General features: G+C 70.5%; 44 protein-coding genes and 1 pseudogene (2 of these 45 cut by a window edge). 21 read left to right on the top strand and 24 right to left on the bottom strand.

Features of this window, described 5'->3' with window-relative positions:
* Both HNR57_RS04710 and HNR57_RS04715 read right to left on the bottom strand, forming a co-directional pair.
* Positions 1-1284: the 5' portion of a GMC family oxidoreductase gene (locus tag HNR57_RS04710; protein WP_184556274.1), read on the bottom strand. 273 nt of this gene lie to the left of the window's left edge; 1284 of the gene's 1557 nt are visible here — the first part of the coding sequence; the start codon lies at positions 1282-1284; the stop codon falls past the left edge of the window.
* Between the two features lie 36 nt (positions 1285-1320).
* Positions 1321-2787, bottom strand: a complete 1467-nt coding sequence (locus HNR57_RS04715) for an aldehyde dehydrogenase family protein (RefSeq protein ID WP_184556277.1) — start codon at positions 2785-2787, stop codon at positions 1321-1323.
* 273 nt (positions 2788-3060) lie between these two features.
* Here HNR57_RS04715 and HNR57_RS04720 point away from each other — a divergent pair, with 273 nt between their 5' ends.
* Positions 3061-3831 carry a TIGR04222 domain-containing membrane protein gene (locus HNR57_RS04720; RefSeq protein WP_184556280.1) on the top strand — a complete coding sequence of 257 codons (771 nt, stop codon included), beginning with the start codon at positions 3061-3063 and terminating at the stop codon, positions 3829-3831.
* A gap of 115 nt (positions 3832-3946) precedes the next feature.
* A complete protein-coding gene (locus HNR57_RS04725) occupies positions 3947-5551 on the top strand; it encodes an alpha/beta hydrolase (RefSeq protein ID WP_184556283.1) in 1605 nt (534 codons plus the stop codon).
* On the opposite strand, the gene hemQ is transcribed toward HNR57_RS04725, so the two are convergent.
* The gene (gene hemQ / locus HNR57_RS04730) at positions 5552-6283 is read right to left on the bottom strand and encodes a hydrogen peroxide-dependent heme synthase (RefSeq protein WP_184556286.1); all 732 of its coding nucleotides are present in this window, start codon (positions 6281-6283) and stop codon (positions 5552-5554) included.
* Between the two features lie 4 nt (positions 6284-6287).
* Positions 6288-7733, bottom strand: a complete 1446-nt coding sequence (gene hemG, locus HNR57_RS04735) for a protoporphyrinogen oxidase (RefSeq protein WP_184556289.1) — start codon at positions 7731-7733, stop codon at positions 6288-6290.
* A 158-nt stretch (positions 7734-7891) separates the two neighbouring features.
* On the opposite strand from hemG, the gene HNR57_RS04740 reads away from it, so the two are divergent.
* Both HNR57_RS04740 and HNR57_RS04745 read left to right on the top strand, forming a co-directional pair.
* Positions 7892-8899 (top strand): DUF4349 domain-containing protein, encoded by a 1008-nt coding sequence (locus tag HNR57_RS04740; protein ID WP_184556292.1) that lies wholly within the window; start codon positions 7892-7894, stop codon positions 8897-8899.
* Positions 8900-8926: 27 nt separating this feature from the next.
* On the top strand, positions 8927-10315 hold the full coding sequence (locus HNR57_RS04745) for an FAD-dependent oxidoreductase (RefSeq protein WP_184556295.1): 1389 nt from the start codon (positions 8927-8929) through the stop codon (positions 10313-10315).
* A gap of 93 nt (positions 10316-10408) precedes the next feature.
* Here the strand turns inward: HNR57_RS04745 and HNR57_RS04750 are convergent, their stop codons facing one another.
* Together HNR57_RS04750 and hemE are read right to left on the bottom strand one after the other, a co-directional pair.
* Positions 10409-10741 carry a hypothetical protein gene (locus HNR57_RS04750; protein WP_031109274.1) on the bottom strand — a complete coding sequence of 111 codons (333 nt, stop codon included), beginning with the start codon at positions 10739-10741 and terminating at the stop codon, positions 10409-10411.
* Positions 10742-10855: 114 nt separating this feature from the next.
* Positions 10856-11923 carry a uroporphyrinogen decarboxylase gene (gene hemE / locus HNR57_RS04755; protein WP_184556298.1) on the bottom strand — a complete coding sequence of 356 codons (1068 nt, stop codon included), beginning with the start codon at positions 11921-11923 and terminating at the stop codon, positions 10856-10858.
* Positions 11924-12026: 103 nt separating this feature from the next.
* Here hemE and HNR57_RS04760 point away from each other — a divergent pair, with 103 nt between their 5' ends.
* The 3 genes from HNR57_RS04760 (at position 12027) to HNR57_RS04770 (ending at position 15185) form a co-directional block, all read left to right on the top strand.
* Positions 12027-12701 carry a DUF3000 domain-containing protein gene (locus HNR57_RS04760; RefSeq protein ID WP_184556301.1) on the top strand — a complete coding sequence of 225 codons (675 nt, stop codon included), beginning with the start codon at positions 12027-12029 and terminating at the stop codon, positions 12699-12701.
* A 345-nt stretch (positions 12702-13046) separates the two neighbouring features.
* Complete coding sequence (locus tag HNR57_RS04765; RefSeq protein ID WP_003993737.1) at positions 13047-13709, top strand: response regulator transcription factor; 663 nt, start codon at positions 13047-13049, stop codon at positions 13707-13709.
* Between the two features lie 186 nt (positions 13710-13895).
* On the top strand, positions 13896-15185 hold the full coding sequence (locus HNR57_RS04770) for a ribonuclease D (protein WP_184556305.1): 1290 nt from the start codon (positions 13896-13898) through the stop codon (positions 15183-15185).
* 81 nt (positions 15186-15266) lie between these two features.
* Here the strand turns inward: HNR57_RS04770 and HNR57_RS04775 are convergent, their stop codons facing one another.
* From HNR57_RS04775 to HNR57_RS04785, 3 genes are read right to left on the bottom strand one after another with little or no spacing between them, the layout of a single operon-like run.
* Positions 15267-16097 (bottom strand): carbohydrate ABC transporter permease, encoded by an 831-nt coding sequence (locus tag HNR57_RS04775; RefSeq protein WP_184556308.1) that lies wholly within the window; start codon positions 16095-16097, stop codon positions 15267-15269.
* A complete protein-coding gene (locus HNR57_RS04780) occupies positions 16094-17044 on the bottom strand; it encodes a carbohydrate ABC transporter permease (RefSeq protein ID WP_184556311.1) in 951 nt (316 codons plus the stop codon). The genes HNR57_RS04775 and HNR57_RS04780 overlap by 4 nt, the downstream gene beginning before the upstream one ends.
* The gene (locus HNR57_RS04785; protein ID WP_184556314.1) at positions 17044-18357 is read right to left on the bottom strand and encodes an ABC transporter substrate-binding protein; all 1314 of its coding nucleotides are present in this window, start codon (positions 18355-18357) and stop codon (positions 17044-17046) included. The genes HNR57_RS04780 and HNR57_RS04785 overlap by 1 nt, the downstream gene beginning before the upstream one ends.
* Before the next feature lie 163 nt (positions 18358-18520).
* Between HNR57_RS04785 and HNR57_RS04790 the strand changes: the two genes are divergently transcribed.
* From HNR57_RS04790 to HNR57_RS04815, 6 genes are all read left to right on the top strand, one after another.
* The gene (locus tag HNR57_RS04790) at positions 18521-20890 is read left to right on the top strand and encodes a glycoside hydrolase family 2 protein (protein ID WP_184556316.1); all 2370 of its coding nucleotides are present in this window, start codon (positions 18521-18523) and stop codon (positions 20888-20890) included.
* The gene (locus HNR57_RS04795) at positions 20887-21921 is read left to right on the top strand and encodes a LacI family DNA-binding transcriptional regulator (protein ID WP_184556319.1); all 1035 of its coding nucleotides are present in this window, start codon (positions 20887-20889) and stop codon (positions 21919-21921) included. Before HNR57_RS04790 ends, HNR57_RS04795 begins: the two co-directional genes overlap by 4 nt.
* Before the next feature lie 232 nt (positions 21922-22153).
* Positions 22154-23371 (top strand): thiolase family protein, encoded by a 1218-nt coding sequence (locus HNR57_RS04800; protein WP_184556321.1) that lies wholly within the window; start codon positions 22154-22156, stop codon positions 23369-23371.
* On the top strand, positions 23368-25497 hold the full coding sequence (locus tag HNR57_RS04805; RefSeq protein WP_184556324.1) for a 3-hydroxyacyl-CoA dehydrogenase NAD-binding domain-containing protein: 2130 nt from the start codon (positions 23368-23370) through the stop codon (positions 25495-25497). The genes HNR57_RS04800 and HNR57_RS04805 overlap by 4 nt, the downstream gene beginning before the upstream one ends.
* Positions 25498-25659: 162 nt before the next feature.
* Entirely contained in the window at positions 25660-27099 is a 1440-nt protein-coding gene (locus HNR57_RS04810) for a cellulose binding domain-containing protein (RefSeq protein ID WP_184556327.1), read from the top strand.
* A gap of 59 nt (positions 27100-27158) precedes the next feature.
* Complete coding sequence (locus HNR57_RS04815; RefSeq protein ID WP_313672944.1) at positions 27159-28583, top strand: polysaccharide deacetylase family protein; 1425 nt, start codon at positions 27159-27161, stop codon at positions 28581-28583.
* 84 nt (positions 28584-28667) lie between these two features.
* Here HNR57_RS04815 and HNR57_RS04820 read toward each other — a convergent pair whose 3' ends face one another.
* From HNR57_RS04820 to HNR57_RS04830, 3 genes are all read right to left on the bottom strand, one after another.
* Positions 28668-30431 (bottom strand): glycosyltransferase, encoded by a 1764-nt coding sequence (locus HNR57_RS04820; RefSeq protein WP_184556333.1) that lies wholly within the window; start codon positions 30429-30431, stop codon positions 28668-28670.
* Complete coding sequence (locus HNR57_RS04825) at positions 30428-31699, bottom strand: nucleotide sugar dehydrogenase (protein ID WP_184556348.1); 1272 nt, start codon at positions 31697-31699, stop codon at positions 30428-30430. The genes HNR57_RS04820 and HNR57_RS04825 overlap by 4 nt, the downstream gene beginning before the upstream one ends.
* A gap of 229 nt (positions 31700-31928) precedes the next feature.
* Positions 31929-32948, bottom strand: coding sequence for a PLL family lectin (locus HNR57_RS04830; RefSeq protein ID WP_184556351.1), 1020 nt, complete (start codon positions 32946-32948; stop codon positions 31929-31931).
* 81 nt (positions 32949-33029) lie between these two features.
* Between HNR57_RS04830 and HNR57_RS04835 the strand changes: the two genes are divergently transcribed.
* The gene (locus HNR57_RS04835) at positions 33030-33401 is read left to right on the top strand and encodes a PIN domain-containing protein (RefSeq protein WP_184556354.1); all 372 of its coding nucleotides are present in this window, start codon (positions 33030-33032) and stop codon (positions 33399-33401) included.
* Positions 33402-33737: 336 nt separating this feature from the next.
* Here HNR57_RS04835 and HNR57_RS04840 read toward each other — a convergent pair whose 3' ends face one another.
* The 6 genes from HNR57_RS04840 to rok7B7 all read right to left on the bottom strand — a co-directional run bounded on the left by HNR57_RS04840 (position 33738) and on the right by rok7B7 (position 42227).
* Entirely contained in the window at positions 33738-35252 is a 1515-nt protein-coding gene (locus HNR57_RS04840; RefSeq protein WP_184556357.1) for an amino acid permease, read from the bottom strand.
* A 154-nt stretch (positions 35253-35406) separates the two neighbouring features.
* Positions 35407-37329 carry a 1-deoxy-D-xylulose-5-phosphate synthase gene (dxs, locus tag HNR57_RS04845; RefSeq protein ID WP_184556361.1) on the bottom strand — a complete coding sequence of 641 codons (1923 nt, stop codon included), beginning with the start codon at positions 37327-37329 and terminating at the stop codon, positions 35407-35409.
* Positions 37330-37512: 183 nt separating this feature from the next.
* On the bottom strand, positions 37513-38805 hold the full coding sequence (locus HNR57_RS04850) for a sugar ABC transporter permease (protein WP_184556364.1): 1293 nt from the start codon (positions 38803-38805) through the stop codon (positions 37513-37515).
* Positions 38802-39593, bottom strand: a complete 792-nt coding sequence (locus tag HNR57_RS04855; protein WP_010033972.1) for an ATP-binding cassette domain-containing protein — start codon at positions 39591-39593, stop codon at positions 38802-38804. The genes HNR57_RS04850 and HNR57_RS04855 overlap by 4 nt, the downstream gene beginning before the upstream one ends.
* 188 nt (positions 39594-39781) lie before the next feature.
* The gene (locus tag HNR57_RS04860; protein ID WP_184556639.1) at positions 39782-40882 is read right to left on the bottom strand and encodes a substrate-binding domain-containing protein; all 1101 of its coding nucleotides are present in this window, start codon (positions 40880-40882) and stop codon (positions 39782-39784) included.
* A 133-nt stretch (positions 40883-41015) separates the two neighbouring features.
* Entirely contained in the window at positions 41016-42227 is a 1212-nt protein-coding gene (gene rok7B7, locus HNR57_RS04865; RefSeq protein ID WP_184556367.1) for an ROK family transcriptional regulator, read from the bottom strand.
* Positions 42228-42821: 594 nt separating this feature from the next.
* Here rok7B7 and HNR57_RS40825 point away from each other — a divergent pair.
* Positions 42822-42989, top strand: a pseudogene (locus HNR57_RS40825) (IS5 family transposase); the annotation flags it as partial.
* A gap of 512 nt (positions 42990-43501) precedes the next feature.
* Here HNR57_RS40825 and HNR57_RS04870 read toward each other — a convergent pair.
* Both HNR57_RS04870 and HNR57_RS04875 read right to left on the bottom strand, forming a co-directional pair.
* Entirely contained in the window at positions 43502-44668 is a 1167-nt protein-coding gene (locus HNR57_RS04870; protein ID WP_184556369.1) for a glycosyltransferase family 4 protein, read from the bottom strand.
* A 53-nt stretch (positions 44669-44721) separates the two neighbouring features.
* The gene (locus HNR57_RS04875; RefSeq protein ID WP_184556372.1) at positions 44722-45429 is read right to left on the bottom strand and encodes an FkbM family methyltransferase; all 708 of its coding nucleotides are present in this window, start codon (positions 45427-45429) and stop codon (positions 44722-44724) included.
* A 1342-nt stretch (positions 45430-46771) separates the two neighbouring features.
* On the opposite strand from HNR57_RS04875, the gene HNR57_RS04880 reads away from it, so the two are divergent.
* From HNR57_RS04880 to HNR57_RS04890, 3 genes are all read left to right on the top strand, one after another.
* Complete coding sequence (locus HNR57_RS04880) at positions 46772-47707, top strand: ParB/RepB/Spo0J family partition protein (protein ID WP_246554184.1); 936 nt, start codon at positions 46772-46774, stop codon at positions 47705-47707.
* Between the two features lie 504 nt (positions 47708-48211).
* The gene (locus tag HNR57_RS04885; protein WP_184556375.1) at positions 48212-49024 is read left to right on the top strand and encodes a VOC family protein; all 813 of its coding nucleotides are present in this window, start codon (positions 48212-48214) and stop codon (positions 49022-49024) included.
* A 96-nt stretch (positions 49025-49120) separates the two neighbouring features.
* Entirely contained in the window at positions 49121-49867 is a 747-nt protein-coding gene (locus HNR57_RS04890) for a response regulator (RefSeq protein ID WP_246554187.1), read from the top strand.
* Between the two features lie 60 nt (positions 49868-49927).
* On the opposite strand, the gene HNR57_RS04895 is transcribed toward HNR57_RS04890, so the two are convergent.
* Genes HNR57_RS04895 through HNR57_RS04905 form a run of 3 tightly spaced genes read right to left on the bottom strand, consistent with a single transcriptional unit; the run spans position 49928 to position 52457 of the window.
* The gene (locus HNR57_RS04895; protein WP_184556381.1) at positions 49928-51166 is read right to left on the bottom strand and encodes a beta-ketoacyl-[acyl-carrier-protein] synthase family protein; all 1239 of its coding nucleotides are present in this window, start codon (positions 51164-51166) and stop codon (positions 49928-49930) included.
* Entirely contained in the window at positions 51163-51399 is a 237-nt protein-coding gene (locus HNR57_RS04900) for an acyl carrier protein (RefSeq protein WP_184556384.1), read from the bottom strand. The genes HNR57_RS04895 and HNR57_RS04900 overlap by 4 nt, the downstream gene beginning before the upstream one ends.
* Before the next feature lie 17 nt (positions 51400-51416).
* A complete protein-coding gene (locus tag HNR57_RS04905; protein ID WP_313672945.1) occupies positions 51417-52457 on the bottom strand; it encodes a beta-ketoacyl-ACP synthase III in 1041 nt (346 codons plus the stop codon).
* Positions 52458-52731: 274 nt separating this feature from the next.
* On the opposite strand from HNR57_RS04905, the gene HNR57_RS04910 reads away from it, so the two are divergent.
* The gene (locus HNR57_RS04910) at positions 52732-53946 is read left to right on the top strand and encodes a sensor histidine kinase (protein ID WP_313672946.1); all 1215 of its coding nucleotides are present in this window, start codon (positions 52732-52734) and stop codon (positions 53944-53946) included.
* A gap of 34 nt (positions 53947-53980) precedes the next feature.
* Here the strand turns inward: HNR57_RS04910 and HNR57_RS04915 are convergent, their stop codons facing one another.
* A complete protein-coding gene (locus tag HNR57_RS04915) occupies positions 53981-54796 on the bottom strand; it encodes a class I SAM-dependent methyltransferase (protein ID WP_184556390.1) in 816 nt (271 codons plus the stop codon).
* A gap of 575 nt (positions 54797-55371) precedes the next feature.
* Here HNR57_RS04915 and HNR57_RS04920 point away from each other — a divergent pair.
* Positions 55372-56178 (top strand): alpha/beta fold hydrolase, encoded by an 807-nt coding sequence (locus HNR57_RS04920; protein WP_184556393.1) that lies wholly within the window; start codon positions 55372-55374, stop codon positions 56176-56178.
* A gap of 141 nt (positions 56179-56319) precedes the next feature.
* Positions 56320-57671 carry the 5' portion of an ABC transporter ATP-binding protein gene (locus HNR57_RS04925; protein ID WP_184556650.1) on the top strand. Its footprint extends 544 nt past the window's final position, so only the first 1352 of its 1896 coding nucleotides appear in the window; it begins with the start codon at positions 56320-56322; its stop codon lies off the right edge, out of view.

The following is a 57671-nucleotide window of genomic DNA, read 5'->3' on the forward strand; positions in this document are numbered from 1 at the left end:
GCCGGGCGCGACCTCGCGGACGAGCCAGTCGCGCAGCGGGTCGGTCGCGGCGACCTGGCGGGCCACCTTCAGCCCGTCCACGAGGGTGCGCTCGTCGTGGCCCTCGGGGTCGGTGAAGTACCGGAAGTCCAGGGCGGGATGCTCGGCGGGGTTGTTGCTGCGCAGCCACATGCGGCCGGTGGAGCGGGCCCGCGGCACGTTCGGCGTCATGCACACCCCGTACCGCGGAACGGGGTAGCCCAGCCGTTCGGTGTTGACGGTGAACGGCACCTGGTAGAAGTGGAACATCAGGTCGGGGCGCGGCTGGCCCTGGTCGCGGCGCAGGAACAGACCGGCGTCGGAGTCCATCGCGGAGTTGGGCGGCAGCGGCCCCGCCGTCTCCCAGACGATCACGGACTCGGGGTGGTCCAGCAGGTTCTCCCCGACGCCGGGCAGGTCGGCCCGCACCTTGATGCCCAGGGCGCGCAGGTCGTCGGCCGGCCCGATGCCGGAGAGCAGGAGCAGGCGCGGGGTGTCAATGGCCCCGGCGCACAGCAGGAGTTCGCGCTCGGCGCGCATGGTCGCGGGTTCCCCGTCGGCGCCCCGGACGGCGACCCGCGTCAGCCTCCCCGACTCGTCGGGGATCAGCCGGTGGGCCCAGGTCTCCAGCTTCAGCGTGAGGTTGGGCCGGTCCAGCACCGGGTGGAGGTAGGCGACGGACGCGGAGGAGCGCAGGTTGCCCTCCGGCTGGTAGGCCAGGGAGAAGAACCCGGTGCCGTCGGCGAAGGGTTCGGCGTTGAAGTCGTCGACGACGGGGACGCCGAGGGCGCGGGAGGCGGCGGTGACGAAGTCCTTGGCGATGGGGTTGCGGTCGGCCTCGGCCACCGGGACGATCCGTGTGAGCAGCCGGTCGCGGTAGGGCAGGATCGTCGCCGGGTCCCAGCCGGTGCAGCCGTGCCGCACCCAGTCGTCGAGGTCCTGGGGCAGCGGCAGGAAGCTGATCAGCGTGTTGTGCGAGGAGCAGCCGCCGAGCACACGGGCCCGTGAGTGCAGGATGTGCGAGTTGCCGCGCGGCTGCTCGACGGTGGTGTAGCCGTAGTCGAACTCCGAGCCGAGCAGGTTGATCCAGTTGCGCAGGCGCAGGATGCGCTCGTCGCCGACGTCGCTGGGGCCGCCCTCGATGACGCAGACGCGGCAGTCGGGGTCCTCGCTCAGCCGGGCGGCGAGTACGCAGCCGGCGGTGCCGCCGCCGACGATGACGTAGTCGTAGGCGGACTCGGCGCCGTGCGCGGGAGTGGTGGCCATGCCGTGCCTTTCGTGGTGGTGCGGTGCGCGTGCGGGTCAGCCCTTGAACCAGCCGGAGGGGGCGGGGGCGAGGTTCTGGTAGATGTGCTTGGCCTCCTGGTACTCGCGCAGCCCGGTCGGGCCGAGTTCGCGTCCGACGCCGGAGCGGCCGAAGCCGCCCCACTCGGCCTGTGGCACGTAGGGGTGGAAGTCGTTGATCCACACGGTGCCGTGCCGCAGCCGCTGGGCGACGCGCTGGGCGCGGCTCGCGTCGGAGGTCCACACGCCGCCGGCCAGGCCGTAGCGGGTGTCGTTGGCCAGTTCCACCGCCTCGTCCTCGCTGCGGAAGCGCTCGACGGTGACGACCGGGCCGAAGACCTCCTCCTGGACGATGCGCATGGACCGGTCGCAGTCGGCGAAGATCGTCGGCAGCAGGAAGAACCCACGGCTGAGGGCCGGGTCGTCGGGGCGCGTGCCGCCCGTGACGAGCCGGGCGCCCTCCTCCGTGGCGACGGCGATGTAGCCCTCGACCTTCTCGCGGTGCTCGGCGGAGCTGAGCGGGCCGCTCTCGGTGCCCTCGTCCAGGCCGTTGCCCAGCCGGATCGCGCGGGCGCGCTCGGCGTATGCCTCGACGAACCGGTCGTGCAGCGCGTCCTCGACGAGCAGGCGCGAACCGGCCGAGCAGACCTGCCCGGAGTGCAGGAAGGCGGCGTCGAGGGCGTAGTCGACGGCGGCTTCGAAGTCGGCGTCGGCGAAGACGATGTTGGGGTTCTTGCCGCCGAGCTCCAGGGCGATGTTCCGCGGCCCGTCGGCGGCACTGGCCATGATGGCCCGGCCGGTGTGCAGGCCGCCGGTGAAGGAGACCAGGTCGACGTCGGGGTGGCCGGTCAGGGCCGCGCCGACACTCGCCCCGGAGCCGAGCACCAGGTTGGCGACGCCGGGCGGGGCGCCGGCCTCCTCGATGAGCCGGATCATGGCGATGGTGGTGAGGGGTGTGGTCTCGCTGGGTTTCAGCACGAAGGTGTTTCCGGCGGCGAGGGCCGGGGCGACCTTCCAGGAGGCCTGCAGCAGCGGGTAGTTCCAGGGGGCGATGAGCGCGCACACGCCGACGGGCTGGTAGACGACGCGGCTGAGGACGTCGGGGCCGACGTCGACGACCCGGCCGCCGTCCTTGCCCGCGAGTTCGGCGAAGTAGCGGAAGGCGTTCGCCACGTCCTCCACGTCGATCCGGGCCTCGGTGAGCGTCTTGCCGGTGTCGAGCGTCTCGGTGCGGGCGATCTCCTCCCGGTCACGCAGCAGCAGGTCGTGGACGCGCAGCAGGAGATCGGCCCGGCGGCGCGAGGGGGCGTTCGCCCAGTCCTCCTCGGCGAAGGCGCGCCGGGCGGCGCGCACGGCGCGGTCGACGTCGGTGGCGTCGGCCTCGTCGACGGTGGTGACGACCGAGGCGTCATAGGGGTTGATCACGTCCCGGCGCCCGCCGGCCGCCGCCTGTGTCCATTCGCCGTCGATGTACAGCTCGCCCACCGCGGGGCCTCCTTCGCGTCCGGCCGGAGCCAGATCGGCTCGACGGTCAGCAACATGGCCCATCGGACGGGCGGCGGCCACGGGGCACACCGCCGCGCCGACGTCCGGACGGCCCAGAGGACCCGGCTGGGCTAGTCGCCCGGCCCACGGCGCCCCGACGACCGCCTACAGCCCGCCACCGGAAGGAAACGGAACGTCACATACCGACAACACCTTGTCCGGATCGTGAACGAGGCATGGTGTTTTCGGGAGCGTGTCACATACAAACAACATATGCTCTGGGTTCTTTTCCTCCTGGCGGCCTGGGCCGTGGCCGGTACCGCGTGTACGCGCCTGTGTCTGGCCGCCGTTCGGGCCGCGGCCGTGGACGCGGACACCGGCCGGGGTCGTGAACTCACGCTGTACGAGGCCGCGTTCCTCTCCGGCGGCCCCCGGCGGGTCGCCGACGTGACCCTGGTCGCCATGGCGCGCCAGCGCCGTCTGCTGCTGGCCCACACCGGCTGGGCGACGGTCGTCGACCCGCGCGGGCGGGACGAGATGGAGCGGTCGGTGATAGGCGCCATCGGCCCCGAAGGGCAGTCCCGCATCGCGCCGGTGCGGGCCACGGCCGCGACGGCGGAGGCGGTGCGCGGGATCGCCGAGGGCCTGGTGAGCGCGGGGCTCGCGGTACCGGACAGCGCCCGTACGACGGTGACGGCGGCCGTGCGGCAGGTGCGCGTCGCGGCCGTCGCCGTCCTCGGGCTGGGGGTGGCCGCGCTGCTGATGCCCGCTCCGCCTGACATGCCGCGGCACCTGGTCGCCCTGTGGTTCGCGCTGCCCCTGGCCCTGACCCTGAGCTGCCTCGCCGTCGCGCGGGTCGAGATCCATCCCTACTCGCGCTGGGCCTCCCCGGCCGGACAGCGGCTGCTCGGCGGGCTGACCCGGACCGCGGACGGCGCCGCCGACGACCGCACGTACCTCACGTCGGTGGCCGTGCGGGGCGTCGGCGCGATCGGCGAACCCGACCTGCGCGCCGCCTTCGCGCACCGCGAGTCGCACGACTGACGGACCGGGGGCGCACAGGGGCCATCGGGCCCGACACCGGCGGACGGTGCTTGCCTTCCCCCCGCGCCGAACGAAACATCCCTTTCGTCGCCACCGTGCACCGAAGGGATACGCGATGAGAGCCGCCCTCCTCTACTCGGCCGCCGGGTCCTTGCTGCTGAGCATCCTCACCGCGGCCCCGGACACCGAGGACCGCACGGGGGCGGCCGAGCGACGCGGCACCGCCGTGGCCGCCGCACGCGCGAAGGCGGCCGGTGTCGCCTTCGGCCCGTGCCCCGACGCGCAGGACCTGCCCGGCAGCATGCAGTGCGGCACGGTACGCGTCCCGCTGGACTACGCCCGCCCCGACGGACGGCAGATCGAACTCTCCGTCAGCAGGGCCCGGGCCACGCGGAAGGACCCTCACAACAGCAGGCGCAAGGTTTCCCGGCAGGGCGCCCTCGTCCACAACCCGGGCGGCCCCGGCGCCACCGGCCTGTACTTCCCGCTCATCGGCCTGCTCCCCGAGTGGAAGCGGATCGCGGCCGCCTACGACCTCGTCGGCTACGCCCCGCGCGGGGTCGGCCGTTCGGCGCCGCTGTCGTGCAAGGACCCGAAGCAGTTCTTCACCGGGCCCTCGCAGGCGCCGTCCCACCCCTCGGAGCCGTACAAGCGGGAACGCATCGCCCGGGCGAAGGCGTACGCGCGCGGCTGCGCCGAGCAGGCCGGCGACGCGCTGCGCCACTACCACTCGCTGAACAACGCCCGTGACCTCGACGTGCTGCGCGCCGCGCTCGGCGAGGAGCGGCTGACCTTCATGGGCTCCTCGTACGGCACCTACTTCGGTGCCCTGTACGCGACGCTGTTCCCCGCGCACGTACGGCGGATGGTGTTCGACTCGGTGGTCCACCCCGACCCGGCGCGGATCTGGTACCGCAACAACCTCGGCCGGTCGGCCGCGTTCGAGGGCCGCTGGGCGGACTTCCGGGCGTGGATCGCCCGGCACGACGACGTCTACGGGCTGGGCGGGACCGCGCGGGAGGTGCTGCGCAGCTACGAGCGGGCGAGCGCGAGGCTGTCCGCCGAGCCGGCGGGCGGGAAGGTCGGGCCGGGGCAGTTGCAGGGGGCGTTCCTGCAGGCCGGGTACTACGACGACCAGTGGCCGCACCGCGCGCACGCGCTGTCGGCGTACCTCAAGGGCGACCCGAAGCCCCTGATCGAGCAGGCGGAACAGCACCCGGGGGCGGCGGCCGAGGCGGAGAACTCACGCGCGGTCTACCTGGCGGTCGAGTGCAACGACGCTCCCTGGCCCACGGACTGGCGGGTGTGGGACCGGGACAACACCCGGCTCGCGCGGGTGGCGCCCTTCGAGACCTGGGACAACGTGTGGACGAACCTGCCGTGCGCCTACTGGAGGGCGCCCCGGCAGCGGCCGCTCGACGTCGGCACCGGGCCGGGCGAGCTGCCGCCGACCCTGATCCTGGCCGCCGAGCGGGACGCCGCCACGCCGTACGACGGCGCCCTCGAACTGCGCGACCGTCTGGCCGGCTCGATCCTGGTGACGGAGCGGGACGCCGGCGCCCACGGGCTGGCGGGCGGACCGAACGCCTGCGTCAACGGCCACATGGAGGCGTATCTGCTGGAGGGCCGGCTGCCGGGGCGGCGCGCGCAGTGCGCCCCGCACGCCGAGCCGAAGCCGACGGCCCCGGACCGGGCCGGGGCCGTCGAACGGATCCGCTGATCAGGCCAGAGAGGCGACCAGTTCGGCGATGTCCTTGCGGCGGCCCGTGTAGAACGGCACCTCCTCGCGGACGTGCCGGCGGGCCTCCGAGGCGCGCAGGTGACGCATGAGGTCGACGATGCGGTACAGCTCGTCGGCCTCGAAGGCGAGGATCCACTCGTAGTCGCCGAGGGAGAACGAGGCGACGGTGTTGGCGCGCACGTCCGGGTAGCCGCGGGCCATCTTGCCGTGGTCGGCGAGCATGCGGCGGCGGTCCTCGTCCGGCAGCAGGTACCAGTCGTAGGAGCGCACGAAGGGGTAGACGCTCACGTAGTCGCGGGGCGTCTCGTCGGCGAGGAACGCCGGGATGTGCGCGCGGTTGAACTCGGCGGGGCGGTGCAGCGCCATGTTCGACCAGACGGGCTCCAGGGCGCGGCCCAGCTTCGTCCGGCGGAAGAGGTTGTACGCCTCCTGCAGCGCGTCACTGGTCTCCGCGTGCCACCAGATCATGAGGTCGGCGTCGGCGCGCAGGCCCGACACGTCGTACGTGCCGCGGATCGTCACGTCCTTGGCGGCGAGCTGGTCGAACAGCTCCCGGACCTCGTCGGCGTACCCGGCGCGGTCCTCGGGGAGGACGTCCTTCAGCTTGAAGACGGACCAGAGCGTGTAGCGGATGACCTCGTTGAGGTCCTTGGCCAGCTTGCCCTTGTTCGGGATCCTGCCGGACTCGGGGGTGGGGGCGTCGTTGCTCATGGCCTTATTCTCCTGCTCCGCCGTGCAGACTCTGCACCGGGTGGGCGGTGAGCTCCTGCACACCGCGCAGGTCGCCCCGGATCTGGTCCACGGCCGCGTAGGCGCTCGCGATGCAGGCCGGGATGCCGACGCCGTCGTAGGGGGCGCCGCAGACCGCGAGGCCGGGGAGCCGGGCGATGTGCTCGCGGACGCGGGCCACGCGCGCGTGGTGTCCGACGGGGTACTGGGGCAGGCCGTCGTCCCAGCGGGTGACGCGGGCCGCGACGGGTGCGGCGTCCAGGCCGGTCGCCGCCTTCAGGTCCTGCCGGGAGACGTCGACCAGCTCGGCGTCGTCACGCTGGAGGATCTCCGTCTCGCCGTACCGTCCGACGGAGGTGCGCAGGACGACGAGGTCCGGGTTCTCGTCGGCGATCCAGCCCCATTTCTGCGAGGCGAAGGTGGACGCCTTGATGGTGCGCCCGTCGACCGGCGGCACGAGGAAGCCGCTGCCGTCGGGCAGGGCCGTCCCGGAGCGGCGGTAGGCGAGGGTGATCAGGGCCATGGAGGCGTACTCGACGCCGTCGAGCTCGGCGGCGGCCCCCGGGTTCTCGGCGCGCAGCAGCCGGGCGGCGGCGGGGGCCGGAGCGGCGAGGATCACGGCGTCCGCGAGCCACTCCCGCTCCCCGGAACGGACCTCCCAGCCGCCCTCGGGGGTGCGGCGCAGGTCCGTCACCGGCGTCCCGGTCAGGATCTCGCCCCCGCGCGCCCGGACCGAGTCGGCCACCGCGAGCGGCAGGGTGCCGATGCCGCCCCGGATGCCCATGAAGACCGGGCCGGTCTGCCGGGCCGCGGCGGCCTTGGCCTGGAGCTCGCGGACCCCTTCCGTCAGGGAGGTGTGGGTCCTGGCCACCTGGAAGAGCTGCGGAACGGCCGAACGCATGGAGATGCGGTACGCGTCGCCCGCGTACACCCCGCCCAGCATGGGCTCCAGCAGGCGGTCGACGACCTCGCGGCCGAGGCGCTCCGCCACGAACTCCCCCACCGCCACGTCGTCGCCGACCTCGGTGCGGGGCAGCTCGGCGTCCCGCTCGATGCGGGCGAGGCCCTCCTCGGAGACCACGCCGGCCAGGGCGGACGCGGTGCCGGGCACGCCCATCACATGCCCCTTGGGGAAGGGGCGCAGGGCACCGCGGGTCCACAGCGAGGCGGTCGCCGTGGCCGGGGGCTGGAGGCGGTCGGCGAGGCCCACCTCGCGCGCCAGCGCCACCGCCTCGGGGCGGCGGGCCAGCATCGACTCGGCGCCGAGATCCACGCGCGCACCCGCGACCTCCCCGGGCAGCAGCTTGCCGCCGACCCGGCCGGAGGCCTCCAGCACGGTCACCCGCGCCCCGCGCTCCAGCAGCCGGTGCGCGGCGGCCAGCCCCGCGATGCCCGCCCCGATGACGACGACCTGCCCTTGAACTTCGCGCATGGCCCCAGCCTCTCAGACCTCACCGACAGCGCCGCCGCGCCCCGGTGTCCTTCACGAGTCCCGACCGTGACCGCATCGGAACCGTCCCGGGCCAAACGTCCGGCCCGGTCCGGGCGTCGAAGAAGCGTCAGCAGAATCGACCCTCGGGGGATGCCCGCATGCGCACACGACGATCCGCACGACGCCCCGCCCCGGCCCTGGCCGCACTCCTGCTGGCCGCCGCCCTCGCGGTCACCGGGTGCAGCGCCGGGGACGACAGCGGCGGCAGCAGTTCCGCCGCCGACCGCGGGGCGGCCACGTCCCGGGCGGACGACAAGGCCGTCTCGGGGGAGGCCGCCCCCGGGGGCGCCGGGAGCGGCGCCAGGGCCACGGCGCCGCCGAAGGTCACCGCGAGCCACATCATCCGCACCGCTTCCCTGACCGTTCAGGTCAAGGACGTCCCGAAGGCCCTGGAGCAGGCCCGCACCGGCACCGAGAACGCGGGGGGCTACGTCGGCAACGAGACCACCACCCGGGACGCCGAGGGCCATGAGCGCACCCGGGTCGTGCTGCGGGTGCCCGTCGAGAAGTACGACGAGGTCCTCGCCGAACTGGAGGGCACCGGCAAACTGCTCGACCGCAGCGCGAAGGCGGAGGACGTCACCGACCAGGTCGTGGACGTGGAGAGCCGGATCAAGACGCAGCGCGCCAGCGTGGCCCGGATCCGCGAGCTGATGGACCAGGCCGGCAAGCTCAGTGACGTGGTGACCCTGGAGAGCGAGCTGAGCACCCGCCAGGCCGACCTGGAGGCGCTGCTCGCCCGGCAGAAGTCCCTGAAGGACCGCACCAGCCTGGCCACCATCACCCTGGCGCTGTCCGAGACCCCGGTGAAGAAGGAGGCCAAGGAGGACGACCCGGGCTTCGTCGACGCGCTCGCGGGCGGCTGGAACGCGTTCGTGACGATGCTGCGCTGGCTCGCGGTGGCCTTCGGCGCGGTACTGCCGTTCGCGGCGGTGGCCGCGCTGCTCGTCCTGCTGTGGGTGCGGGTCGTACGCCCCCGGCTGCCGCGGCGTCCCGAGCCCGCGCCCGCGACGACCGCCCTCGGCCCGCTGCCGATGGCCCGGCCGGCGCCGGAGTCCACCCGGCCGCGGACCCCGGACGGGCAGGGCCGAGGCGGACAGGACTGAAATGCCGGGCTCCCGTAGCGTGTTCGCATGAACATGAGCCGTGCACGGGAGCGACTGGTCGTCATCGGCGGCGACGCCGCGGGCATGTCCGCGGCGTCGCAGGCGCGCCGCCTGAAGGGCCCCGGCGAGCTGGAGATCGTGGCGTTCGAACGGGGCCACTTCACGTCGTACTCGGCCTGCGGCATCCCCTACTGGGTCGGCGGCGACGTCACCGACCGGGACCGGCTCATCGCCCGCACCCCCGAGGAGCACCGCGCCCGGGACATCGACCTGCGGCTGCGCACCGAGGTGACGGAACTGGACCTCGACGGGCAGCGGGTACGCGCACGTGACGCCGACACCGGCGAGGAGTCCTGGACGCCGTACGACCGGCTCGTGATCGCGACCGGCGCCCAGCCGATCCGGCCCGACATGCCTGGGGCCGACGCGCCCGGGGTGCACGGCGTGCAGACCCTGGACGACGGCCAGGCGCTCCTCGACACGCTGGAACGCACGCGGGGCCGCCGCGCGGTCGTCGTCGGGGCCGGCTACATCGGCGTGGAGATGGCCGAGGCCCTCATCAACCGCGGCTACGAGGTGACGGTCGTCAACCGCGGCAGCGAACCCATGTCGACCCTCGACCCCGACATGGGCCGCCTGGTGCACGAGGCCATGGAGGGCCTGGGCATCACGATGGTCAACGACGCCGAGGTCACGAAGATCCTCACCGGGGGCGACGGACGGGTGCGGGCGGTGGTCACCGAGGACCGCGAGTTCCCGGCGGACGTCGTCGTCCTCGGCATCGGCGTCCGCCCCGAGACGGCCCTCGCGAAGGCCGCCGGACTCCCCCTCGGCCCGCACGGCGGTCTCCTCACGGACCGCTCGATGCGGGTGCGCGGCCACGAGGACATCTGGGCCGGCGGCGACTGCGTCGAGGTCCTCGACCTGGTATCCGGCCAGGACCGGCACATCCCGCTGGGCACCCACGCCAACAAGCACGGCCAGGTCATCGGCACCAACATCGGCGGCGGTTACGCCACCTTCCCGGGCGTGGTCGGCACGGCGGTCAGCAAGGTCTGCGACCTGGAGATCGCCCGCACGGGCCTGCGCGAGAAGGACGCCCACCGGGTGGGCCTGCGCTTCGAGTCGGTCACCATCGAGTCGACCAGCCGCGCGGGCTACTACCCGAACGCCTCCCCCATGACGGTCAAGATGCTCGCCGAGCACCGCACGGGCCGCCTGCTCGGCGTCCAGATCGTCGGCCGGGAGGGCGCCGGCAAGCGGGTCGACATCGCGGCGGTCGCCCTCACGGCGGGCATGACGGCGGAACAGATGACGACCCTGGACCTCGGCTACGCCCCGCCGTTCTCCCCGGTCTGGGACCCGGTCCTGGTGGCGGCCCGCAAGGCGGCGGCGAAGGTGCGCGGCACCTCGTAGCGGGGCAGGTGCTCCGGGGGGCGCGGGGAGCTGCGCGACAAGCCACAGACGTCGCGCACCCGGCGACGACCCCGCACCCCCTCGGCGAAGCCCTTACGCCGTCCCGGCCGTACCGTTGATCCGGTCGATCGCCTGCCGCGCCTGCTCCGCCGGCGGCCGGGACGGCAACGAGGACACCGACGCGGGCGCCGCCGTCACCGCCGGCGGCTGCTCCCCGGCCGGCTTCGCGTGCGAGGCCACGCGGGTCGACCGCAACCGATGGCTCACCGCCTCCTCCAGCGTCACGGGCCGCCGCAACTGGGTGGCCAGCCGCCCCGCGTCCTGGCCGAGACGGGCCACGTCCTCCCAGGGCAGCCGCACCACCAGCGTCAGCTCCGCCTCACCGTCGGGCAGTGCGTGCATCGCGGGAGTAACTCGGTCGTTCATCGCCTGTTCCTCACGTCGGCCCCGCGACCCGCCTTCCCCGCGCCGCGGGCGGTTGCCGACACATACGCACGCCCGTACGGCCGCGTTCACCGAACCGGCCGATCGGGCCGCGCGTCAGCGCGCCGTCCGGGTGTGCACGTGCTCCACGAGCCGCGTCAGCGCGTCCGGGTCGGTGGAGGGCATGACGCCGTGACCGAGGTTGAAGATGTGGCCCTCCAGGTCCTTCGCCGAGTCCAGGACCTCCAGGGTCTTGGCCTCGACGGCCTCGGTCGGGGCGAACAGCACGGTCGGGTCGAGGTTGCCCTGGAGTGCCTTGCCGGGGCCGATCCGGCGGGCGGCCTCGTCCATCGGGACGCGCCAGTCGACGCCGACGACATCCGCGCCGGCCTCGCCCATCAGGCCCAGCAGCTCGCCGGTGCCGACCCCGAAGTGGATGCGCGGGACGCCGTAGCCCGCCACGGCCTCGAAGACCTTCGCCGAGGCGGGCAGCACCGAACGCCGGTAGTCGACGGGGGCCAGCGCACCGGCCCAGGAGTCGAACAGCTGCACCGCCGAGGCGCCCGCCTCGATCTGCACCTTCAGGAAGGCGGCGGTGATGTCCGCCAGGCGGTCGAGCAGGTCGGCCCACAGCTCCGGGTCGCCGTACATCATCGCCTTGGCGTTCTCGTACGTGCGGGACGGGCCGCCCTCGACGAGGTAGCTGGCGAGGGTGAAGGGGGCGCCGGCGAAGCCGATGAGGGGCGTGGAGCCGAGCTCGCGGGTGAGCAGACCGATGGCCTCGGTGACGTAGGAGACGTCCTCGGGGGTCAGGTCGCGCAGCTGCGCGAGGTCGGCGCGGGTGCGGATCGGGTGCTCGACGACCGGGCCGACGCCGGGCTTGATGTCGAGGTCGATGCCGATGGCCTTGAGCGGGACGACGATGTCGCTGAAGTAGATCGCCGCGTCCACGCCGTGCCGGCGCACCGGCTGGAGCGTGATCTCGGTGACCAGTTCGGGCCGCATGCAGGACTCCAGCATCGGAACGCCCTCGCGCACCTTGCGGTACTCCGGCAGTGAGCGCCCGGCCTGCCGCATGAACCACACCGGCGTGTGCGGCACGGGCTCGCGCCGACAGGCCTTGAGGAAGGCGGAGTCGTACGGGGCGGACGGCTGCTGGGCCCGAGGGGCGTCGTTGGCACTCACGGGGCCAAGTTTCGCACGCCGCCGGACAGCACTATTCAGCCCCTGGACAGGCGCGGGGGTGTCTAGCCCGGCACCCGGGCTCCGGTCCCCGTAACCTTCCCGCATGGCTGCGGCTCAGGGACGACTGTCGGACGGCGCTGGCGGTATGGACGAAGCGAAGGACACCGAGAAGGGCCGGCGGGAGGCGGACTCCGCCCCGCCGCCCTTCCGGGCCGCCGTCGACGCGCTCAGGGCGGCGCGGCTGCGGCCCCAGATCGAGGTCGAGCCGACGCCCGCGCCGAAGCGGCTCGCCCCCTACTCCTACGCGCTGGAGGCGGCGGTCGTCGACGGCGACCAGGACCTGGCCGACGGCCGGCTGGTACTGCTGCACGACCCGGCCGGGCACGACGCGTGGCGGGGCACGTTCCGGCTGGTGACGCTGGTGCGCGCGGAGCTGGAGCCGGAGATGGCGGCGGATCCGCTGCTGCCGGAGGTGTGCTGGTCCTGGCTGACCGGTGCGCTGCAGGCCCGCGGGCTGACGTACGGGGAGCCGAGCGGCACCGTCACACGCGCGAGCTCCCACTACTTCGGCGGGCTGTCCGCGCGCCCGGCCGCCTCGCAGATCGAGATCCGGGCGTCGTGGACGCCGCGTGAGGGCCTGGGCGGGTCCCCGGACACGGCGGCGCACCTGGCGTCCTGGTGCGATCTGCTCGCCCAGATCGCGGGGCTGCCCCCGGCCGGTCCGGGCGACGCGTCCGTGGTGACACTGCCCCAGCGGCGAGGCCCGCAGTCCCGCTGAAACGACCCCGGACCGACCTCTGATCCACCCCTGACCGCCCCGCACTGATCGATCTTGTGCGGGGCGGTCAACCATGTCCTGCCGACGATCACACCTGCGTACCCCTCTTGGCCGAATCACTTTGTCGATACGGCCACTTTCGACCGCGTACCGACGCAGACCGAAACCGTTCCACCTTCGAATGATCGACCGCGTGTCCGAATTGCACGGATTGTTATCACTGAATCGTGATCATTTTCTAAAGGCGGACGGGTTCGGTGCCGAAGACGACTGTGACCTTGAAAGCACGGTTCGTCCCGGCTTCATCCCCCCGAGCCGGCCCCGTCCCGCACCCCAGGAGGCCTGGTGTCCGTTCTCCTCGAGCAGCCCGCAAGCCTGGTCGCCTACCGCCCGAACAAGCCGACCGCCATGGTGGTCGTGGCCGACCCGCGCGTCCGCTCCACCGTCACCCGCCACCTGTGGGCGCTCGGTGTGCGCGACGTCATCGAGGCCTCGTCCATCGCGGAGGCTCGTCCCCGCATCGGCAACCCCCGCGACATCTGTGTCGCCGACGTCCACCTGCCGGACGGTTCCGGCCTCACCCTGCTGTCGGAGACGCGCGCCGCGGGCTGGCCCAACGGGCTCGCCCTCTCCGCCGCCGACGACATCGGCGCCGTGCGCAACGCACTCGCCGGCGGAGTGAAGGGGTACGTCGTCACCGGCACCCGTACCAACGTCGGGCTCCCCACCCGGCCGGGCGCCGCCCCCATCGGCGCCGCCGCCGCGCGACTGCACCGCCGCCCCCCGGGCGCCCCGAGCCACCCGGGCGGCTACCGCGAACTGTCCGGCCGCGAGGTCGAGGTGCTGAGGCTGGTCGCGGAGGGCCAGTCGAACAAGGCGATCGGCGTCTCGATGGGCCTGTCCGCCCTGACCGTCAAGAGCCACCTCGCCCGCATCGCCCGCAAGCTCGGCACGGGCGACCGGGCCGGCATGGTCGCGGTGGCGCTGCGGACCGGGATCATCCACTGACCCGCTCCGCCGTGACTCTCCGTGACCCTTCTGGCACGTGAACGGGGCCGGCCGTCGGCCCCGTTCACGTCACGCACGGTTCGCGAACCCGCCGCTTCCCCGACATGACTGGTTTGCGACCCTCGGGCGCCCGTCGACGGAACGTTCCGTCGACGGGCGCTGTCCATACATGGATACCCTTGACAGGTGACCGACGCCCACGACACCGCAGCAGACAGCTCACTGCGAACCACCGGAGGCGCCCCTCCGGACGACGGCGGATCTTCTGCTACGGAGGCGCCGATCCCCTTGCTGGAGCCGCGTGAGGGCATTCCGCCCGTCATCGCGGACGAGGCCGCCCTGGCCCGGGTGATCGCCGCCTTCGAGGCGGGATCCGGGCCCGTCGCCGTCGACGCCGAGCGGGCGTCCGGCTACCGCTACGGGCAGCGCGCCTATCTCGTACAGCTGCGCCGCGCGGGCTCCGGAACCGCCCTGATCGACCCGGTGGCCTGCCCCGACCTGTCCGCCCTCGGTGACGCCCTGTCCGGCGTCGAGTGGGTGCTGCACGCCGCCACCCAGGACCTGCCCTGCCTGCGCGAGATAGGCATGGTGCCGACCCGGCTGTTCGACACGGAGCTGGCCGGGCGGCTCGCCGGGTTCCCCCGGGTGGGCCTCGGCGCGATGGTGGAGAGCGTGCTGGGCTTCGTCCTGGAGAAGGGGCACTCCGCCGTCGACTGGTCGACCCGGCCCCTGCCCGAGCCCTGGCTGCGCTACGCGGCACTGGACGTCGAGCTGCTCGTCGACCTGCGTGACGCGCTGGAGAAGGAGCTGGACCGGCAGGGCAAGCTGGAGTGGGCCCGCCAGGAGTTCGACGCGATCGCCTCGGCTCCCCCGCCGGAGCCCCGCAAGGACCCGTGGCGGCGTACGTCCGGCATGCACAAGGTGCGCCGCCGGAGGCAGCTGGCCGTCGTACGGGAGCTGTGGCAGACCCGGGACCGGATCGCCCAGCGGCGTGACGTGTCGCCGGGCAAGGTGCTCGGGGACGCGGCCATCGTGGAGGCGGCGCTGGCGCTTCCGGCCAACGTGCACGCACTGGCCGCGCTGAACGGTTTTGGGCACCGCGTGGGCAAGCGGCAGCTGGAGCAGTGGCAGGCGGCGGTGGACCGGGCGAAGGCGCTGAGCGAGGCGCAGCTGCCGCAGCCGGGCCAGCCGGTGACCGGGCCTCCGCCGCCGCGCGCCTGGGCCGACAAGGACCCCGAGGCCGCCGCACGGCTGTCCGCCGCCCGCGCCGCGGTGTCGGCGCTGGCCGACCGGGTCAGCATGCCGCAGGAGAACCTGATCACACCGGACACGGTGCGGCGGGTGTGCTGGGAGCCGCCTGCGGTGGTGGACGCGGAGTCCGTCGCGGCGGCGCTGGCCGGGCACGGGGCGCGGCCGTGGCAGGTCGAGCAGGTGACGCCGGTGTTGGTGGAGGCGCTGTCCTCGAAGGAGGCCTAGCCGCCGTGGAGCTTCTCGTCGTACGGCGGCTGCGGGTGATCTTCGGCTTGTCGCGCAGTTCCCCGCGCCCCTGGGGCGTCGTCACTTGGTCGCTCCCCGGGTGAAGCCGTTGTAGATAAACCGCTGGAGGAACAGGAAGACGACCAGGGTAGGGACGATGACCAGGATCGCTCCTGCCGAGATGGTCTCCCAATGCGCGCCGAAGGGGCCCTTGAAGCGGAAGAGGGACGTCGAGATCACGCCAAGATCTTCCGAGGGCATGTAGAGGAACGGGATGTAGAAGTCGTTGTAGGTCGTGATGCCCTTGACGATCACCACCGTCGCGGTCGCCGGCTTCAGCAGCGGGAAGATGATCTTGCGGTAGATCGTGAAGGCGTTGGCCCCGTCCAGGCGGGCCGCCTCGTCCAGGGAGGTGGGGATGGACCGCACGAACTGCAGGAAGATGTAGATCGAGACGATGTCCGTGCCCATGTAGAGGGCGATCGGCGCCCAGAGGCTGTCGAACAGGCCGAAGCTGTTGACGATCTGGAAGGTGGCCACCTGGGTGGTGACGCCGGGGACCAGCGCGGCGATCAGGAACAGGGCCAGCACCCACGCGCGGAAGCGGAACCGGAAGCGATCGATGGCGTAGGCCGTCATCGAGCCGATGAGGACCGTGCCGCCGATGGCGACGACCAGGATGACGGCCGTGTTGCCGAAGGCCGAGAGCATCCGGCCGTCCTGGAACGTCGTCACGTAGTTGCCGAAGTTGAACGGATCGCCCGGCAGCGCGAGCGCGCCGCTGCCGTCCGCCATCTCCCGCTCCGACTTCAGGGACGTCAGGAACACCGCGGCCAGCGGGAGCAGGACCACCGCGGTCGCGGCGATCAGCGACAGGTACACGAGGACGCGGGTCACCGCGCGGCGCGTCATACGAGGTCCACCTTGTCGTCGGGGGCGAGGCGCCGCTGCACCCAGGTCACCGCCAGGACGATCAGCAGCAGCACGACCGCGGCCGCCGAGGCGAGCCCCGTCTTGTTGAACTGGAACGCCAGCTTCACGGTCTGGATGACGAACGTCTCGGTGCCGGTCGCGCCGCCGGTCATGATGTACGGGATCTCGAAGACCGAGAGCGAACCGGAGACCGAGAGGATCACCGTCAGGCTCAGCACCGGCTTGATGCCCGGCGCGATGATGTGGCGGAACTGGTCCCAGCGGTTCGCGCCGTCGAGTTCGGCCGCCTCGTACAGCTCCCCGGGGATCGACTGGATCGCGCCGAGGAAGAGGACGAAATTCAGGCCGAGGTAGCGCCAGACGGAGACGGCGGCCAGGGAGGTGTTCGCCGACTCCGGGGTGCCGAGCCAGGCGCGGTCCGTCTCCACGCCGACCAGGCTCAGCACCGAGTCGAGGGTGCCGCCGTCCTGGAAGAAGTAGAGGAAGACGAAGCCGATCGCGACTCCGTTGATCAGGTACGGGAAGAACAGCACGCCCTTGAAGAAGTTCCGGAAGCGGACATTGAAGCTGAGGACGGTGGCGAAGTAGAGCGCGGCCACGATCTGGACGACGGAGGCCGCCAGGTAGTAGCCGCTGACCCAGAAGACCTCGAACAGCTCGGGGCGGGTGAAGAGTTCGGCGTAGTTCCCGGCTCCCGTCCAGCGCAGCTCGGGGCTCACGCCGTCCCAGTCGGTGAAGCTGTACGCGACCATGTTGGCGATCGGCGCGTAGGTGAAGACGATCAGGAGGGTGAGCGGGGCGAGCAGGAAGAGCCAGGGGGTGGCCCCGCGCCACAGGCGTGCCGGACGCGGGGCGCGGGCCGGGGCGGGGGCGGCGTCCGTGCTCGCGGCGGCCTTCACGGCCGCCGTCTCGGTCGTGCCCGTCATCAGTACCCCAGCGACTTCTGGGTCTCGGTCCACTTCTCACCGAGGCCGTCCAGGTAGTCGTCCGGGTCGCCCTTCCTTGCGCCGCGGGCCATGTCGACGAGCTCCTGGCGGTAGTCGGGCTTGTTGATGCCGACCTCGGACTGGTTGTCGATGGTCTTCACCTCGGCGCCCTTGCTGTCGTCGAGATCGAGGAGCTTGACGCCCGCCTCCTCGTACGGCTTCAGGATGCCGGGCAGCGGGGCGTCCTTGAGCGGGGACAGCGCCAGGTTGTCCTGCGCGTAGCCGGACTTGTCGGTGAACCAGTCGATCCAGGCGCGGGCGGCCTCCTTGTGCTCGGAGTGAACGTTGACGGCCTGGTTGTAGTCGGGCGAGGTCACCGCGCAGAACGTGCCGTCCTTCTGGGCGGGGAAGGGCATGAACCCGATGTCGTCCGGGTCGGTGCCGGCCTGCTCGGCCGCGCCCCGCATCTGGATGACCGCCCAGGAGCCGAGCCACATGGTGGCGATCTCGCCCTTGGCCAGTCTGGGCTTGGACGCCTCCCAGTTGGTGGTCGTCGGGTCCTTCTCGATGAGCCCCTCGTGCACGATGTCGTACAGCAGCGTGTCCGCCACCCGCAGGTCGGCGCCCTCGGCCCAGGGGTTGCCCTCGGCCAGTCCGGTGGTGGCCTGCTCGTCGCAGCCGACCGAGCCGTTGACCCCCGTCCACTGGCTGAGCGGCCACTTGTCCTTGAAGTTGGTGTAGTAGGGGATCGCGTCGGTCTTCGACTTGATCGCCTTGAGGCCGGCGAGGAACTCGGCCGGTGTGGTGGGCCAGTCGGTGACCCCGGCCTCCCGCCAGACCTTCTTGTTGTAGATGAACCCCGGCAGCGCGCCGAGGGGGCTCTGGCCGTAGACCTTGCCCCCGACGGTCGTGTAGTCGGTGAAACGGTACTTCTTGCTCCGTTCCTCCTGACTGCCCAGCGAGGCGAAGAACCTGGGGTAGTCCTTCTTCTCGATCACCGCCGGGATCATGAGGACGTCGCCGTAGTTCTCCGTGTTCATACGGATCTTGACTTCGCCCTCGTAGTCGGTGATGCCGTCGAACTCGACCTTCACCCCGGGATACGTCTTGCTGAACTCGGCGGCGTACTTCTTCATCGTCCCGTCCTGCACGAGGTCGGTCCGGTGGGTGAGGACGGTGATGGTCCCGCGGACCTTGGCGGGATCGTCGGGCGCCTCGGCGTCGGCGCCCTTCGAGGAGCCTCCGGTGCCGGTGCAGCCGGATGCCAGCAGGGCGGAGCCCGCGGCCAGGGCGAGGAGGGTACGGCGGTTCATGTGCATCAGCTCCGTTCGCGGAGGGGAACTCGGGACGGACGAGCACGTGCGGTATGGCTGGTTCGGAACTCTGACAGCGTGCACTCAACCGGTAAAGTCCCAATCCCGCCAAGGATGCGAAACCGACACACGACTCTTCACTGAACCGGTTAAGGGAGTGCGCATGCTGGAGGCCACACCGCTCGGCGAGGGATGGACCCTGCGGCACGGCTCGGACACGCTGCCGGCCACCGTGCCGGGGTGCGTGCACACCGACCTGATGGCCGCCGGGGTGATCCCGGACCCGTTCCTCGGCCGGAACGAGACCGGGGTGGCCTGGGTGGGGCGCCGGGACTGGACGTACGAGCGGGAGATCGGCGGCTCGTGGGGGCAGGAGCAGACCGACCTGGTCTTCGACGGGCTCGACACCGTCGCCGAGATCTCCCTGGACGGACGGCTGCTGGGGAAGGTGCGCAACATGCACCGCTCGTACCGGTTCGACGTGACGGGCCTGTCCGGGCGGCTGTCCGTGCGGTTCGTCTCCGCCTACGCCGAGGCCGAGGCCGTGCGGGGCCGGGTGGGCGAACGGCCCGCCGCCTACGCCGAGCCCTACCAGTACCTGCGCAAGATGGCCTGCTCCTTCGGCTGGGACTGGGGGCCGACCCTGGTGACGGCCGGGATCTGGCGGCCGGTGCGCCTGGAGCACTGGTCGACGGCCCGGATCGCGCGGGTGCGTCCGATGGTCACCCTCGACGAGGGCACGGGCGTCGTCGAACTGGCCGTCGACGTGGAGCGGACCCGGGTCGAGGCACCCCTCGCCGTGGAGGCGGCCGTCGCGGGGGTGCGGGCGCGGGCCGAGATCGAGGGGGCCGGTGGGGTGGTACGGCTGCGGGTGCCGGACCCGCGGCTGTGGTGGCCCCGTGGGTACGGAGAACAGCCGCTCTACGACGTGGAGTTGAAGCTTCTGCAGGGCGAGGAGACGCTGGACGTGTGGCGGCGGCGGATCGGTTTCCGGACCGTGGAGCTGGACCGGCGGCCCGACGCGCACGGCACCGGCTTCACCCTCGTCGTCAACGGCGAGCGGCTCTTCGCCCGGGGCGTCAACTGGATCCCCGACGACGTCTTCCCGTCCCGGATCACCCGAGAGCGCTACCGGCAGCGGCTGGAGCAGGCGGCCGGCGCGGGCGTGGACCTCGTACGGATCTGGGGCGGCGGGATCTACGAGGGCGAGGACTTCTACGACGCCTGCGACGAACTCGGCCTGCTGGTCTGGCAGGACTTCCCGTTCGCCTGCGCGGCCTACCCGGAGGAGCAGCCGCTGCGCGGCGAGGTGGAGGCCGAGGCGCGGGAGAACGTCGTACGGCTGATGCCGCATCCGTCGCTCGTGCTGTGGAACGGCAACAACGAGAACCTGTGGGGCTTCCGGGACTGGGAGTGGGAGCACGGGCTGGCCGGAAACTCCTGGGGCGAGGGCTACTACCTGGGCGTGCTGCCGCGTGTGGTGGCCGAGTCGGACCCGACCCGGCCGTACACCGCGGGGAGCCCCTGGTCCGGTTCCTGGCGGCACCACCCGAACGACCCGGCGCACGGCACCCACCACTCGTGGGAGGTGTGGAACCGGGAGGACTACGCGGACTATCGGCTGAGCGTGCCGCGGTTCGTCGCCGAGTTCGGCTGGCAGGCGCCGCCCGCGTACACCACGCTGCGCCGGGCGCTGCCCGGGGAGGAGCTCGCGCCGGACTCCCCCGGCATGCTGCACCACCAGAAGGCCGACGACGGCAACGGCAAGCTGGAGCGCGGGCTCCGGCGGCATTTCGCCGTGCCGGACGGGGACTTCGACCGCTGGCACTACCTGATGCAGCTCAACCAGGCGCGGGCGGTCGCGGCCGGGATCGAGCACTGGCGCTCCCACTGGCCGGTGTGCGCGGGCACGGTCCTCTGGCAGCTCAACGACTGCTGGCCGGTGACCTCCTGGGCGGCGATCGACGGGGACGGCCGCGAGAAGCCGCTCTACCACGAGCTGAAGCGGCTGTACGCGGACCGGTTGCCGACCTTCCAGGTGCGGGACGGGGGGCTGGTGCTGGCGGCCGTCAACCAGGGGCCGGAGGAGTGGCGGGGGACGCTGACCCTGCGGCGGTTGTCCGTCGAGGGCGAGGTGCTGGACCACCGGGATGCGGAACTGGCGGCCGGGAGGCGGGCCGTGGCCCGTGTCGACGTGCCGCGGGAGCTGATGCCCGCCGGGCCCGGGGAGTTCCTGGTCGCGGACGTGGACGGGCTGCGGGCGCTGCACTTCCCGGTGCCCGACCGTGAAGTGCCCTACCCGGTGCCGGAGTTCGACGTCAGGCTCGCACCGGGTGGCATCACGGTGACCGCCCGCACCCTGGTCCGGGACCTGCTGCTCCAGGCCGACCGGCTCGATCCCGGGGCGCGGGCCGACCGGGGGCTGGTCACGCTGCTGCCGGGCGAAGAGGTGACCATCGGGGTGCGCGGCTGGAAGACTCCGGACGCGAAGACCGCCCGTTCGGCCCTGTACTGCGTGGAGCCCACCCGATGACGGCAACGCCGACCCCTCGCGTCACCATCAAGGACGTCGCCGCGCGCGCCGGTGTGTCCAAGGGGGCGGTGTCCCTCGCGTTCAACCACAAGCCGGGGCTGTCGGAGGCCACCCGGGACCGGATCTTCCTCGCGGCGCGGGAGCTGGGCTGGTCGCCGAGCCTCACGGCGCGGACGCTGGCCGGATCGCGCGTGGACGTGGTCGGGCTGGCCGTGTGCCGGCCGGCGCGGGCGCTGGGGCTGGAGCCCTGGTACATGGAGTTCGTCTCGGGCGTGCAGAGCGTGCTGACCGAGCATTCCAGCTCACTGCTGCTGCGGCTCGTGCGGAACATGGACGAGGAGGTGGCCGTCCAGGAGGCGTGGTGGCGGGGGCGGCAGACCGGCGGGTCGATCCTCGTCGACTTCCGGGCGGACGATCCGCGGGTGGCCATGACGGAGCGGCTCGGGATGCCGGTGGTCGCCGTCGGGCATCCCTCGCTGACCGGCGGGCTCACGTCGGTGTGGACGGACGACGCCACGGCTGTGACGGAGGCGGTGCGGTACCTGGCCGCGCTGGGGCACCGGCGGATCGCGCGGGTGGGCGGGGCGGCGGACCTCGGGCACACGTCGATCCGGACGGCGGCGTTCGACGAGGCGGCGGGGGCGCTGGCGCTGGCCGGGGCGTGGCAGGTCGCGACGGACTTCTCGGGAGAGGCGGGGGCGCGTGCGACACGGTCGCTGCTGACCGCGGCGCCGGCCGACCGGCCGACCGCGATCGTGTACGACAACGACATCATGGCGGTGGCGGGGCTGTCGGTGGCGGCGGAGATGGGGCTGCGGGTGCCGGAGGACGTGTCGCTGCTGGCCTGGGACGACTCGCAGCTGTGCCGGCTGACGCATCCGACGCTGTCGGCGATGAGTCATGACGTGCACGGTTTTGGAGCGGACGTGGCGAGGACTCTGTTCTCGGTGATCACCGGGGGTGAGGGTGGGTCGCACCCGGTGCCGACCCCTGTGCTGACGCCCCGGGGGTCCACTGCGCCGCCTCGGTGAGCGCCGAACGGAGTGCGGGTGCGTTGTGGCTGGTCGCGCCCTCGCGGGAGCCGCATATCGATATGGTCCCGCGCCCCTGAAGAGCGGGGCGTCGCACCACCCGGAGGTGTGACCTTCGCCGCTCCGCCTGTCAGGGGTGTGCAGCTACGTTACCCATAAGTAGCATGGGCCTGAGCGCGCGCTCAGCGCATCGCAGCAGCAATGCAGATCCTGACCCTGGAGGAGAGCCATCGTGCCTCGTACCGTCAGGGACGTCGTCTTCGTCGACGGCGTCCGCACCCCGTTCGGCAAGGCGGGCCCGAAGGGCATCTACCACGAGACCCGTGCCGACGACCTCGTCGTGAAGGCGATCCGGGAGCTGCTGCGCCGCAACCCCGGACTCGACCCGAAGAAGATCGACGAGGTCGCCATCGCCGCGACCACGCAGATCGGTGACCAGGGCCTGACCATCGGCCGCACCGCCGGGATCCTCGCGGGTCTCCCGCAGTCCGTGCCGGGCTACTCCATCGACCGCATGTGCGCCGGCGCCCTGACCGCCGTCACCTCGGTCGCCGGTTCCGTCGCCTTCGGCGCCTACGACGTCGCCGTCGCGGGCGGTGTCGAGCACATGGGCCGTCACCCCATGGGCGAGGGCGTGGACCCGAACCCGCGGTTCGTCTCCGAGAAGCTGGTCGACGAGTCGGCCCTGTTCATGGGCATGACCGCGGAGAACCTGCACGACCGCTACCCCCAGATCACCAAGCTGCGCGCCGACGAGTACGCCGTGCGCTCCCAGGAGAAGGCCGCCAAGGCGTACGCCAACGGCAAGATCCAGGCCGACCTGGTGCCGATCTCGGTCCGCCGCACCTCCCCCGAGGCCGGTGAGACGGGCTGGGGCCTGGTCACCGCCGACGAGCCGATGCGCCCGGGCACCACCCTGGAGAACCTCCAGGGCCTCAAGACCCCGTTCCGCGTGCACGGCCGGGTCACCGCCGGTAACGCGGCCGGTCTGAACGACGGCGCCACCGCCTCGCTCATCGCCTCCGAGGAGTTCGCGCGGGAGAACGACCTCCCCGTGAAGATGCGCCTGGTCTCCTACTCCTTCGCGGGCGTCGAGCCGGAGGTCATGGGCTACGGCCCGATCCCGGCGACGGAGAAGGCGCTGGCCCAGGCCGGCCTGTCGATCTCCGACATCGGCCTGTTCGAGATCAACGAGGCCTTCGCCGTCCAGGTCCTGGCCTTCCTCGACCACTACGGCATCGCCGACGACGACGAGCGCGTCAACCAGTACGGGGGCGCCATCGCCTTCGGCCACCCGCTCGCCTCCTCCGGCGTCCGTCTGATGACGCAGCTGGCCCGCCAGTTCGAGGAGCAGCCGCACGTCCGCTACGGCCTGACCACCATGTGCGTCGGCTTCGGCATGGGCGCGACGGTCATCTGGGAGAACCCGCACTTCGAGGGGGACAAGTGAGCACCACCGCCGAGCTTCTGAAGCAGGCTTCCGAGCTGTTCCCGGACGAGGTCGTCACGAGTGCGCACGTACGCCACTTCGACCTCCCCCTGGGTGCCGGGCGCTTCGCCCTGATCACCCTGGACAACGGCCACGACCACACCAAGCCGACCACCTTCGGCCCGGCCTCGCTGGCGAACCTGAACGCCGCGATCGACCAGGTCGAGAAGGAGGCCGCGGACGGCGAGATCGTCGGTGTCGGCCTCACCGGCAAGCCGTTCATCTTCGCGGTCGGCGCCGACCTCAAGGGCGTGGAGATCCTCAAGGAGTACGAGCACGCGCTCGCCATCGGCAAGGGCGGCCACGAGGTCTTCAAGCGGCTGTCGAAGCTGGCCGTGCCGACCTTCGCGTACTACAACGGCGCCGCGATGGGCGGCGGTGTCGAGGTCGGTCTGCACTGCACCTACCGCACCGTCTCCGCGGCCCTCCCGGCGTTCTCGCTGCCCGAGGTGTTCCTGGGTCTGGTCCCGGGCTGGGGCGGCTGCGCGCTGCTGCCGAACCTGATCGGCCCCGAGAAGGCCGTCTCGGTGATCATCGAGAACAGCCTCAACCAGAACAAGCAGCTCAAGGGCAAGCAGGTCTACGAGCTCGGGATCGCCGACGCGATCTTCGAGGGCGCGGACTTCCTGGAGCAGTCGCTGATCTGGACCGCCGCCGTCCTCAAGGGCGAGCTGGAGATCGAGCGCCCGGTGATCGACCGCGGCGAGGCCTGGGACCAGGCCGTCGCCAAGGGCCGCTTCATCGCCGACTCCAAGGTGCACGGCGCCGCCCCGGCCGCCTACCGCGCCCTGGACATCATCGCCGCCGCCAAGAACGGCGACCTCCAGCAGGGCTACGACGCCGAGGACAAGGCCCTCGCCGACCTCATCATGGGCGGCGAACTGCGCTCCGGTATCTACGCCTTCAACCTGGTGCAGAAGCGCGGCAAGCGCCCGGCCGGTGCCCCGGACAAGAACCTGGCCCGTCCGGTCACCAAGGTCGGTGTCGTCGGCGCCGGTCTGATGGCCTCCCAGCTCGCGCTGCTGTTCCTGCGCCGCCTGGAGGTGCCGGTCGTGCTGACCGACATCGACCAGGAGCGCGTCGACAAGGGTGTGGGCTACGTCCACGCCGAGATCGACAAGCTGCTCGGCAAGGGCCGGATCAGCCAGGACAAGGCCAACCGCCTCAAGGCGCTGGTGTCCGGTGTGCTGGACAAGGCCGAGGGCTTCTCGGACGCCGACTTCATCATCGAAGCGGTCTTCGAGGAGATCGGCGTCAAGCAGCAGGTGTTCGCGGAGGTCGAGGCGGTCGCCCCGGCGCACGCCATCTTCGCGACGAACACCTCCTCCCTCTCCGTCTCGGAGATGGCGTCGAAGCTGAAGAACCCCGAGCGGGTCGTCGGCTTCCACTTCTTCAACCCGGTCGCGGTCCTGCCGCTGCTGGAGATCGTGCGCGGCGAGAAGACCGACGACGCCTCCCTGGCCACGGCCTTCGCCGTCGCCAAGAAGCTGAAGAAGACCGCGGTCCTCACCAAGGACGCCCCGGCGTTCGTCGTGAACCGCATCCTGACCCGCTTCATGGGCGAGATCCAGAACGTCATCGACGAGGGCACCCCCGTCGAGGTCGCCGAGAAGGCCGTCGAGCCGCTCGGTCTGCCGATGTCGCCGCTGGTCCTGCTGGAGCTCGTCGGTCCGGCGATCGGCCTGCACGTCTCCGAGACGCTCAACCGGGCGTTCCCGGAGCGCTTCACGGTCTCCCCGAACCTCAAGGCGGTCGTCGAGGCGGGCAAGCGCGGCTTCTACGTCTACGACAGCGGCAAGCCCGAGCTCGACCCCGAGGTCGCCGCGCTGCTGAAGCAGGGCGACAGCGTCCTGACGGAGGAGCAGGTGCGCGAGCGGGTGCTCGACGCGGTGGCGCAGGAGATCGGCATCATGCTCGACGAGGGCGTCGTCGCCGAGGCCCAGGACATCGACCTGTGCCTCATCACGGGCGCCGGCTGGCCCTTCCACCTGGGCGGCATCACGCCGTACCTGGACCGCGAGGGTGTCTCCGAGCGCGTGAACGGCAAGAGGTTCCTGGCGCAGGGCGTCGCGAGCGTCCCGGCGTAACGCGTTACCCCTGAGGGGGGTGGGGCGTACGGTAACAATCCGTGCACCCGCCCCCCTTTCCGTATGCCGCCACGGATAGGATCCTCACACAATCCGACCATTGTTTACCTGACTCTGACGGTCTCCACCCCAGACCGCCGGGTGTCCTCGAAGGAGTCCTGCGTGGCGTCCCCTCGTCGCCGAACACCCCGACGCCGGGTCTGGCCCAAGATCAGGCTCCTGCTCCTCGTGGCGGTCGTGGCCGCCGGCGGCACGGCGCTCTACCCCGTGTGGAAGGCCGCGAACCCGGACCCGCCCGAGCTGAAGGTCCGCTACCGGACCGACACCCCGGCGACGGCGACGGCGGCCAAGCCGTCGCTGGAGGTCTTCAACGACACCGACAAGCCACTGCCGTTGAGCGATGTGACGCTCCGGTACTGGTTCACCGCCGACGGCTCCGCGTCGTACGCCTTCAACTGTGTCAACGCCGTGTTCGGCTGCTCCAACGTCGCCGGCCGGATCGTCGCGATGGACAAGCCCACGGACACCGCGGACCACTACCTGGAGGTCCGGTTCACGGCCGCCGCGGGTGACCTGAAGCCCGGTGCCAACAGCAAGGGCATCGACCTCCAGCTCTTCCGCACCGACCACGAGAAGCTGAAGCAGTCCGACGACCGCTCCTTCGACGCGGAGATGACCAGCTACAAGGAGGCGGAGAACGTCACCGCCTACAAGCGGGGCGTCCTCGCGTGGGGCGAGGAGCCGGACGGCACCAAGGCGAGCGACGAGAAGAAGACGGCGGCGAAGTCCGCGCCCGAGCCGCTGCCCGCCCCGCCCGCCGGGGTGCTGTTCGACGACTTCACCTACCAGGGTCCCAAGGACCCGGCCCTGTTCAAGCACGGCTGGCTGGTCCGCACCAGCAAGGGTGGCCCGGGCGTCGAGAACACCTGGTCCGCGAGCGGCGTCAGCTTCCCCACCGCCGAGGGCTCCCACGCCGACGGCCAGGTGCTGAACCTGCGGGCGAGCACGGACGGCACCAAGGCCGGGACGAAGCAGGCGAGCCTCGGCACGGCCGCCAGCAAGTTCCGCGACGGCACCTACGCGGCCCGCATCCACTTCAGCGACAAGCCGGCCACCGGGGATGCCGGCGACCACGTCAACCAGACCTTCTACACCATCGGCGGCAAGGGCTCGAAGTACAGCGAGCTGGACAACGAGTACATGCCGAACGGCGGCTGGGGCCGGCCCGGCCCCAAGCTCGACACCGTGACCTGGTACGACCACAAGACGAACGACCGGGTCTACGAGACCACGAACAAGAGCCTCGACACCTGGCACACCGTGCTGATCCGGGTGAAGGACGGCGTCGTCGCCTACTGGCTCGACGGCAAGAAGCTCTTCCTCAGCAACGGCAAGTACGCCCCGCGGGCGGACATGTCCGTGAACTTCAACCACTGGTTCATCGATCTGCCGTTCAAGGGCGAGCGCGCCTGGGACATGAAGGTGGACTGGCTTTACTACAACGCGAACGAAACCCTGTCGGCGAAGCAAGTGCAGTCCGCTGTCGAGGACTTCACCGACGAGGGTGTGAACTACTTCGACACAGTTCGGGAGTCCCGGTGAGGAACAGGCGGTCCGGCGCCCACAGGCACGCTGCCGAGGCAACGGAGAACAAGCCGGTGGTGAGCAGGCGCTCCGCCCTGCTGATGGGCGGTACAGGAGGCGTCGCCATGGCCGGCGGCGGTGCGTGGCTGGGCAAGGTGGTGGCGCAGCCCGCCGCCGCCCCGGCCGCCGGGGCCGGCATCGGAGGCCTCACCACGCCTCCCCTGTACGCCCCCTCCGGCCGCCGGCCCAAGTACCGCCGGGCCAGTTGGTCCCAGCAGTTCCAGTCGGGCCACGGCTGGACGCCCGGGGGCGCGGGCACCGAGTCGGCCGAGGCGAACGACAAGTCCGCCTTCGTGCGCGGCACCCAGTCGGTCCGGGTGACCACCAATGGCACCGGCAAGCAGAGTTACGTCCGCAAGACGGGCATGCCGGCGATGAGCCTGACGGGCAAGATGATCCGGCTGGTCTTCCGCGTCGACGACGTCACGAACCTGGCCAAGTGCGTCTTCTACCTGGGCAGCGGTTCCCTCGCGAACCACTTCGCCTGGACGCACCACCTCCACTCCAAGACTTCCGCGAACTACGTCCAGTCCGGGGAGTGGGTGACCGTCCACCTCCAGTGGGCGGACGTCAACGCGGCGGCGGGCACGTACTCCATCGGCGCCAGTGGCAAGCCCTCCACGAAGACCGGCTTCACCGACATGTCGTTCGCCGTGTACGACAACGCGGGCGGTCCGGTGACCTACCGGCTCCAGGCCGTCGAGCTGATACCGGACACCGTCTCGGTCTTCCCCAAGGGCGTCGTGTCCATCACCTTCGACGACTCCCACAAGTCGGTCCACGACCTGGCCCGGCCGGTCATGGACCGCTTCGGCTTCCCCGGCACGGTCTACAACATCGCCGACGCCATCGGCACCGGCAGCTTCCTGACGCTCGACCAGATGCGGTCGATGCAGGACTTCTCCGGCTGGGAGATGGGCGGCCACTCGTACGCGAACGCCGTCCACACGGCCAGTTACCCCAAGCTCACCGCCGAGCAGGCCGACGACGACTTCCGCAAGCTGCGCGAGTGGCTGGTCTCCAACGGCTTCACCAGCGAGCACTTCGCCTATCCGCACGGCGCGTTCCAGAAGACGTCCGACGGGGTCCCGGTCGACCAGATCGCGAGCCGGCACTTCACCACCGCCCGGTCGATCATCTCCGAGACCATCGAGTCGTTCGCCCCGGCGATGCCGTACCGCCTCAAGGCGCTGACGGGCATCAACGACGGCACGGGCATCGGCGGTACCGCCCTGTCGAAGCTGACGGGCGCGGGCGGCAAGCTCGACCGGTGCGTGAACAACGGCGACTGGCTGATCCTGTGTCTGCACAAGGTCGTCGACGGCGCTCCCAAGACGAGCACCGAGATCGGCACCGCGGGCCTGGAGGCGCTGATGAAGGCGATCGAGGACCGGGACATCCCGGTGCTGACGGTCGAGGAGGCCATGGCCTCCTACACCTGAGGCCCGGCGTACCGGCCCGCGAGGCCCGGACGCACAAGAGAGGGGCGGCCCCCCGGCCGCCCCTCTCTCCGTTCCTCCGCGGCTCTACCAGCCGCCCTGCCCGTAGCCGCCCTGGCCGTGTCCCTGGCCCTGTTGCCACGACGGGTCCTGGGGCGGATATCCGCCCTGCTGCGGGGCGTGGTGGCCCGGGTACTGCTGCTGGTACGGGTCGTGGTGGCCGGGGTACTCGCCCTGCCACTGCGGCTGCCCGGCCGGCGCCGGCGCCCCCCAGCTGACGCGCTGCTGCGGAACGGCGGCGTGCTGCTCCTCGTCGTACCCGGGGATCGGCTGCGGCTGGGAGGGGATGCCGCCCGCCGGGCGCGGCCGGGTGCGCAGCGCCACGCCCTCCAGGCGCATCAACTGGAGCGTCTCCGTGACCTTCTTGTCGGAGTACGGGTCCTCTTCCTCGAAGATCTCCGTCACGTCGTGCTCGTGGTCCCCGGCCACGGACACCTCGACACCGCCCTGGCGGGTGCCCCAACTGCCCTTGTGGAGGGTGAACAGGGCGTAGAAGCGCAGCGGGGTCAGCAGCGTCAGCTGGATCACGCCGTAGATCGGCGCGAGCAGGAACATGCCGAAGCGCTTGATGAAGCCCATGCCGCGGCGCGGGAAGTCGAGGTAGCGCACATTGCGCAGGTAGCCCATCAGGACCATGAAGACCAGGTAGTCGCCGATGTGGTTGACGAACTGCTGGGGCTTCATGATGGGCAGGATGACCATCGAATAGAACATCGCCGAGCCGAAGACCAGCCACAGGGCGAGTTCCATGCAGGTCAGCCAGAAGGCCGGCCGGTACTTCTTCTGGTGCCGGAACGCCCACAGCGATTCGCGGAAGAAGGACTTGTTCCAGCGCACCTGCTGGCGCAGGAAGTGCGGCAGCTTCTCGGGGACGGCCGTGTAGCCGACGGCGGTCTCCTGGAAGACGACCTGGCCCTCCATCAGGCAGTAGTTGGTCATGCGGCGGTCGTCGCCGAAGACGGCCGGCTTGCCCAGGAACTGCTGGTTGAGGAAGTCCGGCAGGTACTTGCGCACCAGCGTGCCGCGGTACGCGGAGAGCGCGCCGCAGCAGCACAGCACCGACTTCAGCCGCGAGTAGGCGGCCCGCTCGAACAGGAACGAGTTGCCGTAGCGCAGGTCCTGGAGACGCGTGAAGATGTTGCTGTCGTGGTTGAGCGCGAGCACCATGCCGGTGGAGGCCATGATCTTCTCGTCGGCCAGCGGCAGCAGCAGCTCGCGCACGGTGTCCCGGGACAGCACGGTGTCCGAGTCGACGCAGAGGAAGATGTCGGAGTACGGCGCGGCCTCGAAGCCCAGCGCCAGCGCCTCGCGCTTGCCCTTGTTCTCGGGCTGGACGCTGACGGTGTACTTGACGCCCTTGGCCTCGAACTCGCGGCGCAGCTTCTTGGCGGCCCGGATGCCGGAGTCGTTGGCGCTGGCGTCGTCGATAATGTGGATCTCGTTCGGCAGGCGGCTCTGCGCGAGGAGGCTGCGCATGCCCTGCTCGAACATCACCGGGTCCTCGTTGTAGATCGGGATGACCGCGGTGACCCAGGCGTTCTCCAGGTACTCCAGTTCCTCCCGCCCGGCCTTGGCCGGACGGTAGAAGAGGGCGCCGAACATTTTCAGGGCCAGCAGGCCCATGGCGCCCATCGAGTACAGGTGCAGCGAACCGGCGTCGAGCCGGGTGGCGATCAGCGCGGCCAGGCCCAGGAAGACGAAGTACGAGACCTTCAGATGCCGCCGCTTCCGGTGCGCTCGACGCCCACCGGAGTCGACGGCACCGGGTATGAACGTATCTTCGGAAGTCACAGCTTGACCACCCGCGGGTGGTCGGCGGATTTGCCCCGGGTGTCGAAGAGCGCCCGGGCGCGGTCGGCCAGCTCGTCGAGGTCTATCTCGCGGTGCGGCTGGAGCAGGATGGTGAGGTCCGCGGTCTCGGCGGCGGCGAGGTAGTCCTCGGCCCGCTCGACGGGGTCACCGCCGACGCGCCAGTCCTCGACGCGCGGGTCGAAGTAGACGAGTTCGGCGCCGCGGGCGAGGAGGTTCTCCGCGACGGCCAGGGCCGGGCTCTCGCGCTGGTCGGAGATGTCCGGCTTGTAGGTCACGCCGAGCAGCAGGACCCGGGAGCCGCGCACGGCCTTGCCCTGGTCGTTGAGGAGATCGGCGGCCCGGTTCACCACGTGCACGGGCATGCGCTGGTTGATCTCCTGCGCCAGCTCCACGAACCGGAACGGGATGCCCAGCGAACGCACCTTGTACGACAGGTAGTTGGGGTCGATCGGGATGCAGTGCCCGCCGACGCCGGGGCCGGGGTAGAAGGGCGCGAACCCGAACGGCTTCGTCGAGGCGCACCGGATGGCGTCCCAGAGGTCGACACCGATCTCGCGGCAGAACATCGACATCTCGTTGACGAGCGCGATGTTGACGTGCCGGTAGGTGTTCTCCAGCAGCTTGGCCATCTCGGCCTCGCGGGTGCCCTTGGCCTCGACGACCCGGTTCACGAACCGCTCGTAGAGGGCGCGGGCGGCCTTGGTGCAGTCGGCCGTGATGCCGCCGACGACCTTCGGCGTGTTCTCCAGGCCGAAGGAGGCGTTGCCCGGGTCGATGCGCTCCGGGGAGAAGGCGAGGTGGAAGTCGACGCCGACCCGCAGGCCCCCGGCCTCCAGACGCGGCCGGACGACCTCGTCGGTCGTGCCCGGGTACGTCGTCGACTCCAGGACCACGAGCGTGCCGGCGGTGAGGTGGGCGGCGATGTCGTCGACGGCGGCGTGCACCGCGCCGAGGTCCGGCGCTCCGTGGTCGGTGAGCGGCGTGGGAACACACACCACGACCGCGGCGGCGCCGGCGATCACGTCCGCACGGTCGACGGCCTCGAAGCCCTGCTCCAGCATGGCGCGCACTTCGGCGTCGGTGATGTCGTCGACGTGTGAACGGCCGGAGTTCAGTCCGTCGACCACCCGTCGGCTGCGGTCGAGACCGACCACCTTCAGGCCCGCGGCAGCGGCGGACCTGGCCAACGGCAGCCCCACGTAACCGAGTCCGACAACGACAAGATCCACCGTGGAGGATCTGCTCACGACATCATTCCCCAACCCCGTTGCAACGGCGTCGGCCAGACGCAGCTGCAACCGGCCCCCCGAGCAAATCGAACAAGTCCGATGAGGTTAACAAGACCTTCACTTTTTGACCACGTTCACCCGAGGTGCGCCTTGTCACGCACACATCTGTACAACCCTTGACACACCCCATGTGTCTGGTGCGTCAAGAGCCTCAAAATGAAGAGGCCTGTTCCATTTCCGGCGGGGGTCAGATCTCCCGCCAGGCCTCCAGCGCGAGCCCCGGTTCGTCCTTGCGCCGGGTGAGCAGCACGGTCCCCGCCGAGGGCGACACAGAGGCCGCGACGACCTCCCCGTGCTCGTCGAGCGCCACCGACACCACCGCGTCGGCGGGCAGCCGGGGCCCGGACTCGGTCCACCAGGCGCCGGCAGGCTCCTGCTCGGTCGGATACGCGGCGAAGGCGACCCTGGCGCTCGCCGACCGCTGCACGAGCACGGTGCAGTCGTGCCCCTCGATCTCACACCGAACGGCGGAGACCGGGCCGGGGCCGGCGGATGTGAGGAGGGTCACCGGCTTCTCGCCGGGCCGCCAGGCGCACAGGTCACCCGAGCTGTCGGTGAAGAAAAGGGTGGTGTGCTCGGCGGACGTGGCGAGCGCGCGCAGGGTCCCCGGGCGGACGGGTACGTCGACGCCCTCGGTCCGCACCGGCCGCTTCCCGTCCCCCTCCTGCCGCCAGTGCAGGATCCCGCCGGGGACGGCGGCGTACAGCTCCACCAGTCCCGATTCCCCCGTCACCGCGGCCAACTCGCCCTGGACGTCCTGCCCTTCGAGGTTCTGCCAGGAGCTCCAGCCGCCCTTGACCTTCTGGTTGCGCAGGCTCACCCCGCCGTTGCCGTTCCGGACGAAGACGTAGCCGCGCCCCGCGCCGTCGACGGCTACGGCCGGCGGGCCCGTCCGGTCGCCCTTCTGGTCCGGGTGCCCGATCGGGACCCAGTCCAGGGCGGCGAGCCCGGGCCGGAAGTGCGTGGAGTGCACGAGCCCCGACTCCCCCGGCACGGTGGGCCGCCAGGCGGCCAGATGCGCGTACCCGTCCCTGCCCTGGCCGACCGCCGCGCCCGGGTGCAGCTTCTGGCTGCCGCCGACGGTGCGGGGGACGTCCTCCCAGGGGCCGGCGGGGCCGCGTTCCGCACGGCAGAGGACGGCGTCGCCGGAGGGCAGGTAGACGGTGAGGCGGCCGTCGCGGCCGCGGAGGAGCCAGTCGCCGTTCACCTGTTCACTTTATGCGGCCGGCGGGGCCCGGCGCTCCGCCCGGCCCCGCCGGGCGCACATCCGCCGTGCGACCCTGGCCACATGAACGCCCACACGCCTGTCCTGGTCGTCGTCGACGCGGCGAACGTCGTCGGGTCGGTGCCGGACGGCTGGTGGCGGGACCGCAAGGGTGCGGCGGAACGGCTCCGCGACCGGTTGGCGGTGGAGGGGGTCCCCGCCGTGCCGGGACCGGCGGAGATCGTCCTGGTGGTGGAGGGGGCGGCGCGGGGAGTGGAGTCCGTGCCCGGGGTGCGGGTGTCTTCGGCGCCGGGCAGTGGGGACGACCACATCGTCGAGGTCGTCGCGTCGGCCGGTGACCGCCCCGTCCTGGTGATCACGGCGGACCGGGAGCTGCGGAGGCGGGTCGGGGAGCTGGGGGCGGACGTGGCGGGGCCGCGATCGGTTCGCCCGTAGGTGCTCGGCGCCGGGGCTGGGGCGGGGTGGGTCCGCAATCCGGCGAAGCGGGGTGCAGCCTGCGCCCTCCCGTGCCGCCCTGGGGGCACCTCCCAGGCCCCTAAGGCACTGAGGGAGGCACCATTTCCCGCAGTTGGGCGGGGACGCGCGGGCCCGCCCCCACGCGCCCGCACCCGCCGTCGTACGCAAGGGGCCGTGTCGGGGGGTGCCCGCCCGCAGCGGCTGGCGCGTCAACGGACAGTCAGTCGGTGTCCGGCTCCATCGCGCCGTTCCGGGGACGGACACCCCCCGGCGCGGCCCCGCCCCACCCCCGCTGAGAAGGCGAAGCCGAGCCGCTTACGGCGTGCCTCCACCCACGCTCGGCTGCTCCTCTCCCGACTCCTGGCGTGCGAGGCGGCTGTGCGTGCGGCCGTACAGGAAGTAGACGAGGAAGCCGGCGGCCATCCAGATGGCGAAGCGGACCCACGTCTCGGCGGGCAGGTTGATCATCAGCCACAGGGACGCGCAGACCGACAGGATCGGGATGACCGGCACCCACGGGGTGCGGAAGGCCCGGGGCAGGTCGGGGCGGGACTTGCGGAGGATGATCACGCCGATGGCGACGACCACGAAGGCGAACAGCGTGCCGATGTTCACCAGGGCGGCGAGCTCGGTCAGCGGCGTGAACCCGGCGAGGATGGCGATGATCACACCGAGCAGGATGGTCGGCCGGTGCGGCGTCTTGAACCGCGGGTGGACACGCGAGAAGAACCGCGGCAGCAGCCCGTCCCGGCTCATCGCGAAGAACACCCGGGTCTGGCCGAGCAGCAGGATCATGCAGACCGTCGTCAGGCCGACCGCAGCGCCGAAGCTGATGAAGCCCGCGAACCACGGATGCCCGGTCGCCTTGAACGCGTCGGCGAGCGGGGCGTCGACGGACAACTCGCTGTAGTGCTGCATGCCGGTGACGACGATCGAGACGAGGACGTACAGCGTCGTGCAGATCGCGAGGGAGCCGAGGATGCCGCGGGGCATGTCGCGCTGGGGGTTCTTGGTCTCCTCGGCGGCCGTGGCCACGACGTCGAAGCCGATGAAGGCGAAGAACACGACCGAGGCGGCGGTGAAGATGCCCATCACGCCGAAGTTGGAGGGCGCCCAGCCGAACATGAGCTGGATCAGCGGGGAGTCGAGACTTGCCCCGGCCTCCACGGGCTGCTCCTTCGGGATGAAGGGGTCGTAGTTGTCACCCTTGATGAGGAACGCGCCCGCGATGATCACGACCAGGACGACCGTCACCTTGATGGCGACGACCAGCGACGTGATCCGCGCCGACAGCTTCATGCCGAGCACGAGGATCCCGGTCAGGACGAGGACGAGCGCGGCGGCGAGGATGTCGAACCCGAAAGCGTCGGCGCCCTCCCGGCTGCCCAGGCCCGCGGGCATCACCCAGCCCGCGTTCTCCATGAGCGACTGGATGTAGCCGGACCAGCCGACGGCCACCACCGCCGTACCGAGTGCGAACTCCAGGACGAGGTCCCAGCCGATGATCCAGGCGGGCAGTTCACCGAGGGAGGCGTACGAGAACGTGTAGGCGGACCCGGCGACCGGGACCGTGGACGCGAACTCGGCGTAGCAGAGGGCGGCCAGGGCGCAGGCGATGCCGGACGCCACGAACGCCAGAGCCGTCGCGGGCCCGGCGTTGTCCTTGGCTACGGTGCCGGTGAGTACGAAAATGCCGGTGCCGATGATCACACCGACACCGAAGACGGTCAGATCCAGCGCGGACAAGGACTTCTTGAGCGCGTGTTCTGGCTCCTCGGTATCGAGGATGGACTGCTCGACCTTCTTCGTCCGGAAGAGGGTGCTGCTCACGGGATACCTCCCACGCTTGTCGTCCTCGACATGATCGAGAGGTGGCACCATCCGTATGCCCCGGCACGGGCCAATTCACGCCAATGGGCCGGTTTCACCACCCTCACGGTGGTGAAACCGGCCCCTGCCGAACCCGTTCAGCGGGCGCGCCCGCTCAGTCGCGCGCGGCGTCCACGGCATCCGCGGCGCTGCGCTCGTAGCGCCCGTCCAGCTTGGCGACCAGACCGGTCACCTGCCGGGCGATGTCCGGCGCGGTGAGCCCGATCTCGGCCAGGACCTCCGCGCGGGAGGCGTGGTCGAGGAAGCGCGGCGGGATGCCGAAGTCCCGCAGCGGCACGTCGACGCCGGCGTCGCGCAGCGCCTGCGCGACCGCCGAGCCGACGCCGCCGACGCGGCTGTTGTCCTCCACGGTGACGACCACGCGGTGCTGCTCGGCGAGCGGGGCCAGGGCCTCGTCGACGGGCTTGACCCAGCGCGGGTCGACGACGGTCGTGGAGATGCCCTGCTTGTCGAGCAGGGCGGCGATCTCCAGGCACATCGGCGCGAGGGCGCCGACGGAGACCAGCAGCACGTCCGGCCGGTCCGTGCCGGGCTCGCGCAGCACGTCCATGCCGCCGACGCGGCGCAGGGCCGGTACGGCGGGGCCGACGGCGCCCTTGGAGAAGCGGACCACGGTCGGCGCGTCGTCGACGGCGACGGCCTCACGCAGCTGGGCACGCACCTGGTCGGCGTCGCGCGGCGCGGCCAGCCGCAGGCCGGGCACGACCTGGAGGATCGACATGTCCCACATGCCGTTGTGGGAGGCACCGTCGGTACCGGTGACCCCGGCCCGGTCGAGGACGAAGGTGACGCCGCACTTGTGCAGGGCCACGTCCATCAACACCTGGTCGAAGGCGCGGTTGAGGAACGTCGCGTACACGGCGAACACCGGGTGCACGCCGCCGGTGGCCAGGCCGGCCGCGGAGACGGCGCCGTGCTGCTCGGCGATGCCGACGTCGTAGACCCGCTTGGGGAAGCGTTTGGCGAACTTGTCGAGGCCCACCGGCTGGAGCATGGCGGCCGTGATGGCGACGATGTCCTCGCGCTCCTCGCCGAGCTTGACCATCTCCTCGCCGAAGACGGACGTCCAGTCGGCGCCGGAGCTGGCGATCGGCAGGCCCGTGTCGGGGTGGATCTTGCCGACGGCGTGGAAGCGGTCCGCCTCGTCCTGGAGGGCCGGCTGGTACCCGCGGCCCTTCTCGGTGAGGCAGTGCACGATGACCGGCCCGCCGAACCGCTTGGCCTTGGCGAGGGCGGACTCCAGGGCCTCCAGGTCGTGTCCGTCGATCGGCCCGACGTACTTCAGGCCGAGGTCCTCGAACATGCCCTGCGGGGCGATGAAGTCCTTCAGCCCCTTCTTCGCGCCGTGCAGGGTGTCGTAGAGCGCCTGGCCGACGACCGGGGTGCGCTCCAGGACCTCCTTGGTACGGGCCAGGAAGCGCTCGTAGCCGTCCGTGGTGCGCAGGGTCGCCAGGTGGTTGGCGAGGCCGCCGATGGTCGGCGCGTAGGACCGCTCGTTGTCGTTGACGACGATGACGAGCGGGCGGTCCTTGGCGTCGGCGATGTTGTTCAGCGCCTCCCAGGCCATGCCGCCGGTCAGCGCGCCGTCACCGATCACGGCCACGACGTGGTCGTCGCGCTCCAGGATCTGGTTGGCCTTGGCGATGCCGTCGGCCCAGCCGAGGACGGTCGAGGCGTGCGAGTTCTCGATGACGTCGTGCTCGGACTCGGCCTGCGAGGGGTAGCCGGACAGGCCGCCCTTCATCTTCAGCTTCGAGAAGTCCTGGCGGCCGGTGAGCAGCTTGTGGACGTAGGACTGGTGGCCGGTGTCCCAGAGCACCTTGTCCCGGGGCGAGTCGAAGACCCGGTGCAGGGCGATGGTGAGCTCCACCACGCCGAGGTTGGGGCCGAGGTGACCGCCGGTCTTGGAGACCGCTTCGACGAGGAAGCTCCGGATCTCCTCCGCCAGCTGGTTCAGCTCCTCCAGGTTGAGCCGGTCCAGATCGCGCGGTCCCCTGATACGGGTCAGCAGCGGCACCCGTGCCTCCTTGCAGTAGAGCTGTTGCCGGGCTTGTCGAGTCTAATGTTCCGCCTCCGCGGGCGGCGCCGAGGCTGTGCGTCGTACGTCACGCGTTCGGCTCTACCCATGGTGCGCCACCGCTACGACACAGCTGTGCCCGGTACCTGGGGAGGTACCGGGCACAGGAGGTGTTCCTCGGCGCTACGCGCGCCCTGCGGTCTTCTGCGTCTTACGGGTGACGGCGTCGATGACGACCGTGGCCAGCAGCACACCACCGGTGATCATGTACTGCACCGGGGAGGCGATGCCCTCCAGGGCGAGGCCGTACTGGATCGACACGATCACCAGGACACCGAGCAGCGCGTTCCAGGTGCGGCCACGGCCGCCGAACAGCGACGTGCCGCCGATGACCGCCGCGGCGATCGCGTTCATCAGCAGGTCACCGCCGCCGGCGCCCTGGTTGGCCGCCGCGATCTTCGAGGCGATGAACAGACCGCCCACCGCGGCGAAGGTGCCGGAGATCGCGAACACCGAGATCCGGACCATCTCCACGTTGATGCCGGCCCGGCGGGACGCCTCGACGCTGCCGCCGAGCGCGAACACCTTCCGGCCGTACGCCGTGCGCCGCAGCACGAAGTCCGTGACCAGCAGCACCACGATGAAGATCACCACGGCGAGCGGCAGGCCCTTGTACTGGTTGAAGACGACGGCGACGGTGAAGGCGAGCACCGCCAGCAGGACCGTCCGCACGATGGTCTCGCTCAGCGGCCGCGACGGCACGCCCACGGCCTCGCGGCGCCGGTTGCCGAGGAAGGAGCTGAGGAAGAACCCGGCGGTCACCACCGCGGCCAGACCGTAGGCGGCGGCCACGTCGGAGAAGTAGTAGCTGGTCAGCTGGGCCACGACCCCGTCGGGGTCGAGGTTGATGGTGCCGTTGTCGCCGAGGATCTGGAGCATGAAGCCGTTCCAGAACAGCAGACCGGCCAGGGTGACGGCGAAGGCGGGCACGCCGATCTTCGCGAAGAAGAAGCCGTGCAGCACGCCGGCGACCGTGCCGGTGAGGATGGCGAGCACGAAGGCGAGCCACTCGTTCATGCCGTTGGTGACGTTCAGCACCGCGAAACTCGCGCCCGCCACACCGGAGACCGAGCCGACCGACAGGTCGATCTCGCCGAGCAGCAGCACGAACACGATGCCGACGGCGATCATGCCGGTGCCGACCATGGCGACGGACATGTCGGACAGGTTGCCCGCGGTGAGGAAGTTGGAGTTCAGGCTCGTGAAGATGAGCCAGATGATGGCCAGGCCGATGACGACCGGGATGGAACCCAGGTCGCCGGACTTCATCTTCCGCTTGAACTCGGAGACATAGCCCTTGAGGCCCTGCTCGCGTACCAGCAGCCGCGGGTCGACCACCGTGACGGCGGCCTTGGCCGCCTCGGGGTTCTCCACGACGTGCTCGTCCGGAGCCGCGGAGGTCTTGTCGGTGCTCACTTGGAAACCTCCCCGTTCGTGCGCGCCGCACGGCGGGTCACGGCGTTGTCGGTGGCGCCGGTGATGGCGGAGATGATCTCTTCCTGCGAGGTCGACTTGACCTCGAAGACGCCGTTGTTGCGGCCGAGGCGCAGCACGGCGACCTTGTCCGCCACGGCCTTCACGTCGGCCATGTTGTGGCTGATGAGGATCACGGCGTGGCCGCGCTCGCGCAGCCGCTCGACCAGGTCGAGGACCTGCGCGGTCTGCTCGACGCCGAGGGCCGCGGTGGGCTCGTCGAGGATGACCAGCTTGGGCTCGCCGAGCATGGAACGGGCGATGGCCACGGTCTGGCGCTGACCGCCGGAGAGCGAGGCGATCGGGATACGCACGCTGGGGATGCGGATCGACAGCGTGTCGAGCAGCTCGCGCGAGCGGCGCTCCATCTCCACCTCGTCCAGGACGCCGCGCTTGCGGATCTCCCGGCCCAGGTAGAGGTTGCCGACGACGTCGATGTTGTCGCAGAGCGCGAGGTCCTGGTAGACGGTCGCGATGCCCAGGTTCTGGGCGTCGTGCGGCTTGTTGATCTGGACGGACCTGCCGTCCCATTCGATGACACCCTCATCGATGGGGTGCACGCCGGCGATCGTCTTGACCAGCGTGGACTTTCCGGCTCCGTTGTCGCCGACCAGGGCGACCACCTCACCGGCGTGGACCTCAAGCTCTACGTCGGTGAGCGCCTGAACGGCACCGAACCGCTTGGAGACCCCGCGCAACGCCAGCACGGGCGTAGCGGACACGTGAACCATCTCCTTCGCCGCCTGACCCGGCGGGAGGTTGTGCAGAAGTGTGGGAGGAGTGATCCGTCCGGCGCCCCGCGTAGCTTGCGGGGCTGATGTGGCGGGGCGCCGGAGGAACTCGGGGGCAGCCTGTCCCCCGCACGGAGTCACGGGAGTCCGGTCCGGACTCCCGTGCCCTCAGGGGACTTGGTGGCTGCTTAGTTGAGGCCGACCTTGTCGCAGGCGGCCTTGTACTTGCCCGCGCAGATCTCGTTCACGGTGTAGATGCCGTCCTTGATGACGGTGTCCTTGATGTTGTCCTTGGTCAGCGAGACGACCGGGACGAGGACGGAGGGGACGGCCTTGGTGGTCGGGCTGTCGACCTTGTCCTTGGCGATCGAGTCGAGCGACTTGCCCTGGGCGAGGGCGACGGCCATCTCGGCCGCGACGTCCGCCTCCTGCGGGTAGGGCTTGTAGACGCTCATGTACTGCTCACCGGTGACGATGCGCTGCACACCGGCGAGTTCGGCGTCCTGGCCGGTGACCGGGATGTCGGCGATGCCGGCGGCCTTCAGGGCCGTGATGATGCCGCCCGCCATGCCGTCGTTGGCGGAGTAGACGCCGACGATCTTGTCCTTGCCGAGGGCGGAGATGGCGCCCTCCATGTTGGCGTTGGCGTTCTCCGGCTTCCACTCCTTGGTGTCGTACTCGCGGCCGATCTTCACCTTGCCGTCGAGCACGGAGTGCGCGCCCTTCTTGAACTGGGCGGCGTTCGGGTCGGTGGAGGACCCGTTCATCATGACGATCTGGCCGTCCTTGGCCTTGCCGCCCAGGGCCTTCAGCAGGGCCTCGCCCTGGGTCTTGCCGACGGTCTCGTTGTCGAACGAGGTGTAGGCGTCGATCGGGCCCTCGGCCAGGCGGTCGTAGGCGACGACGGGGATGTCGGCGTCCTTGGCCTTCTTCACCGCGCCGGCGATCGCCTTGGAGTCGACAGCGTCCACGATCAGCACGTCGACCTTGTTCGACACCATCGTGTCGACCTGCTGGTTCTGCTTGGCCGCGTCCTGGTTGGCGTTGGCGTAGACGACCTCGCCCTTGCCGTTGGTGAGTTCCTTGACCTTCTCCTCGATGAGGGGGCGGTCGAACTTCTCGTAACGGGCGGTCGCGTTCTCCGGAAGGAGCAGGCCGACCTTGATGTCGTCGCCCTTCTTGGCGGACCCGGTGGAATCGGCGTTGTCGCCCGACTCCTTGGCGCTGCCACAGGCAGCAAGCGAAACAGCCATCGTACCGGCGGCAAGAGCAACAGCGGCGCGACGCATACGCGTGTTCACTTCAAAAACCTCCCTGACGAGGCCGCGACATTGCGGCCGAGGTGGCTGGAAGTCAACTCGGCCACACGTGCGACGTCAAGAAGTAAATCCTTAACGAGATGGCAACGGTGCCATCCGTTCTCTAAGTGAAGGCAGGGGTGACTGCCTGCAGCGCACCGGGAGCCGTCCCATCCAAAAGGGTCGAATCACCCATCTCGCTGAGGGCGAGAGCGAGCGCTCCGAGCACTTCCGCACGGCCGCCGAGGGCACCGGGGAGAACGGACAACTGGCGTGCCGCACTGGGGATCGCGTAGCGGCCGACGGACTCCCGGATCGGCCCGAGCACCAGCTCACCGGCCTCGGCGAGATCACCGCCGAGGACCACGCGGCTCGGGTTCAGCAGGTTGCAGAGATTGGCCACTCCACTGCCGATGTGGCGGCCGACGTCGGCGATCACCCGACGGCAGCCCGGATCTCCGTCCCGCGCCAGCCGTACGACGCCCTCCATGGTCAGATCGGTGCCGTGACTGGACTGGAGGAGCGGGAGCACGTAGCGCGCGGCCGCGAAGGTCTCCAGGCAGCCGCGGTTTCCGCAACGGCAGACGGGGCCGGACTCGTCGAGTGTAATATGCCCGATTTCTCCCGCGGTGCCGCCGGGGCCTCGGTAGATCTTGCCGCTGATCACCAGACCGGCGCCGACGCCGCTGGCGACCTTGATGTAGGCCAGGTCGCGGACGCCCCTGCCGCTGCCCCAGACCATCTCGCCGAGGGCGCCGAGGTTGGCGTCGTTGTCCACGTGCACGGGGACGCCGAGGCGGCCGCGGAGCTCCTCGGCGGGCTTGGTGCCGGTCCAGCCGGGGAGGATGGCCGTCGAGCCGAGGGTGCCGGATTCGACGTCGATGGGGCCGGGGACGCCGAGACCGACGCCGGCGATCTTGGAGCGGTCGACGCCGGTGGCCTCGATGAGGCGGGTGACCAGCTGTTCCGCGCGGTCGAAGCCCTGGGTGGACGAGGCGTCGACGTCGAGGGGCTCGGACTCCTCCGCCAGGACCTGGTGGGCGAGGTTGCCGACGGCGACGCGGAGGTGGGTGTGGCCGAAGTCGACGCCGATGACGATGCCGGCGTCGCCGCTCAGCGACACGCTGCGGGCCCGGCGGCCGCCGGCGGAGGTCGGTGTGACCTCGACGGTGCCGCCGTCCTTCAACTCCCGGACGATGTTGGAGACCGTCGCCGCGGACAGGCCTGTCGTCCGCGCGATCTCGGCCTGGGTGAGGGAGCCCGCCAGGCGCACGGCTCGTACGACCCGCTCCAGGTTGGCTCGGTGCAGCGATGACTGCGACCCCGGAGTCTCCACGACGACCTCCTGCGCACGGGGCCGCTTCGATGAGACCCCGTCTATGTCCAACTAGTGAACTCTAAGCTGAGCCGTTCGGCTTGCCTCCCGTCAAGAGGTTGAACCGATTCCGCGGTGTGTGCGGGTCGTCGCGGAGCGCTATGTGGGGGTACGCGCTTTCTGCTGGGTGGGGTGGGCGAGGGCGCGCGCCTTCGCCTGACGCCGGGTGGGGGTACGGGCCGCGCCTGGGGGTGTCCGTCCTCGGAACGGCGCGATGGAGCCCCATACCGACTGACTGGCGTGACGCGCAACCGCTGCGGGTGGACACCCCCGACACGACCCTTGCGTCGTCCGGCGGCTGCGGGTCCGCTCAGTGAGCGTCCGATGCGCCCATCCGGTGTTCCATGGCGAGTTCGAGCTGCCCGGTCATGGGCGTCCGGCCGGCGATCCGCCGGGAACATGGCTTATGCGCAAATAGAGAGACCGGCAGTGAGCCGGATCACTGCCAAGAGCTCCCGTCCCATTGAGAAAGCGACCGGTTCACGCAAAAAGGGGAACGCACGTCCCGGTGCAACCGACGCCCCCGCACGCCCTGCTCGGGCTGGCCGCCACCGCATCCCCAGGCATCATGCAGCCCTCACGGCCCTGCGCCAGCGACCTGTCCGACTCATCCGCACCACCCTCGAAGCCTGGCGTCAGGCCCGCGACGGCATCCGCAAACCCACCCACGACCTGCGCGCCCTGATGAACGCCATCCTCCACGTCGACCGCACCGGCATCCCCTGCCAGGACGGGAGCCCGACATGGTCGCCGCGCGACCTGGAGCAGCACCCAGACGCCCTGCGGGACGAGGCAGGCGGCATCCGCCAGGCCGGCCCACGGACCCACCGGCGATTCCAAGGACTGTCGGACTTCTACCAGGCGCCGGATGCGAAGAGCCTCTTCGCCTCCACGACGCCGGGACGCGACGCTGCCGACAGGTTCGGGGACAAGGTCGCCACGATGGCCGACGCGCTGCGGACCCACTCGGCCGAGTCGGCCGATCGCCCAGCAGTTGGAGCAGTCGCAAAACCAGGCGACCAAGCGGTCACATACTTCGGTTTCGCTACGGAAGTGGGCCTCGGTACCCCGACGCACTCGACGACGGCTCCGGCCCTGACGTTACGGACAAGCTCTGAATGAAGCCCCGCTCGATTCAGTCGAGCAGCCGGATGGAGTGATCGAATGGCCTGAAATAGGGTACGCGAGGCGAATCGTCCGGGTGATGCCGCCCGTCACCGGACCTGTTCGCTTCGTCAGCGAAGGTGCACGTCCTGCTCCAGCAGCTTCTCGAGATCGGGGTCGAGCAGCTGTGTCAGGAAGCGGGCCGAGGCGTCCCATGACCACTGCCGCTCGACCCATTCGCGCCCTGCGGCGCCCATCGCGGCGCGGTCCGGCGACAGCAGTGTCAGCGCGATGGACCGGGCTACGGCCTTGACGTCCGTGCCATCGACCACGTGGCCGGTCTTCCCCTCGAGCACGGTGTCGGGTGCGCCACCGGAGTCGCCGGCGATCACGGGCAGTCCGCTGGCCGCCGCCTCCAGGAAGACGATGCCCAGGCCCTCCGCCTCCAGGCCGGCGCGCCTGGTGCGGCACGGCATGGCGAAGACGTCGGCCGCCGCGTAGAACGTCGGCATCTCGGTGTGGCCCTTGCCGCCCGCGAAGACGACGGAGCCTTCCGCGGTGTGCTTACGGGCCAGGGCGCGCAGCCGCCGCTCGTGCGGGCCTTCGCCGACGATCAATAACGCCGCTTCCGGTACGGCTCGTTGGACGAGCGGCAGAGCGCGGATGAGAGTGTCCTGCCCCTTGCGCGGCACCAGGCGGGACGCGCACAGGATGACCTCCCTGCCGCTGATGCCATACTGGTCGCGGAGCTCCTGGACACGCTGCACAGGGAGGTCGGGCCGGAAGTCCTCGGGGGCGACCCCCGGTACAAGTCGGCACATCCGGGCCCGCGGTCCGAGGGCGGGCGCGATCCGGGACCGGGTGTACTGCCCCAGATAGGTCACCACGTCCACGTTGTTGCCTATGCTCCGCAGCACCTGGCGCGCCCCGGGCGAACGGGCCCACCAGATCTCATGGCCGTGGGTGGTGGCGACGGTCCGGCGGATGCCGGCCCGGCGCAGATGGGGGGCCATATAGGCGAGCGGCGCCGCCGCCCCGAACCAGACCCGGTCACAGCCGTGTTCGCGGGCGATGGCCATCGCCCTTCGGGTGATGCGCCGGGTCGGCAGCAGGGTGTGGGTGGAGTCCCGGATCACGGGGAACGGCAGGGTGGCGTCGTACGCGACCGCCCCAGGTTCGTTCGAGGTGTAGACCACCACGTCGTTGCCGGGTATGCGGGTGGCCATCGCATGGACGAAGGTCTCGATGCCGCCCTGGCGTGGAGGGAAGTCGTTGGTGATGACGAGAGTGGTGCTCATGGATGCCGTCGCTGCCTTCGGTGTGGATGATCTTGGCTGCCAGACGTGGGGGCTCAGGAGGCGAAGAGGTAATTGCGGCAGTCGTCGGTGATGCGGCTGGATTCGACCCAGCGCCCTCGGTGCTGGCGGTGGAGGCCGTAGCCGAAGTCCTGGAGATGGCTGACCACGTCGGCGGGCCGTGCGCCGTATTTGTCCAGGTGCCTGCTCTCGATCTCCAGCAGCAAGGTCGGCCGGCAGCGGCGCAGTGTCTCCTGTCCCCCCGCCAGGACGGCGAGTTCGGCGCCCTCAACATCTGCCTTCACGAAGCTGAGCTTCTCGATGCCCGCTCGGCCCACCAGTTGGTCCAGCGTCAGGACCGTGGTGCGTACCGGCCGCGAGGTGCGGAACTCGCTGTTGGGGCCGGGCCCCGAGGCGCCCTGGGTCAGGAAGGCGCGCCCGTGCACCGGCAGCCCCCTGCGCCGGGGCAGGCTCAGAGTGCCATGACCGGGGCGGGCCCCGAGAGCCGTACGGTGAACGATGACGTTGCGGCACCCCAGGAGGCAGGCGCAGGTGCTCAGCCAGCGGGCGGGGCCGGGCAGCGGCTCGACGCTGTGCACCCACCCCGAGGGCCCCGCCAGAGCGGCCAGCGTCCATGTGTAGAGGCCGTATTCGGCGCCGATGTCCAGGCAGACGTCGCCGGGGGCGACGAACTCACCGATAGCGGCGACCTCTTCCTCCACGAAGGAGTAGCGGGAGGCCGCCCATCGCAGGGCGGCGGCCACGCCCGTGGTGCGCTTGCCAGGCAGATCTCCGGTTCGATTACCCGTCCGGTGTAACGGGCGCGGGCCGTCGTGGGATAACGGCCGCTGGGACGGGGCAGGGTCGGTCATCGTTCTTGCTCCTGTACCGGCGGGGGCGTACGGGTGTCGGGACGGGACGACAGGGCAGCCCGTTCGTCCGCGCGCCGCCTACCGACGGACCTCGAACCGGCTCGTGCGGTCGGCAGGTCGCCGGGTCCTGTGCACGACGACCGACGCCGCCTGCCGTCCCCCGCTGGAATCCACCATCAGGAGCTGCTCGCCGTGAACAGCAACGGTGTCGGCCCCAGCCCATTGCGGTGAGTTCAGCTCCCCCGCCGCGCGGCCCGTGACGTGGCACCGGGGCGTCGCGGCTGATAGCGCGGTGACAGTTATCGAGCGCACGCTCAACACCGCCCCCTCGGATTCCATGCATCGCCAGCGACATCCCCCGAACACCTCTTCGATCGCGAGATCGACTATAGCTATGGGCCCGTCGGTCCTGTCCAGGGCGGCCCACGAAGCCCCACCCCCATCCCCCTCTGACCTGTGCGACCACCGCTGCCTGCGAGCGCCGGGGCGGACTCCTGCAGCAATCCCGAAAGCCGTGGGCAACGGATACGACGTATCGTCATACTGCTTTGGGCGGTGGCCAGTTCGGCCATTCGCAGGGGGGCAGCAGCTGCACATCCGGCGTGCCGGCACACCGTTCCCTTGCCACACTCCGGAGCACGCCGTTACGACTAGCAGGCAGAATTAGGGATCGATGCGCGCACTCAGAACTGCACTCTCCCCCCATGTACCCATGCCCGTAGCGATGAGGTCGGCCAGAACCAGTGGCGTCGACACCACATAGATACCCCCTCATCTGGGTGAACCGAGCATAAGGACCCTGGGCGTAAAACGCCTCGCATCAGCCGGAGGCACGACTGGCGTACGTCAGGACGCGCCGGAACTTCCTCTGGTCACCCACACGCCTGCACCGGCGGATTCTCCACCCCGAAGGCCCGACAAGGCCCGTTCCGCAGCGAACAATGGAGATAGCTGTGTTATGCACCTCCTGGACCGCACCTCATCATCATGAGCCCCTGTCGAAAAGGACATTAAATAGCCTGCAACACACAGAGCCAAAAGCTCGCGGCGTTCAGCTCATGAGCAGAAGAAAACGGGGGTAAGTACATTGCGTGAGCCGCACATAGGGACACTCGTACCTGCACACAGCGGGGCGGTCGATCTCTCCATCGAAGCAGTCGGAGGCAAGACCTCCGGAATCATCTCCGTTCCGATAGCAGCCTTGCTGCCCGGCGAGTCTCCGAGATCGCAAGGGTTGGACCAGGAGCATGCGACCCAACTGGCGGAGTACGACGGCCCGTTGCCGCCCATTCTCGTCAACCGGTCCGATTTGCGGGTAATTGACGGCATGCACCGTCTCCTGGCCGCGTACATCAGAGGCCAGGAGACCATCGATGTCGAGTTCTTCGAAGGGTCCCCCGAGGACGCGTTCCTGCGCGCGGTCGAAACCAACGTGGCGCACGGCCTGCCGCTCTCCCTCGCGGACCGGCGCGCCGCCGCCTCCCGGATCATGACCACTCATCCGCAGATGTCCGATCGGGCCATCGCACGTGCGTCGGGTCTCGGATCCAAGGCAGTGGCCGCCATCCGCCGCCGTTCAACCGCCGCTGAGGCGCAGTTGAACACCCGAGTGGGCCGGGACGGACGCGTGCGCCCGCTGAACAGCGCCGAGGGTCGGCAGAGAGCCGCCGAGGTGATCGCCCAGAACCCCGAGGCATCCTTGCGCGAGGTCGCCCGGCTGGCAGGAATCTCTCCCGCCACCGCAGGTGACGTCCGTAAGCGCCTCAGGGCCGGTGAACCCCCCGCCCCCGCCCGCCCGGCGGTCCGCGAAACTCCTGAGGACCCGGCCTCTGCAGCGCCGACACCGGCCACCGCTGCCGACGAGGTCACCCTTGCTCTTCCTTCGTCCGAGAAGGTACCGAGACCTGGCCATAGAACACGGCTCGCCACGCGCGCTCCGGGCACGATGCTCGACAAGCTGTCGCGCGATCCGTCCCTGCGTCTCAAGGAGGACGGCCGCCACCTGTTGCGGCTGCTCCAGCAGAACGCGGTGACACAGTGGTCCAGTCTAACCGCAGCCGTACCGCCGCACTGTGGGGAACTGATAGGCAGCCTGGCACGTCAGTATGCCGCCAACTGGCTGGATCTGGCTGAACAGCTGGAGGAGCGAGAGCGGTCCGGCTCCCTCTGAAGCCCACTGCTGAAGGCCTGGCCGGTTCCCCCTCTCCGCCCCCCATGTCTTCGCCGCCGCGCCTGTCAAGGCTCATACGAGGGGCTTGAAATCGCCGCCTCCACAAGGCCCTGATTTCGGGTCCCTTCATACAACGACGGTCTTTCACTTGATGGGCCAGACCATGAGGCGGCCGCGCCCTGCGGGTTCGGTACGAGTCATCACACCACCAGCCGGATCCCGGTCCATCCCTCCCGCGGGCTGGATCCGCCGAAGACATCGCTCCGGAGATGTAGTACTTCCGAACGATGTGGTCCGGCGGCCGGAAGGAGGCGGAGAGAGTGGCGTACAACTGGGGCGGTGCCGCGGTTGAACGCAGCACCGCCCCCGGACCTGCCGGGTATTGATCACTGAACTCCCCACGGGTCATTCTGCTGCGACGGAAGAAAGTCCCTTCCGTTGGCTGCGGCTACTGGCCGTCCCTGCCCAGCCCTGCAACACCGCCCACTTTCAGGAGCTTTTCCAATGGCTGTGCGCGACATATCGCATGTCGAGCTTTATACGAGAGACAAAGTCGCCGCCGTTCACTTCCTCGTGTCTGGCATGGGTTTCACGCAGGTCGCCGACTCCGTGGCGGTGGACCGGAGTTCCGTGCTGCTGCGACAGGGCGATGTCCAGATCGTCGTCACGTCGGGCTGGGTGACGGGCAAGTGGCTGTCCGAGCACGGGGACGGAGTCGCCGACATCGCGGTGACGTGCGACGACGTGTCCGAAACGGCCCAGGCGGCGCTGGCCGCCGGCGCAACGGTCACGCGTTCGCCGCAGGGGAACCCGGTCGTGTCGGGATGGGGCGGGGTCTCCCACACCCTCCTTCCCGCCTCCAACGCCGGCCCTGCCGTTCCGCCTGCAGGTCACAGGTGGACATCCTCTCCAAAGGCACCCACCGCGCCCGTAGGGCGGGTCCGGCGGCTCGACCACATCGCCATCCGCCTGGAGGCGAGCGGCCTTGCGGATTACGCGGCCCTCTGCGGCGAGGTTTTCGGCCTGTCCCCCCTGCCCGTCGCCCGCCTCGTCCCCGGCGGCCGGGACGTCACCACCGTGGCCGTCGGCAGTGCCTCGGAGCGCGTGGTCTTCGCCCTCACCGCAGCGGACGCGCACCACGGTGCAGGAGCCCTCCCTGAGTCCTCGGATCCTGAGAGGGTGACGGGCGTCCACCGGCTGGCGTTCCTCGCCGATGACATCCCCGTCCGAGGCACCCGAGTTCAAGGCCGGGGGCATGCGGGGGCTCAGTTTCCAGCTGGTCGAACGCAGCGGCGCGCACGAGTTCGACACCGCTGATGCCGGGTTCGCCGCCGGGACCTGGAGCCCGGTCGGCTGACCACAGGTCGGCATGCCGGCCGAAGCGCCGAAGTACCTCCGGCGCGGGGGCCCACCATGGACATGGTCCAGAATGTGGGCATGAAGACGCGGCAGAACGGTGGGAGGCCCCCGGCAGTGAGCAACGACGATCCGGACGGGGGGTTGCGCGCCGTCATCGTCGACGACCAGGCACTGGTGCGCACCGGATTCCGCATGATTCTACTGTCGGACGGCATCGAAGTGGTGGGGGAGGCGACCAACGGCGGCGAGGCAGTTGCCATGGTGCGCCGCACCCGGCCCGACGTGGTGCTGATGGACATCCGGATGCCGGAGATGGACGGCATCGAGGCGACGAGGCGGATCGTCGCCGACGGTTCCACGCAGACGCGCGTCATCATCCTGACCACCTATGACCTGAACGAGTACGTCTACGAGGCACTTTCGGCCGGCGCCAGCGGGTTCCTCCTGAAGGACGTGTCCCCCGACCAGCTCGTGGCTTCAGTACGACTCGTACGAGCCAATGACGCCCTGCTGGCACCCCAAATCACACGCCGTCTGATCGAGCGCTTCTCTCCGCGTGCGGACGTGAAGCCCATGCTGCACCGGGACCTATCCGGGCTGACGACACGCGAGCTGGAAGTGCTGCGCCTGCTCGCCACCGGCCTGAGCAACACCGAGTTGGCGGAGCGGCTGACCCTCAGTACCGCCACGGTGAAGACGCACGTGGCGCGGATCCTGTCCAAACTCGGACTGCGCGATCGAGTGCAGGCCGTGGTGCTGGCCTATGAGACCGGGCTGATCTCTCCGGGTGATTCCCCCTGAGAGATCAGCCGCGGCAGGCGGTCCGTCCTCGCCCAGGAGCAGTGGGCGGGGTCGCCCGTTTCAGGCGCTGCCGAGCACAACGACCGCGTTCTGGCCGCCGAAGCCGAACGAGTTGCTGACGGCGACGGACACCGGGGTGTGCCGGGGCGCGCCGTGCACGATGTCGATCTCGGGCAGATCCGCGTCGGGGGCCTCGAAGTTGGCGGTGGGCGGTATCACCCCCTGGTCGACCGACAGGGCGGTGAACGCGGCTTCGACCGCTCCCGCGGCGCCCAGCATGTGGCCGGTCACACCCTTGGTGGAGGTGACCGCGACCTTCGGGCCGAACATCCCGGCGATGACCCGTGCCTCGACAGCGTCGCCCTGTGGGGTGCCGGTCGCGTGGGCGTTGACGAGTGAGACGTCCGACGCGCGGACCCTCGCGTCCGACAGGGCCTGCCGCAGCGCGAGCCGAGCGCCGCGCCCCTCCGGATCGGGGGCGGTGAGGTGATGCGAGTCCGAGGAGGCGCCGTATCCCAGCAGCCGCGCGTAGCCGCATCGGCCGCGGGACCGGGCGTCCTCGGCGCGTTCCAGGACAAGCACGGCCGCCCCCTCTCCCAGGACGAAGCCGCCGCGCCGCGCGTCGAACGGTCGGGATGCCCGGGCCGGCTCATCGCCGTGCCGGGAGAGCGCCTTCAGACGGTCGAAAGCGGTGGCGACCAGGGGGGTCACGGTGGCTTCGGTGCCGCCGGCCAGGACCACGTCGCAGCGACCCGCGCGCAGCAGGTCCAGGGCCACGCCCAGCGCGGTGGTACCCGAGGCGCATGCCGTGGACACGGAGAGAGACGGACCGTGCAGGCCCAGGTCGAGGGCCACGGTGCCGGCCGCGATGTTGCCGATGGCCTTGGGGACGGTCAGCGGGTTGACCGCACGCGGTCCCCGGACCGCCATCCGCCGCCCCTGCTCCTCCCAGGTCTGCTGCCCGCCGACCGCAGTGCCGAGCACGACGCCCACCCGGGAGGGGTCCCAGGAGCCGTCGGTCACGGCCGCGTCTGCGACGGCGGCACGGGCCGCGGCGACGGCGAACTGAGTGAAGGGGTCCATCCTGCGGGCTTCACCGCCGCACGCCTGCTCCGCGTCGAAGCCGGTCACAGCGCAGCTGAAGGACACGCCAAGACCGGCGAGCCTGGGATCGTCCGTGGCTCCGGGCAATCCGGCGCAGGCCGCTTTCCAGGCCTCGCCTGTGGTCACACCGACCGGTGTGACCATCCCGATGCCGGTGACGACGACACCGGGACGGTGCTGCGATGGGGCAGTCATGCCGTCAGAACCGCCCCCCTGGCCTGAAGGAACTCGGCCAGTGCGGTCACGGTGGTCGCGGGGGTGAGCTCCTCCTCCTCGATGGTTATGCCGAATTCGTCCTCGAGCTGTGCACCGAGTTCCGCCAGGGAGAGCGAGTCCACCTCGAGTTGCTGGAAGGACCTGTCGGGGTCGATGGGGGCAGGGACCTTGTAAGTCCCGGCGAGGATGTCGGAAAGGTAGTGGACGAACATCGGCGGATTCCCCTCGGTCAGATCTCGGAACGTACGTGTGTCAGGTGCGGCCAGGTCAGTGCGGCCGAACCCCAAGTCAGTCCGCCTCCGAAGGCTGTGAGCACGGTGCGTGCGCCAGGCTTGAGACGTCCTCCGTCCATGGCGTCAGCCAGCGCGAGCGGGATGGAGGCGGCGGCGGTGTTGCCGACCCGGGCGATCTCGCACACCGCCGTGTCCGACGGCACCTGGAGCCGGTTGGCGACCGCGTCGATGATGCGCGCGTTGGCCTGGTGGGCCACGAAGGCCCCGACGGTCTCCGAGCTCCAGGCACAGTCTTTCATCACCTTCCGGGCCGAACTCGTCATCTGCTCGATGGCCCTCAGGTACACCTTGCGGCCTGCCATGCTGAACCACCTTTGGCCCTCGGGTTGTTCGCGCTCGCCGGGCACGTGGATCGCATCCCGTTCCGCACCGTCGCTGCCCAGGTCGAAGGCGAGCAGGGCCCCCGGTTCCCCCGTGGTGCCGCGGCGCAGCACCACCGCCCCCGCGCCGTCGCCGAAGAGCACCGCGGTGGACCGGTCGGCGGGATCGACGATGCGGGAGTACGTCTCGGCTGCGGTCACCACAACGCTTTCTGCCATGCCCGCGCTGATCAGTCCCGCAGCGGTCGCCGTGGCGTAGATGAAGCCGCTGCACACGGCCGAGACGTCGAAGGCCGGTATCCCGCCCTGGCCGAGGCGGTGGGCGACCTCGGGCCCGGCGGCGGGGCAGGGCCGGTCAGGGGTCGTGGTGGCAAGCACCAGCGCGTCCACCGCGGTACGGCCCGCAGAGCGCAGGGCGTTGGCGGCCGCCGCGGAGGCGAGATCCGTCATGGAGATGTCCGGGGCGGCGCGTCGCCGGGAGGCGATTCCAGTCCGTGTACGAATCCACTCGTCATCGGTGTCCAAGTGCTCCGCGAGCGAGGCATTGCTGATTTCCGTACGGGGAAGGGCGGTTCCGAGTCCGGCGATGACCGCGGCGGGCCGGGCGTCCGGTTCTTTCCAGGGCATCGGTGCGAACTCCGATGCTTGCATTCTCATGCCCCTTCGGTTCCTTTTCACAAACGACAGGACACAGTGTTTTCCTTGGAGTTCGGCGAAAATCGACCGTACACGGGCCCGGATATCGGGCACAACACAAGACTTGCGCCGTCTAATCCGCCCCACTGATTTCGTCTCGTCCGCGTCCGGTACAGCCGTCCAACCGTGCTCCGGCGCCAGTTGAACACTACGGAGGTACCAGCTTCCGCCCTGCCGTCACAATGTTCTGGTGGAACATGGAGAAAGCGGTGCGGGGCGCAGGTGGCGACGGTCTGTGCGCGAGGTGCTCAGTCCCGAGGCACGGCCCACCGCAGGGGCGCTGCTCGTGGACGCGCTCCTCGCGATCGCGCTGGCCGTCATCGGCGTCGTCGTCAGCCTGAGGTTCGGGCCCGTCGACCCGTACGTCGTCATGGGGTCGCACGATGCGGCAAGTCCCGCCCGGCCGTACGTACCGGTGGGCGCTCGTCCGCACTACTGGCTCATCGCTCTCAACCCACTGCCCCTGGCCTTCAGGCGCTGGTACCCGCTGCCCGCCTTCTGGGCTGCGGCGGGCACGGGTCTCCTGCTGACGTCCCAGGCCACGTGGATCACCATCGCGGTCTGTGCCGCGGCCGCCTACAGCGCAATCGCCCACAGCCGCCGGCGCGTACTCGCGGTGGCGAGTCTGGCGATCGCCGCGGTGCTGAGCAGTGTGGCCTTCCGCAACGCCGCACCGGAGCTGCCGAGCTGGTCCGCGGCCTTCGTGATCATACTGCTTGCCGGAGTCGTCGCGCGGACCGTGCGGTACTGGCAGGACCAGTTCAGAGCCAGCCAGCTGCGCGTGGCCACCCTGCAGACGGAGAAGGAGGAAGCCGCACGGCAGGCCGTGGAGGACGAACGCACCCGCATCACGGCGGAACTCCATGACATCGTGTCGCACAACGTGAGCGTGATGGTGATCCAGGCGGGCGCGGCCAGCCGGGTGCTGGACACGGCACCGGAGGAGTCCCGGGACGCGATGCGCGCGGTGGAGACCAGCGGCCGGGCCGCGATGGCCGAACTGCGCGCCGTCATGAGCCTGTTGGCCGGACCGGGCAGCTCCGCCGACGGACTGCAGCCGCAGCCGGGGCTGGACCAGCTGGAGGCCCTGGTCAAGGGGGTGCGGGCGACCGGGATGCCGGTGGATTTCACGGTCTCCCTGCCGCCCGAATCGCTCCCGCCCGGCGTCGAACTGGCCGCCTACCGGGTCGTCCAGGAAGCCCTGACCAACGCACTCAAACACGCCTCCGGGGCAAGTGCGTCGGTCGCCCTGCGTCATGACGACGACTGGCTGGAGATCGAGGTCACCGACACGGGCGGCACCAGGGCGGAACAGGCGCGCACCGGCAACGGCAGGGGTCTGATCGGGCTGCGTGAACGGCTCGCCGCGTACGGCGGGTCCCTGGAGGCACGCCGGAGATTCGGCAGCGGCTTCTTGGTCAAGGCCCGTATCCCGCGGCGGCCCGAGTGACCCCGCAACGCGGGGGTGTCATGGCCAGGAGCGTCTACTCCTGTCGGAACCCGGACGGCTGCGCGCGGAAGAGGTACATGCGGCAGTCGTCGGTGAGTCCGACGGTGCGATGCCAGCTCCCAGCGCCCCATCGGAACATGTGGTAGCCCAGGGTGACGGTCAGGCTGCGGACGAGGGAACCGAAGTCGTGACCCGGCCGGTGCCACGCCTCGGTCCGCACCAGCAGCACGGGGCGGTCGCGCAACAGCGTGTAGAAGACCCCCGCCAGCACCCTGCGCCCGGCGCTGCCGGCGTCGACCATGATGAAGTCGACCCGCTCCAGGGGCAGCCACCGGCTCACGCCGCCAAGCGTCTGCACCGGCGCCGGGCCGGGCGACGGCGTACCGGCCTGCTGCGGCTCACGGGCCGCTCGCGGTTCGCTGGGACCGGCCGGTAACCGACAGCGTCCCTGAACGGGCGTCATACGGTGGCCGAGGGAGTGCAGGGCGCGCTGGTGGCCGCTCTCGCCGGTGGCAATGCGGTGCACCGTGACGTTCTCGCACGCCAGCAGGGCTGCCACGTCCACCGGCCGGGCAGGGCGTTCCGACAGCTCGAAGTGGTGCACCCGCCCTTCGGGGCCCACCAGGTGGGACAGGACCACCGTGTACGTGGCGCCGACGGCAGCGATGTTCACGCAGACCGCGCCGGGAGCCACCACGGCGCGCAGACCGGCCAGCTCGTCCTCCATGCCCGGCAGCCACCGGGCCGCCCAGCGCAGCACCTGCGCCGCGGACGTGCCGCGGGCGCCGGGACGGCGAGGTGCGTCCCTCGTGCACCGGGCGCGCCCGCCGGACGGCGAGTTGGGGTTCATCCGCGACCTCTCTGAAAGGCATTGATTCACGTAGCAGGCGGGATGTCGGAGTCGATGGCCCAGGTGCCACGGCACCGTTCTGCGACGGCGCCCGCTGCGGTGTTCTCGAAAGCAGCCGCACGTACCGGAGATGGACAGCAGGCAGCACTGTCGGTCGGTCCGCCGGATCGACCACAGCGGCCGCGCCTGCGACGGCCGCGGCCTCCCTTCCTGGAACGATCCGCGCACCATCATTCCAGCAATAGATGGGGTATGTACCACAGTTCGCACTGGTATGGCTGATTGGCGCCGCTCCCCCGCGGCCTTCCCCAAGGCCCCTGTCCGGCCGTGCGCACGGCCCGGCGCGCCAGTTCGTTCAACTGCGCAGAGTCGTCAGTTGAACGGTCGAGGTTCGACCGGACGATCGGCCGGATGATACTGATCAAGTCGTCATTCCACGCCCCGGGCGCACCGCATCGAACCGCCCGGGGCGCAGACGCGGGCCCGCACGTCCCGTCGCCGACAGGCCGACGACTGCCCGTCGGCCCGCGTCCTGAACACCTCCGTCACCGGCGGTGAAACGAGTCGGGGAAGCCATGTCTTTCGTGAACACCAATGGGATCCGTATCGCTTACGAGCGCCAAGGCCGGGGGGAACCCGTCCTGCTCATCATGGGCTCGGGGGCCGCGGGCCGGGCGTGGACCATGCACCAGACACCGGCACTGAACGCGGCCGGCTACGAGACGATCACGTTCGACAACCGAGGGATCGCAGGGTCCGACGCTCCGCCCGGCATGTACACGCTCGACGAGCTGGTCGCCGACACCGCCGGCCTGTTGGAGGCGCTGGGTCTCGGCCCGTGCCGCGTCGTCGGCACGTCGATGGGAGCGATGATCGCGCAGGAGCTGGCCCTCGGCCGACCGGACCTCGTGCGGTCCGCGGTTCTGATCTCCACCAGGGCGAGGTCGGACGCGCTGCGCCGGGCGCAGTCAGCCGCGGATCGCGCGCTGCGCGAGAGCGGACTGACGCTGCCTGCCTCGTACGAGGCGCTCCGGACGGTCCTGGAGATGATGTCGCCGGCGACCCTCAACGACGAAGCCGCGGTCAGGACCTGGCTGGAGATCTTCGAACTGTCCGGCGGCAGCGCGAAAGCCGCCGCCGGACAGGACGGGGTCTCCGAGTCCCTCGGCGACCGCCGCGACGCGCTGCAGGGCGTCACGGTTCCGTGCCGCGTCATCTCCTTCTCCGACGACCTCATCTGTCCGCCGCACCTGGCCGGGGAAGTGGCCGACGCCATTCCCGGCTGCGACCTGGTGGAGATCTCCCAGTGCGGACACCTCGGGTACCTGGAGCGCCCCGACGCCGTCAATGCGGCGATCGTCGAGTTCCTCGACAAGTACTGACATGCCGTCTGTCCGGTGGTGCACACGGGGACGTCGCTCCGCGTCGTCGGGCGGACCACTGCTTGAACACCGTTTCTGACGACCGACGGTGCCGTCGCAGGGCGTTGGAGAAACACGAGAGCGAGGCAGGATTCCGTGACCATGCTGGACGGCCCGACGGGTCTGCGGTTCGATGACGATTCGATCACCAGGCAGAAGGTCCGACCCGGCACTGTCCGGCGGATCATCCCGTACGCCATGCGCTACCGCATGCTGCTGGTCGTACTCCTCCTGACCACGGTCGTCAGCGCGGTGATCACGGCGGCCGGCCCCTTGGTCCTCAAGATGATCATCGATGACGGCATCCTGCCCAAGCGGCTCGGTGTCGTGGTGGGGCTGTGCCTGACGATCGCCGGCCTGGCCCTGGTGGATGCCGTTGCCATGTACGTGCAGACCTGGTGTTCGGGCCGGATCGGCGAGGGCCTCGTCTACGACCTGCGGACCAAGGTGTTCGCGCACGTACAACGGCAGCCGCTGGCGTTCTTCACGCGGGCGCAGACCGGTGCGCTGGTCAGCCGGCTCAACGCAGACGTCATCGGAGCACGGCAGGCGGTGACGACACTGCTGACGGATGCCGTGACCACCATCCTGACGCTGATCCTCATCCTCGGGGCGATGTTGTACCTGTCCTGGCAGATCACTGTCGCCGCGCTTGTGATGATCCCCTTCTTCCTGCTGCCGGTGCGGCTGATCGCTCGCAGACTGCAGCGGCTCACCCGGGAGACGATGGAGCAAGACGCCGAGATGAGCTCGATGATGAACGAGCGGTTCAACGTCTCCGGCGCCTTGCTCGCCAAGCTCTACGGCCGCACCGACGACGAGAACGGCATGTTCGCGGCCCGCGCGAGCCGGGTGCGCGACGTCGCCGTCGGCGGTCTCATCTACGGTCGGCTGCTCTTCATCATCGTCACAGTGCTCACCTCGCTCACCACGGCCTTGGTGTACGGCCTCGGCGGTGCCCTCGCCATCGACGGCGTCCTCCCGATGGGCACCCTCGTCGCGATGGTGACCCTGCTGCTCCGGCTCTACGGGCCAGTCAACGAGCTGTCGAACATGCAGGTCACAGCGATGACCGCACTGGTCAGCTTCGACCGGGTCTTCGAGGTCCTCGACCTCGAACCACTGGTGTCCGAGCGCCCCGGCGCCCGCGCTCTGCCCGCGCCGGGCCCGCATGGCAAGGCGCTGGACGTCGAGTTCGAACAGGTCACCTTCCGGTACCCCACCGCCGAGGAGGTCTCGCTCGCCTCCCTGGAGTCGGTCGGGACGCGCACACCGGAACGCGGCGACACGGAGCCGGCCCTGCACGAGTTGAGCTTCCGCGTACCGGCGGGCCGAATGACGGCCCTCGTCGGGCCGTCCGGTGCCGGGAAGACCACGATCACCAACCTGGTGCCGCGCCTCTACGATCCGACCTCGGGCAGCATCCGCATCGGCGGCCACGACGTCCGCGAGCT

It is taken from the genome of Streptomyces paradoxus (assembly GCF_014202475.1).
Lineage (GTDB): Bacteria > Actinomycetota > Actinomycetes > Streptomycetales > Streptomycetaceae > Streptomyces > Streptomyces paradoxus.

Coding starts and splice junctions, on each gene's coding strand:
- HNR57_RS04720 (WP_184556280.1), top strand. CDS start 3,061: ATGCTCTGGGTTCTTTTCCTCCTGGCGGCCTGGGCCGTGGCCGGTACC.
- HNR57_RS04725 (WP_184556283.1), top strand. CDS start 3,947: ATGAGAGCCGCCCTCCTCTACTCGGCCGCCGGGTCCTTGCTGCTGAGC.
- hemQ (WP_184556286.1), bottom strand. CDS start 6,283: ATGAGCAACGACGCCCCCACCCCCGAGTCCGGCAGGATCCCGAACAAG.
- hemG (WP_184556289.1), bottom strand. CDS start 7,733: ATGCGCGAAGTTCAAGGGCAGGTCGTCGTCATCGGGGCGGGCATCGCG.
- HNR57_RS04740 (WP_184556292.1), top strand. CDS start 7,892: ATGCGCACACGACGATCCGCACGACGCCCCGCCCCGGCCCTGGCCGCA.
- HNR57_RS04745 (WP_184556295.1), top strand. CDS start 8,927: ATGAACATGAGCCGTGCACGGGAGCGACTGGTCGTCATCGGCGGCGAC.
- HNR57_RS04750 (WP_031109274.1), bottom strand. CDS start 10,741: ATGAACGACCGAGTTACTCCCGCGATGCACGCACTGCCCGACGGTGAG.
- HNR57_RS04760 (WP_184556301.1), top strand. CDS start 12,027: ATGGCTGCGGCTCAGGGACGACTGTCGGACGGCGCTGGCGGTATGGAC.
- HNR57_RS04775 (WP_184556308.1), bottom strand. CDS start 16,097: ATGACGCGCCGCGCGGTGACCCGCGTCCTCGTGTACCTGTCGCTGATC.
- HNR57_RS04780 (WP_184556311.1), bottom strand. CDS start 17,044: ATGACGGGCACGACCGAGACGGCGGCCGTGAAGGCCGCCGCGAGCACG.
- HNR57_RS04785 (WP_184556314.1), bottom strand. CDS start 18,357: ATGAACCGCCGTACCCTCCTCGCCCTGGCCGCGGGCTCCGCCCTGCTG.
- HNR57_RS04790 (WP_184556316.1), top strand. CDS start 18,521: ATGCTGGAGGCCACACCGCTCGGCGAGGGATGGACCCTGCGGCACGGC.
- HNR57_RS04795 (WP_184556319.1), top strand. CDS start 20,887: ATGACGGCAACGCCGACCCCTCGCGTCACCATCAAGGACGTCGCCGCG.
- HNR57_RS04835 (WP_184556354.1), top strand. CDS start 33,030: ATGAACGCCCACACGCCTGTCCTGGTCGTCGTCGACGCGGCGAACGTC.
- HNR57_RS04855 (WP_010033972.1), bottom strand. CDS start 39,593: ATGGTTCACGTGTCCGCTACGCCCGTGCTGGCGTTGCGCGGGGTCTCC.
- HNR57_RS04860 (WP_184556639.1), bottom strand. CDS start 40,882: ATGCGTCGCGCCGCTGTTGCTCTTGCCGCCGGTACGATGGCTGTTTCG.
- HNR57_RS04870 (WP_184556369.1), bottom strand. CDS start 44,668: ATGAGCACCACTCTCGTCATCACCAACGACTTCCCTCCACGCCAGGGC.
- HNR57_RS04885 (WP_184556375.1), top strand. CDS start 48,212: ATGGCTGTGCGCGACATATCGCATGTCGAGCTTTATACGAGAGACAAA.
- HNR57_RS04890 (WP_246554187.1), top strand. CDS start 49,121: ATGGACATGGTCCAGAATGTGGGCATGAAGACGCGGCAGAACGGTGGG.
- HNR57_RS04895 (WP_184556381.1), bottom strand. CDS start 51,166: ATGACTGCCCCATCGCAGCACCGTCCCGGTGTCGTCGTCACCGGCATC.
- HNR57_RS04900 (WP_184556384.1), bottom strand. CDS start 51,399: ATGTTCGTCCACTACCTTTCCGACATCCTCGCCGGGACTTACAAGGTC.
- HNR57_RS04905 (WP_313672945.1), bottom strand. CDS start 52,457: ATGAGAATGCAAGCATCGGAGTTCGCACCGATGCCCTGGAAAGAACCG.
- HNR57_RS04915 (WP_184556390.1), bottom strand. CDS start 54,796: ATGAACCCCAACTCGCCGTCCGGCGGGCGCGCCCGGTGCACGAGGGAC.
- HNR57_RS04920 (WP_184556393.1), top strand. CDS start 55,372: ATGTCTTTCGTGAACACCAATGGGATCCGTATCGCTTACGAGCGCCAA.